The organism is Marinifilum sp. N1E240, assembly GCF_009295825.1.
In the GTDB taxonomy this organism is placed as follows: Bacteria; Bacteroidota; Bacteroidia; order Bacteroidales; family Marinifilaceae; genus Marinifilum_A; species Marinifilum_A sediminis.
Map to the genome: position 1 here is coordinate 57,672 of NZ_WHKF01000005.1, position 57,671 is coordinate 115,342.

At 34.1% G+C, this 57,671-nt stretch carries 41 protein-coding genes (2 of these 41 cut by a window edge); 30 read left to right on the forward strand and 11 right to left on the reverse strand.

Annotated elements, in window-relative coordinates; all coding sequences use genetic code 11:
• Positions 1 to 62: the start of a pantoate--beta-alanine ligase gene (gene panC / locus GCQ56_RS13770; protein ID WP_152735060.1), read on the reverse strand. 778 nt of this gene lie to the left of the window's left edge; 62 of the gene's 840 nt are visible here — the first part of the coding sequence; its start codon is at positions 60 to 62; the stop codon falls past the left edge of the window.
• 193 nt (positions 63 to 255) lie between these two features.
• On the opposite strand from panC, the gene GCQ56_RS13775 reads away from it, so the two are divergent.
• Positions 256 to 1,065 carry a glycogen/starch synthase gene (locus tag GCQ56_RS13775; RefSeq protein ID WP_152735061.1) on the forward strand — a complete coding sequence of 270 codons (810 nt, stop codon included), beginning with the start codon at positions 256 to 258 and terminating at the stop codon, positions 1,063 to 1,065.
• Positions 1,066 to 1,314: 249 nt separating this feature from the next.
• Complete coding sequence (glmS, locus tag GCQ56_RS13780) at positions 1,315 to 3,150, forward strand: glutamine--fructose-6-phosphate transaminase (isomerizing) (protein ID WP_152735062.1); 1,836 nt, start codon at positions 1,315 to 1,317, stop codon at positions 3,148 to 3,150.
• A 52-nt stretch (positions 3,151 to 3,202) separates the two neighbouring features.
• Here glmS and rfbB read toward each other — a convergent pair whose 3' ends face one another.
• Together rfbB and galE are read right to left on the reverse strand one after the other, a co-directional pair.
• A complete protein-coding gene (rfbB, locus tag GCQ56_RS13785; RefSeq protein ID WP_152735064.1) occupies positions 3,203 to 4,258 on the reverse strand; it encodes a dTDP-glucose 4,6-dehydratase in 1,056 nt (351 codons plus the stop codon).
• 31 nt (positions 4,259 to 4,289) lie between these two features.
• Entirely contained in the window at positions 4,290 to 5,324 is a 1,035-nt protein-coding gene (gene galE / locus GCQ56_RS13790; RefSeq protein WP_152735066.1) for a UDP-glucose 4-epimerase GalE, read from the reverse strand.
• Between the two features lie 174 nt (positions 5,325 to 5,498).
• Between galE and GCQ56_RS13795 the strand changes: the two genes are divergently transcribed.
• Positions 5,499 to 6,452: an SPOR domain-containing protein gene (locus tag GCQ56_RS13795; RefSeq protein ID WP_152735068.1), complete on the forward strand. Its 954-nt coding sequence runs from the start codon at positions 5,499 to 5,501 to the stop codon at positions 6,450 to 6,452.
• Between the two features lie 64 nt (positions 6,453 to 6,516).
• Here the strand turns inward: GCQ56_RS13795 and metG are convergent, their stop codons facing one another.
• Positions 6,517 to 8,637: a methionine--tRNA ligase gene (gene metG, locus GCQ56_RS13800; protein ID WP_370452668.1), complete on the reverse strand. Its 2,121-nt coding sequence runs from the start codon at positions 8,635 to 8,637 to the stop codon at positions 6,517 to 6,519.
• A 112-nt stretch (positions 8,638 to 8,749) separates the two neighbouring features.
• On the opposite strand from metG, the gene GCQ56_RS13805 reads away from it, so the two are divergent.
• Together GCQ56_RS13805 and GCQ56_RS13810 are read left to right on the forward strand one after the other, a co-directional pair.
• Positions 8,750 to 9,658 carry an LD-carboxypeptidase gene (locus tag GCQ56_RS13805; protein ID WP_152735072.1) on the forward strand — a complete coding sequence of 303 codons (909 nt, stop codon included), beginning with the start codon at positions 8,750 to 8,752 and terminating at the stop codon, positions 9,656 to 9,658.
• 11 nt (positions 9,659 to 9,669) lie between these two features.
• Complete coding sequence (locus GCQ56_RS13810; RefSeq protein WP_152735074.1) at positions 9,670 to 10,035, forward strand: YraN family protein; 366 nt, start codon at positions 9,670 to 9,672, stop codon at positions 10,033 to 10,035.
• Here the strand turns inward: GCQ56_RS13810 and GCQ56_RS13815 are convergent.
• The gene (locus GCQ56_RS13815) at positions 10,032 to 10,433 is read right to left on the reverse strand and encodes a response regulator (RefSeq protein ID WP_152735076.1); all 402 of its coding nucleotides are present in this window, start codon (positions 10,431 to 10,433) and stop codon (positions 10,032 to 10,034) included. The genes GCQ56_RS13810 and GCQ56_RS13815 overlap by 4 nt on opposite strands.
• Before the next feature lie 492 nt (positions 10,434 to 10,925).
• Here GCQ56_RS13815 and GCQ56_RS13820 point away from each other — a divergent pair, with 492 nt between their 5' ends.
• The 11 genes from GCQ56_RS13820 (at position 10,926) to GCQ56_RS13870 (ending at position 25,730) form a co-directional block, all read left to right on the forward strand.
• On the forward strand, positions 10,926 to 11,279 hold the full coding sequence (locus tag GCQ56_RS13820) for an MmcQ/YjbR family DNA-binding protein (RefSeq protein ID WP_152735077.1): 354 nt from the start codon (positions 10,926 to 10,928) through the stop codon (positions 11,277 to 11,279).
• Positions 11,280 to 11,302: 23 nt separating this feature from the next.
• Positions 11,303 to 12,484: an aminopeptidase C gene (locus tag GCQ56_RS13825; protein WP_152735079.1), complete on the forward strand. Its 1,182-nt coding sequence runs from the start codon at positions 11,303 to 11,305 to the stop codon at positions 12,482 to 12,484.
• Between the two features lie 192 nt (positions 12,485 to 12,676).
• Positions 12,677 to 13,231, forward strand: a complete 555-nt coding sequence (locus GCQ56_RS13830; protein WP_152735081.1) for an RNA polymerase sigma-70 factor — start codon at positions 12,677 to 12,679, stop codon at positions 13,229 to 13,231.
• A 97-nt stretch (positions 13,232 to 13,328) separates the two neighbouring features.
• Entirely contained in the window at positions 13,329 to 14,504 is a 1,176-nt protein-coding gene (locus GCQ56_RS13835; RefSeq protein WP_193323789.1) for a FecR family protein, read from the forward strand.
• A gap of 124 nt (positions 14,505 to 14,628) precedes the next feature.
• Positions 14,629 to 18,246, forward strand: coding sequence for a SusC/RagA family TonB-linked outer membrane protein (locus tag GCQ56_RS13840; RefSeq protein ID WP_152735084.1), 3,618 nt, complete (start codon positions 14,629 to 14,631; stop codon positions 18,244 to 18,246).
• Between the two features lie 10 nt (positions 18,247 to 18,256).
• The gene (locus GCQ56_RS13845) at positions 18,257 to 19,687 is read left to right on the forward strand and encodes a RagB/SusD family nutrient uptake outer membrane protein (protein ID WP_152735085.1); all 1,431 of its coding nucleotides are present in this window, start codon (positions 18,257 to 18,259) and stop codon (positions 19,685 to 19,687) included.
• A gap of 1 nt (position 19,688) precedes the next feature.
• The gene (locus GCQ56_RS13850) at positions 19,689 to 20,585 is read left to right on the forward strand and encodes a substrate import-associated zinc metallohydrolase lipoprotein (protein WP_193323790.1); all 897 of its coding nucleotides are present in this window, start codon (positions 19,689 to 19,691) and stop codon (positions 20,583 to 20,585) included.
• Positions 20,586 to 20,694: 109 nt separating this feature from the next.
• The gene (locus tag GCQ56_RS13855) at positions 20,695 to 21,708 is read left to right on the forward strand and encodes a GntR family transcriptional regulator (protein ID WP_152735087.1); all 1,014 of its coding nucleotides are present in this window, start codon (positions 20,695 to 20,697) and stop codon (positions 21,706 to 21,708) included.
• A gap of 103 nt (positions 21,709 to 21,811) precedes the next feature.
• Positions 21,812 to 22,975 carry a galactokinase gene (locus tag GCQ56_RS13860; protein WP_152735088.1) on the forward strand — a complete coding sequence of 388 codons (1,164 nt, stop codon included), beginning with the start codon at positions 21,812 to 21,814 and terminating at the stop codon, positions 22,973 to 22,975.
• 17 nt (positions 22,976 to 22,992) lie between these two features.
• Entirely contained in the window at positions 22,993 to 24,039 is a 1,047-nt protein-coding gene (locus GCQ56_RS13865; RefSeq protein ID WP_152735089.1) for a UDP-glucose--hexose-1-phosphate uridylyltransferase, read from the forward strand.
• Positions 24,040 to 24,104: 65 nt separating this feature from the next.
• The gene (locus GCQ56_RS13870; protein ID WP_152735090.1) at positions 24,105 to 25,730 is read left to right on the forward strand and encodes a sodium/sugar symporter; all 1,626 of its coding nucleotides are present in this window, start codon (positions 24,105 to 24,107) and stop codon (positions 25,728 to 25,730) included.
• Between the two features lie 135 nt (positions 25,731 to 25,865).
• Here GCQ56_RS13870 and GCQ56_RS13875 read toward each other — a convergent pair whose 3' ends face one another.
• From GCQ56_RS13875 to GCQ56_RS13885, 3 genes are all read right to left on the reverse strand, one after another.
• A complete protein-coding gene (locus GCQ56_RS13875; protein WP_152735091.1) occupies positions 25,866 to 26,849 on the reverse strand; it encodes an acyl transferase in 984 nt (327 codons plus the stop codon).
• Between the two features lie 67 nt (positions 26,850 to 26,916).
• Positions 26,917 to 31,896, reverse strand: coding sequence for a tandem-95 repeat protein (locus GCQ56_RS13880; protein WP_152735092.1), 4,980 nt, complete (start codon positions 31,894 to 31,896; stop codon positions 26,917 to 26,919).
• A gap of 133 nt (positions 31,897 to 32,029) precedes the next feature.
• Positions 32,030 to 33,217 carry a phosphoglycerate kinase gene (locus tag GCQ56_RS13885; protein ID WP_152735093.1) on the reverse strand — a complete coding sequence of 396 codons (1,188 nt, stop codon included), beginning with the start codon at positions 33,215 to 33,217 and terminating at the stop codon, positions 32,030 to 32,032.
• A gap of 347 nt (positions 33,218 to 33,564) precedes the next feature.
• On the opposite strand from GCQ56_RS13885, the gene GCQ56_RS13890 reads away from it, so the two are divergent.
• The 10 genes from GCQ56_RS13890 (at position 33,565) to GCQ56_RS13935 (ending at position 46,105) form a co-directional block, all read left to right on the forward strand.
• Positions 33,565 to 34,689, forward strand: a complete 1,125-nt coding sequence (locus GCQ56_RS13890) for a DNA polymerase III subunit delta' (RefSeq protein ID WP_152735094.1) — start codon at positions 33,565 to 33,567, stop codon at positions 34,687 to 34,689.
• Positions 34,690 to 34,783: 94 nt separating this feature from the next.
• Positions 34,784 to 35,938, forward strand: coding sequence for a regulatory iron-sulfur-containing complex subunit RicT (locus GCQ56_RS13895; RefSeq protein WP_152735095.1), 1,155 nt, complete (start codon positions 34,784 to 34,786; stop codon positions 35,936 to 35,938).
• A 208-nt stretch (positions 35,939 to 36,146) separates the two neighbouring features.
• A complete protein-coding gene (locus GCQ56_RS13900; RefSeq protein WP_152735097.1) occupies positions 36,147 to 36,620 on the forward strand; it encodes a gliding motility lipoprotein GldH in 474 nt (157 codons plus the stop codon).
• A 15-nt stretch (positions 36,621 to 36,635) separates the two neighbouring features.
• Entirely contained in the window at positions 36,636 to 37,379 is a 744-nt protein-coding gene (gene trmB / locus GCQ56_RS13905; RefSeq protein ID WP_299993762.1) for a tRNA (guanosine(46)-N7)-methyltransferase TrmB, read from the forward strand.
• Positions 37,380 to 37,718, forward strand: a complete 339-nt coding sequence (locus GCQ56_RS13910; protein WP_152735098.1) for an MGMT family protein — start codon at positions 37,380 to 37,382, stop codon at positions 37,716 to 37,718.
• A 67-nt stretch (positions 37,719 to 37,785) separates the two neighbouring features.
• A complete protein-coding gene (locus GCQ56_RS13915; RefSeq protein WP_152735099.1) occupies positions 37,786 to 38,883 on the forward strand; it encodes an Mrp/NBP35 family ATP-binding protein in 1,098 nt (365 codons plus the stop codon).
• A gap of 253 nt (positions 38,884 to 39,136) precedes the next feature.
• Positions 39,137 to 42,718 (forward strand): lipopolysaccharide assembly protein LapB, encoded by a 3,582-nt coding sequence (locus GCQ56_RS13920; protein WP_152735100.1) that lies wholly within the window; start codon positions 39,137 to 39,139, stop codon positions 42,716 to 42,718.
• A 69-nt stretch (positions 42,719 to 42,787) separates the two neighbouring features.
• Positions 42,788 to 44,347 (forward strand): bifunctional response regulator/alkaline phosphatase family protein, encoded by a 1,560-nt coding sequence (locus tag GCQ56_RS13925; protein ID WP_299993760.1) that lies wholly within the window; start codon positions 42,788 to 42,790, stop codon positions 44,345 to 44,347.
• A gap of 21 nt (positions 44,348 to 44,368) precedes the next feature.
• Complete coding sequence (gene tsaE, locus GCQ56_RS13930; protein WP_152735101.1) at positions 44,369 to 44,785, forward strand: tRNA (adenosine(37)-N6)-threonylcarbamoyltransferase complex ATPase subunit type 1 TsaE; 417 nt, start codon at positions 44,369 to 44,371, stop codon at positions 44,783 to 44,785.
• Between the two features lie 96 nt (positions 44,786 to 44,881).
• Positions 44,882 to 46,105, forward strand: coding sequence for an alanine dehydrogenase (locus GCQ56_RS13935; protein WP_152735102.1), 1,224 nt, complete (start codon positions 44,882 to 44,884; stop codon positions 46,103 to 46,105).
• Here GCQ56_RS13935 and GCQ56_RS13940 read toward each other — a convergent pair.
• Positions 46,071 to 46,931 carry an HAD family hydrolase gene (locus GCQ56_RS13940; protein ID WP_152735103.1) on the reverse strand — a complete coding sequence of 287 codons (861 nt, stop codon included), beginning with the start codon at positions 46,929 to 46,931 and terminating at the stop codon, positions 46,071 to 46,073. The genes GCQ56_RS13935 and GCQ56_RS13940 overlap by 35 nt on opposite strands.
• Positions 46,932 to 47,028: 97 nt before the next feature.
• Complete coding sequence (locus GCQ56_RS13945) at positions 47,029 to 50,385, reverse strand: hypothetical protein (protein WP_152735104.1); 3,357 nt, start codon at positions 50,383 to 50,385, stop codon at positions 47,029 to 47,031.
• A 239-nt stretch (positions 50,386 to 50,624) separates the two neighbouring features.
• On the opposite strand from GCQ56_RS13945, the gene GCQ56_RS13950 reads away from it, so the two are divergent.
• The 4 genes from GCQ56_RS13950 to gltX all read left to right on the forward strand — a co-directional run bounded on the left by GCQ56_RS13950 (position 50,625) and on the right by gltX (position 57,211).
• Positions 50,625 to 51,854 (forward strand): 3-deoxy-D-manno-octulosonic acid transferase, encoded by a 1,230-nt coding sequence (locus GCQ56_RS13950; RefSeq protein WP_152735105.1) that lies wholly within the window; start codon positions 50,625 to 50,627, stop codon positions 51,852 to 51,854.
• 405 nt (positions 51,855 to 52,259) lie between these two features.
• Complete coding sequence (locus GCQ56_RS13955; protein ID WP_227006080.1) at positions 52,260 to 54,776, forward strand: adenosylcobalamin-dependent ribonucleoside-diphosphate reductase; 2,517 nt, start codon at positions 52,260 to 52,262, stop codon at positions 54,774 to 54,776.
• 436 nt (positions 54,777 to 55,212) lie between these two features.
• Complete coding sequence (locus GCQ56_RS13960) at positions 55,213 to 55,599, forward strand: response regulator (RefSeq protein WP_152735107.1); 387 nt, start codon at positions 55,213 to 55,215, stop codon at positions 55,597 to 55,599.
• A 79-nt stretch (positions 55,600 to 55,678) separates the two neighbouring features.
• Entirely contained in the window at positions 55,679 to 57,211 is a 1,533-nt protein-coding gene (gene gltX, locus GCQ56_RS13965; RefSeq protein ID WP_152735108.1) for a glutamate--tRNA ligase, read from the forward strand.
• Positions 57,212 to 57,346: 135 nt separating this feature from the next.
• Here gltX and GCQ56_RS13970 read toward each other — a convergent pair whose 3' ends face one another.
• Positions 57,347 to 57,671, reverse strand: the 3' portion of a protein-coding gene (locus GCQ56_RS13970; protein ID WP_152735109.1) for a hypothetical protein. It continues 272 nt past the right edge of the window; the window shows 325 of its 597 coding nt (coding positions 273-597); the start codon falls outside the window, past its right edge; its stop codon occupies positions 57,347 to 57,349.

Here is a 57,671-nt window from a genome sequence, read left to right on the forward strand (position 1 = left end):
CCTTCCTCCTTAAACTTGCTGATTTTCGCTTTTGTTTCAGCTACAAGTCTTATTATTTCCATCCCGTTCTAATAATCTTATAAAATCGTTTCGATTTTTAATTGTGAGTGCAAATAAAATAAATAAATAATTACAATAGAAATTATAAGTGCATTTAATTGTATTGTAGATGCTTTAAGCTTTGGTAAAGATCACATTTCTGAATTATTTTTATTAATTTTGCGCAGATAATCTGTATTAATATTTAGCGACTATATGGAAAAGACAAAAGTATTGTTTGTTTCACAAGAAATTACCCCTTATTTACCTGAAAGTGAAATGTCTGATATCGGAAGACATTTGCCGCAGGGAATTCAGGAAAAAGGAAAAGAAATCAGAACTTTCATGCCTCGATACGGATGTATTAATGAGAGAAGAAATCAATTGCATGAGGTGATCCGCTTGTCGGGAATGAATTTAATTATTGATGATACAGATCATCCCTTAATAATTAAGGTGGCTTCGATTCAAGCTGCAAGAATGCAGGTATACTTTATTGATAATGAAGATTATTTTCATAGAAAGAAAGTATTGCTTGATGAAAATGGAGCAGGATTTGAAGATAATGATGAAAGAGCAATTTTCTTTGCGCGAGGTGTGCTTGAGACTGTTAAGAAATTAAGATGGGCTCCAGATGTAGTACATTGTCAAGGATGGTTTACTGGATTGCTTCCATTGTATTTGAAAAAAGCTTTTAACGAAGATCCTTTATTTACAGACACAAAAGTTGTATTCTCAATTTACAATGATGAGTTCGAGACTCCTTTTAGTTCTGAATTTAAGAATAAAGCAATTATTGAAGGTGTTGAAGCTGACGATGTAAAAGTTTTAGAGGATGCGAATTACGTATCACTTCATAAATTAGCAATTGATCAGTCGGATGCTATTATTATGGGAAGTGAAACTATTAATGAAGAAATTAAAGCTTATGCTCAGTCAACAGGGAAACCTTTTATGGAGTATAAGAATAAAGAAGAATATATCACTGCTTATTCTGAATTTTACGATGAGTTAGTTGCAGAATAAACAAGATTAGATAAGATTAGAAAATGCATTATTACTACGGTATTAATGCATTTTTTTTATGCCAAATTATTAAGTGTTTAAGTTTGGCGAGTAGCTTAACTTATTGTATTTTTAGGATGAATTTATGATAATTGAAAAAGATTCTACTTTTATTTCTGTAAAACTCTTATAGTAAGGAAAGTATGATTATTTTATTAAGAAAATAAAAATCCGGTTTCGCGTGGTACCGAAATCGTAAATTATGTATTTATGTGTGGAATAGTTGGTTACATTGGAGATAAGGATGCTTATCCCATTCTGGTCAATGGTTTAAAAAGATTGGAATATCGCGGATATGATTCTGCTGGTATTGCATTACGTACAAACCAAACTCAGGTATTTAAGTGTAAAGGAAAAGTTATAGATCTGGAAAATCACGTAAAAGGAAGTGATATTTCGGGATCAATTGGAATTGGACATACTCGTTGGGCAACACATGGTGAGCCTAATGATGAAAATGCTCATCCACATTGTTCGATGAATAATAAATTTACAATTATCCATAACGGGATTATTGAAAATTATTCTTTTCTAAAAGACAAATTAGTAAAACGAGGATATACTTTCCAAAGTGATACCGATACAGAGGTGTTGGCTAATTTGATTGAGTACATCTACCTTAAAGGTGAAGTATCTGCTGAAATAGCAGTTCGTTTGGCGCTTACAAAAGTAGTTGGTGCTTATGGTTTGGTTGTTATCGCCGAAGATGAACCGGATCAGTTGATCGCTGCAAGGAAAGGTAGTCCGCTTGTAGTTGGTGTTGGAAATGGGGAATATTTCCTGGCTTCGGATGCTACTCCAATTATAGAATATACTCAAAGTGTGATCTATTTAAATGATAATGATGTTGCTATTATTAGTCGCGATGAATTGACATTGAAAACAATTCAGAATGATAAGTTAACTCCTCATATTCAGCATCTTGATTTAGATATTGAACAAATTGAAAAAGGTGGTTACGAGCATTTCATGTTAAAGGAAATTTTCGAACAAACCAGTTCTATTCACGATACCATTCGTGGTAGAGTATCTGCTCAAAATAAAGAAGTATTTCTTGGAGGAATCAACGATGTAATTCCAAAATTGGTAAATGCACGCCGAATTTTAATCATTGGTTGTGGTACTTCATGGCACGCTGGAATGGTTGGTGAATATTTGTTTGAAGAATTTGCCAGAATTCCGGTTGAAGTTGAATATGCTTCTGAATTCCGTTATAGAAATCCTGTGATTTTTGAAGATGATATTGTTTTGGCAATTAGTCAGAGTGGTGAAACCGCTGATACATTGGCCGCAATTAAATTGGCAAAAGAATCTGGAGCTACGGTTTTAGGTATCTGTAATGTTGTTGGATCAAGTATTCCAAGAGAGACGCATGCAGGAGTTTATACTCACGCAGGACCAGAAATTGGAGTTGCTTCAACAAAGGCGTTTACTGCGCAAGTTACCGTTCTTACCATGATGGCAATGGTGGTAGGTTACCGAAAAGGTACGCTTGAGAAAGAAGAGTATCACAAATTAATTGAAGAATTTGCAAAGTTACCTGAAAAGATTGGTCGAATTTTAGAGAAAGATCAGGATATTAAGGAACTTTCTAAGAGATATGTTGAATCTACAAATGCATTGTATTTAGGTCGTGGATTTCTTTTCCCTGTTGCTTTGGAAGGAGCACTTAAATTAAAAGAGATCTCTTATATTCATGCAGAAGGGTATCCTGCTGCTGAAATGAAACATGGACCAATTGCTTTGATTGATGAGCACATGCCGGTATTTGTTGCTGCAACCAAGGATAAATCTTACGAGAAAATTGTAAGTAATATTCAGGAGGTAAAAGCGCGTAAAGGTCATGTTATTGCGATTGTAACGGAAGGAGATACTGTAATTGGTGAAATGGCTGATTACGTTATTGAAATTCCTGAAACATTGGAAGCATTGGCTCCTTTATTAACTGTTGTACCATTCCAGTTGATTTCATATTACATTGCTGTATTGCGCGGTTGTAATGTAGATCAACCTCGAAATTTGGCTAAATCAGTTACTGTAGAATAATCTGTATTTTCAGTATATAAAAAGAGCGATGATGATTCATCGCTCTTTCTTTTTATCTGTTATCGTATTGATTTTCGTAATATTTCTCGTAATCGCCAGAAAGAATACGTTCAAGCCAATCTGTATTTTCTAAATACCAATCGATGGTTTGTTCAAAGCCTTCCTCGAACTGAATACTTGGTTTCCATCCCAATTCTTTTTCAATTTTTGAAGCGTCAATTGCATATCTCATATCGTGACCAGCTCGATCTTTTACGTATGTGATTAGTTTTTGAGAAGTCCCAATATCCTGATTCAGCTTTTTGTCCATGATATCACATAGCTTTTTCACTAAATCGATATTTGTCCACTCATTATCGCCACCAATATTATAGGTTTCCCCAATTCTACCTTCATGGTAAATTTGATCAATAGCCAAAGCGTGATCTTCAACAAATAACCAATCTCTAATATTATCACCTTTGCCATATATTGGGAGAGGTTTAGAGTTTTTAATATTGTTGATCACCAATGGGATTAATTTTTCAGGGAACTGGTTTGCACCGTAATTATTAGAACAGTTCGATAGTACAACAGGCAACTTATAAGTATGGAAATAAGCACGAACCAAATGATCGGAACTTGCCTTTGATGCAGAATATGGACTTCTTGGATCGTAAGGCGTTGTCTCGGTAAATTTTCCGGTTGGACCTAGCGAACCATATACTTCATCGGTCGAAATGTGATAAAATTTCTTATCATCCATCTCCCCTTTCCACAATTCTTTGGCAGCATTCAAAAGATTAACTGTTCCAACAATGTTAGTGGTTATAAAGGCAAGAGGATCTGAGATTGAACGATCGACGTGCGATTCGGCGGCTAAATGCAAAACACCATCAAATTTAAACTCTTGAAACAATTCAGTTACAAAAGCCAAATCAGTAATATTACCTTTTACGAAAATGTAATTGGACTTCGAATCAATATCTTTTAGGTTCTCCAAATTCCCAGCATAAGTTAAAGCATCTAAATTGATGATTTGATATTCGGGATATTTGTTAACGAATAAGCGAACTACATGAGATCCAATAAATCCGGCTCCTCCCGTAATTAGAATTTTCTTTTTCATTGGTCGTAATGTTTAAGTGTATGTGATTGTTCTATTTTACTTCTTCTTTCTTTAAGTTTTCTTGCCATTTCCAAGCTGATAACAAGGTATCATCAAGTGTACTTTCCGATTTCCATCCTAAGCTTTTATTTGCAAAGGAGGTATCTGCGTATATTTGCTCAACATCACCAGGGCGACGAGCAACAATTTTATGAGGAACTTTCTCTCCTGTTGATCTTTCAAATCCTTCTATAATTTCAAGAACAGAAACTCCTTCGCCTGTTCCAACATTAAAATATTCGTAATTTGAGTTTTGTTTGTTCATAAGCAATCTCTCTATTGCTACAACATGAGCCTTTGCCAAATCAACTACATTTATATAATCTCTTATACAAGATCCATCGGGAGTGTTGTAATCATCACCAAAAACACTAAGCTCCTGACGGATACCAGCAACAGTTTGAGTGATGAATGGAATCAAATTATTTGGCACTCCAAGAGGCAATTCTCCAATTTTTGCAGATGGATGAGCCCCAATAGGATTGAAATATCTTAGAGCAATTCCGTTTAAGTTTGGATGAGCTTTTACAGTATCTCTAATAATATCTTCACTGATAGATTTTGTATTACCATAAGGTGATTCAGCTTCTTTACGTGGAGTTGATTCTGTAACCGGAAGCTTATCTGGTTGTCCATAAACTGTACATGAAGAGGAAAATACGAGGTTTGGAATGTTATGTTCCTTCATCGCTTCCAACATATTCATCAAGGAATTTAAGTTGTTACGATAATACATTAGAGGTTTTGCAACCGATTCTCCAACAGCTTTATTTGCGGCAAAATGTATTATTGCTTCTAAATTCGGATACTTTTTAAAAAATGCTTCGGTTTCTTCAATTACACTAAGATCTACCTTTTCAAAGATGGGTCTGATTCCGGTAATTGATTCAATACCATCAAGTACTTCAATTTTAGAATTTGATAAATTATCAGCAATAATTACTTCGAAACCATTGTTTTGTAGTTCAACAGCCGTGTGAGAACCTATATATCCAGTACCTCCGGCAACAAGAATTTGTTTTTTCATAATAGTTTTAATGTATCGAATTGATAAGTAAAATTAAGTCGATTTTTATAGATATTCTTATATAATTTAGTTAAATTAATTTTGAAAGCGGAATTCGCTGATTATTAAAAGATTGCTATGTATACGCAAAATATCCATTTGAGTGACATTTATTTTTAATTATATTTGTATACTATGCTTGAAGTATCAAAATATATCGAGGATTTATTATTTGTACACGACTGTGTAATTTTACCTGGATTTGGTGGATTTGTAGCCAATTACAAATCAGCTAAGTTTGAGGAAAATAAGCAAATAGTTACTCCTCCTTCAAAAGATATTGGTTTCAATCGAAATTTGAATCAGAATGATGGTTTATTGGTAAATCATTTGGCTGAATGTGAAAATTTGAACTATGCTGAAGCTGAAAAATCGGTTCAGTTTTTCATCGAAGATATGCGTGTTAGAATTCAACGCGGAGAAAAAGTTGAACTGAATAATATTGGTTCATTTTACAACGATAAAAGGCATAATCTACAATTCGAACCAACGGATAATATTAATTATTTGGTTGATGCTTTTGGATTGGAACAAATTCCTTTTACTCAGTTTAATAAGCCTGTTGAAGAGAGAATTCAAAATATCAGTGTTAAATCTGAAAAAGTAAAAACTTTATTCATCACAAAAAGAATGTGGTATACAGCGGCTGCCGCAGCTTGTTTATTAGCTGTTGCTATTGTTCCAATGAGTACTGAGAACAATTCATTTTTGAATTCGGCATCAATGGGATTTTCAAATGAGAAAACTGATATTACAGAAAAGCATGCCCAATTAAAGCCTCAAATATCACCACTTGAAGAGTTGGTAAAATATGAGCCAAAAATTGGAAAGAAAGCTGTAAAAGTAACATTGAATAAAGTTGAGAGTAATAAATTTTATTTGATTGCAGGAAGTTTTACAACAACCGAAAATGCTAAAATCTTACAAGAGGAGTTGATTTTGAAATCATATCCGGCAGTTATTATTAAGAATAAAAACTTATACTCGGTAGCAATAAATCAATTTAATAGCAGAACTGCTGTTGATAAATTTAAGAAGAAGGTTATTGCTGCAAATCCAAAGGCTTCCTATTGGGTTCTAAAAAAGTAGCAATTCAGCAATATATAAAAAAAGCACTATCAATTGATAGTGCTTTTCTTTTGGATTTATATTTTTATCTGATTTCAGATCCTGGTTTCACAGCTTGATCTGGTGAAACAAATGATAGTTTTCCATCAGCATCTTCAGCCATTAAAATCATTCCCTGAGATTCGATTCCTTTTAGTTTTTTAGGTTCAAGATTTACCAAAACACTTACTTGTTTTCCGATAATCTCTTCAGGTTTATAGTGCTCAGCAATACCTGAAACAATTGTTCTCTGATCGATACCTGTATCAACAGTTAACTTTAAAAGTTTCTTGGTTTTTGCTACTTTTTCTGCTTCAGTAATAGTACCAACACGAACATCCATTTTCATGAAATCATCGAAATTGATATTTTCTTTTGCAGGAGTTACCACTTTGTTAGCTGCTTCATTTGCAGCTTTTGTTGCTAACAACTTGTCTACTTGCGCTTGAATTGTCGCATCTTCAATTTTTTCGAAAAGTAAAGAAGCTTTATTGATCTGATGACCAGCTTCAATTACATTCTCTCCAATATTTTCCCACTCTAAACGCTCAATGTTTAAGAATTCACGTAGCTTGACAGCAGAAAATGGCAAGAATGGTTCTAGAAGAGTTGATAAATTAGCTGAAATCTGTAGACAGATATTCATAATTGTTTTAACTCTCTCTTCATCCGTTTTAACAACTTTCCAAGGTTCGGTATCCGCTAAATATTTGTTTCCTAAACGAGCTAAATTCATCGCCTCTTTTAAAGCTTCGCGGAAATGATAGGTCTCAAGGTTCTTTTCAACCTTTTCTTTAAGAACAGGAATTTCAGCAAGAGTTTCTTTATCGAAATCAGATAGTTCACCTGCAGCAGGAATTATTCCTTTATAGTATTTGTGCGTAAGAACCAATGCACGATTCACAAAGTTTCCTAAAATTGCTACTAGTTCATTGTTATTTCTAGCTTGAAAATCTTTCCAGGTGAAATCATTATCTTTTGTTTCCGGAGCATTTGCTGTAAGAACATATCTCAATACATCTTGTTTCTCTGGAAATTCTTCCAAATACTCATGCAACCATACTGCCCAATTTCGTGATGTAGAAATCTTATCTCCTTCAAGATTTAAAAACTCATTTGAAGGAACATTTTCTGGTAAAATGTATGATCCTTCAGCTTTAAGCATCGAAGGGAAAATGATACAGTGGAATACAATATTATCTTTTCCAATGAAATGAACCATTTTAGAATCATCAGCTTTCCAATATTTCTCCCAATCAGGAGTGTGCTCTTTCGTTGCCGAAATGTATCCAATTGGAGCATCGAACCACACGTAAAGAACTTTTCCTTCTCCACCATCAACAGGTACAGGAACTCCCCAATCCAAATCACGAGTTACCGCACGTGGATGTAATCCGCTATCTAACCACGATTTACATTGACCGTAAACATTTGGCTTCCACTCTTTATGCTCTTCAAGAATCCATTGCTTTAGGTATGGTTCATACTTATCAAGAGGTAAATACCAATGTTTGGTTTCTTTTAATTCGGGCTTGTTTCCTGTAATCGATGATGTAGGATTAATCAAATCCGTTGCATTTAAAGAAGTACCACAACTTTCACACTGATCTCCATAAGCACCTTCATTATTACAATGAGGACAAGTTCCGGTAATATATCTATCTGCTAAAAACTGATTGGCATCAGCATCGTAATATTGCTCACTTGTTTTTTCAATAAACTCACCTTTTTCATGCAATGTTTTAAAAAATTCAGAAGCGGTTTCGGCATGAGTTTTTGAACTTGTACGAGAGTAAACATCAAAAGAAATACCAAATTTCTCAAACGAATCTTTAATGATATTGTGATATTTATCAACAACGTCTTGTGGAGTTATTCCTTCCTTTTTTGCTTTAATAGTAATTGGTACACCGTGCTCGTCCGAACCACCAATTAAAAGAACATCTTCACCTTTCATTCTTAGGTATCTGGTGTAGATATCTGCTGGAACATAAACGCCGGCTAAGTGACCGACATGAACAGGACCGTTAGCATACGGCAAAGCTGTAGTTACAAGCGTTCTATTGAATTTTTTCATTTGAGATTCTATTTTTTCAAAAGGAAAATGCTTTTCTACTTTGAGATCAAATCTTCCTAAGTTAATTTTGGTTATTCTTTTCGGATAAATTCAAGTTTTAGCCGAATTGATCGCAAAGATAAGATAGAATTGCCAAAAAATTTGTTATCCCTTTGTATTTTATTCTTAATTTAAGCTTACTTCTTAAAAAAACTAAATAGATATGTATCAGCCAGCTGCCCTGAAAAAAGGAGATAAAATTGGAATTGTATCACCTGCGGGTAAAATTGAGCCCGATAAAGTGGGGATTGCTGTAAATAAATTAGAATCAGCAGGATTAAAAGTTGTGTTGGGTAAACATGTTTTTGATGAATATCATCAGTTTGCAGGAAAAGATATTGATAGGCTTTATGATTTTCAATCGATGCTGAATGATCCTGAAATTAAAGCAATTTTATGTGCAAGAGGAGGTTATGGAAGTGTTAGGATTTTAGAACATATCGATTTTGATTTGTTTATTCGTAAGCCAAAGTGGATTGTTGGTTATAGTGATATCACAATTTTTCATACTTATTTAAATAATATTCTTGAAGTAGAAAGTCTTCATTCGACAATGCCAATTAACTTTCCAGATCATGGAGAAAATAAATCGGTTAATAGCATGATTAATACTTTGATGGGCAAGATCGAGGATTACGAAATTAAATCTCATGAATACAATAGAATTGGAGATGCTGAAGGTGAATTAATAGGTGGTAATTTATCTATTTTATATAGTCTTAGAGGAACAATTATGGATTTTGAAACCCATGGAAAAATTTTGTTTATTGAAGATGTGGGGGAACAATTGTATCATTTGGATAGAATGATGTTGAATTTGAAAATGGGTGGTAAGCTATCAGGAATACAAGGATTAATTGTCGGAGGCATGAGTGATATGAAGGCAGGAGACCCAAATTTTGGCAAATCTGCATACGAAATAATAGAGGAAGCTGTCGAAAATTATTCCTATCCTGTTGTATATGATTTTCCAGCTGGTCATATTGATGAGAATTGGGCATTACCGATGGGAAGATACTTAAGAATGAAAGTTGGAAGAGATCAAGTGAATTTGGTTTGGGATAAACGATAAATGAAATAAGTATGGCTAACCACAACGAACTGGGAAAACAAGGAGAAGATATTGCTGCAAAATTTCTATTAGAGAAAGGTTATCAGATATTAGATAGAAACTGGATTTACCAGAAGAAAGAGCTGGATATTGTGGCAATAAAAGATGAATATTTGGTTGTGGTTGAAGTAAAGTCGCGATCGACCGATTATTTTGAACACCCAGCTGATGCCGTAACGTTAGCTAAAATTAAGTTTCTGGTTAGAGCAACTCAAGATTATGTAGATTTAAGAGAAATTAAACAAGAAGTAAGATTCGATGTGATTAGTGTGATTAAGCAAGGAAATAAATTCAAGATTGAACACATCGAGGATGCTTTTATAGCACCAGTGGATTAATCGGCAAGATATTTGTCGATAGTGGAAAGTAATTCTTCGAAACGAATAGGCTTAGCCAGATAATCATCGCAACCAGCATCTAAAATTCGTTCACGATCTCCTTCAAGAGCATATGCAGTTTGAGCGATTATAGGAATCTCCTTGTGATTCTTTTTGATTCTACGAGTAGCTTCACAGCCATCCATAATTGGCAAACGAATATCCATAAGTATTACATCAACATCATCTGATACTTCTATAATATCTACAGCTTCCTTTCCGTTTTTTGCCCATAACAACTCCGATTCGGTTCTGCTTAAAGCAGCGTCGAAAAACATATTGTTTATTTCTTCGTCTTCAACAATTAGAATTCTTTTATCCTTCCAATTGTATTTTTGACTATAGCTTATTTGATTCATGATTGAAATCTACGTTTATAAATAAAGCAATTTCCGCTCATTAAATATACGAAATTGAGGTTAGTAAAAAAAAATCATTTTTTTAGTTCAATGGTAAAACTGCTTCTATTTCAGTATAAATAAGCATGGTTTTGTTGATTACAGCTCAGTTTGAGCGTGTTTAGTGATGAATGGAAAATATCAACATAAGAGTCTATTTAGGCATATGTAAGTGAACTCATTTTTATGTTGATAGGACAATAACTTTTTTTGGTGTTCATATGAAGTCATTTTGTCAAAATTTGGATTGCTACTCATAAAAACATGCATTCTTAGGTTCATTTTTAATGATTTCATAACTAAAAATAGCCCTTTAATACAATGTGAATTCGTATTAGTAGAGGTGCTAGTGGAGAAAATCAATCACTAGTGAACTAATAGTTTAAGGAAATCAGTAAAACTAATTATATTTGTTCGTCTTGATTGAAAACTAAATCTAAAAGTGTTGAGGTTATGAACATTGAAGAGTTGAGATTATATTGTCTATCTAAGAAAGCAGTTACAGAAGGATTTCCCTTTGATGAAGAAACACTTGTTTTTAAAGTATTGGATAAGATGTTTTTATTGACCAATATTACAGGAGAACTTTGGATAAATGTAAAATCAGATCCTGAATCTATAATAGAATTAAGAGAGAGGTATTCATCGGTATTACCCGGATATCATATGAATAAGAAATATTGGAACACGGTAATTGTAGATGGTAGTATTACGGATACACTTTTAATTGAATGGATTGATAAATCATATGCTTTAGTAGTTCAGAAAATGCCAAAAAAGAAACAAAAGGAACTTCAAGATAATTAAACAACAACCTTTAATAAAAATTCATGAAAAAAATTATCATTACAAGTATGTGTCTATCCTTATGGGGATTTTCATATACTCAAGCACAAGAGAAATCTGTTGAGGAGAAAAAATTTACAACAGTTACTGAGGTTAAAACAACATCGGTTAAAAATCAGCAAAGTACAGGAACTTGTTGGGCTTTTGCAACAATGTCTTATATAGAAACAGAATTATTGCGCATGGGTGCTCCAGAACTTGATTTATCTGAGATGTATATTGTGCGCGAAGCTTATTCGCAAAAAGCAAAACGTTATTTTAGATTACATGGTAAGGGGAACTATAGCGAGGGCGGACAAGCCCATGATGTTTTAAATGTTGTAAAGACACATGGATTTGTACCAGAGAGTATTTATCAAGGAAATAAATATGGAAGCGATTTTCATATTCATAGAGAAATGGTAAAATCTACCAAAGCTATGATGGATGAAATTGTTAAGAATCCGAATAAAAAAATTACTCCAGTTTGGTTTGAATCTGTTGGTGGTGTTTTGGATACTTATATGGGAAAACTTACTGAAAAATTCACTTATGTTGGGAAAGAATATACTCCTCAATCATTTTCTGAAGAAATGGGATTTAATCCTGATGATTATGTAGAATTAACATCATATAATCACCATCCATATTATGGAAAAATGAATTTGGAAATTCCTGATAATTGGTCAGACGACTTGTATTACAACTTGCCTATTGATGAGTTAATGGAAGTGATGAATAATGCTCTGAATAACGGATTTTCGGTATGTTGGGATGGAGATGTTAGTGAAAAAGGATTTTCTCACCGTAAGGGATATGCAGTATTACCTGCTATGAAGGAAACGGATATGAGTAATTCTGAAATTGCAAAGTGGGAAGACGGTGTTGAAAATAAAACTGAGAAAACTCCGGCTAAACAATTGGAACCTACGGTTGATCAGGATCTTCGACAAAAAACTTTTAATAATTTTCAAACTACAGATGATCATTTAATGCATTTAACGGGTATCGTAAAGGATCAGAACGGAATTGTATACTATAAAACAAAAAACTCTTGGGCTGACGATAGTAATAAATTTGGTGGATACTTAAACATGAGTGAAGCATATGTAAAACTGAAAACTGTTGCTATTATGGTACACAAAGATGCTATACCTAAAAACATTAAAAAGAAACTAGGTCTGTAATTATTGACTTAATCAATTTTAGGGTGCCTATATGGCACCCTTTTTTTATGATCAAATTACAAAGAGATAATCCTGCTTATAAGGTTGTTAGTGATATATGTTGTTTAAACTATATTAATATTTACAAGTGGTCTTTAATTGCATTTCAAAAATTATTTTATAATATTGTCTGACCATTAACCTATTAACTCAATGACCACAATTGCTGACATAGCGATCAATAAATTCCGAAGTGGAAATCAATCTGCCTTCAAGAATTTATATGATAAATATTATAATGCTTTATATTTATTTGGATTAAAGTTTATTCCAAATCAGGATGCAGTGGAAGATTTAGTACAAGAGAGTTTTATAAAAGTGTGGGAAAAAAGAACTTCTTTTTATCACGAAGCTGCTCTAAAAGCTTTTCTATACAAATCTGTTAGAAATGCTTGTATTAATTATTTAGATCATCAAAAAGTTACACGAAAATATGAAAGTCAAGCGGATAAAGATATTTTGAGTCATGACTATTTTCTAAATAATGTAATTGAAGAAGAGGTTAATAGGATAATTTCAGAGACACTTCAAAAACTTCCAGAGTCAGCACGTTTAATTTATTTACTAAGTTTAAAAGGGTTGAAAAATGCTGAAATCGCAGAGGATTTAAGTATTTCGATAAATACAGTAAAAACTCAAAAACAAAGAGCCAGTAAATTTTTAAAAGAGAACTTAAAAGACTTATTTACAATGCTTTATTTTCTTTAAATAGATGATCATCACTATTAGATAATAAAATTTATTATTTCTTGTCACCCATTTATTAATTTGAACTGTTATTGTAATATCTAAGTAGAAGATGAATATGAAGAAAGATTTGCATTCGGGGTTTAAAATGGCTGAATTAATCGTTAAAAAACTGGAAGGTTTTTTAACGAAAGAGGAGGAACTATACCTGGAGGAATGGAAGAAGGAGAAAGTGGAGAATGAGAATCTTTTTTATGAACTTTCTAAAAGTCCAGAGAAGCAATTTTCTATTCGTAAATCAAAATTAGAAAATACGAATAAAGAGGATGTTTGGGATAAAATTCAATCTAAGATAAATAAGAGAAAAACCAGAAAACTGCAAATTAACTTAGCTGCCATTGCTGCTGTATTGATATTAGCTTTGGGAACTACATTTTTCTTCTCCCACTTAAAGGAGGAAAGTTTTCTAAATACTCCGGATAGTATAGTTCCTGGTAAATATCAGGCAGTACTTATCTTAGGAAATGGTAAGGAATATCAACTTAACGAGGAAATCTTGCTTAAAGAAGATGGTGTTGATATATCTAACACTCAATTTGGATTGGTATATGAAAGTTCAAGAGCTTATAATACTGATGGAGAATTAACTTATAATACGATTATCATTCCTAAAGGAGGAGAATATAAGTTAACACTAATGGATGGGACACAGGTTTGGTTAAATGCGAATTCCAAATTAAGATATCCAGCCAATTTTGGAGCAAAAATAAGAAATGTTGAGTTAGAGGGAGAAGGTTATTTTCAAGTAGCTAAGAATTTGAGTCATCCATTTGTTGTTGATGTTAATGGTACTCAAGTAAAAGTTCTAGGAACTTCATTTAATGTAAATGCCTATACAGATGTAAGCGATTTTGTTACTACTTTAGTAGAGGGAAAAGTTGAAGTAAGTGATGAATCTTTAGGCATTAATCAACAACTTTTACCAAATGAACAAATTCTTTTGAGCAATTCTAAAGGAACATTTGAAAAGAAAACGGTAAATGCTCAAGTTTACACAGCTTGGGTGAATGGAAAGTTTGTGTTTGACAATGAATCTCTAGATAGTATAATGACACGATTATCGAGATGGTATGATGTAGATGTTAAGTTTACAGATGAATCACTTAAATCGTTAAGGTTTACGGGAGATTTAGATAAATATCAGGATCTTGATGAAATATTGGAATTAATAGAATTAACACAGAAAGTAAAATTTACCATTAAGAATAGAGACTTAATAGTTGATAAAATATAAAAAAAAACCGGGATTTGCTGCCACAAACCCCGGACAAAGCCAATACACATTTTCGTCGTTACAAAAATGTAATACTAACCAAATCACACCCAAAATTATGAAAAAAAATCGGAAATAGTCTTTTATGCCCAAAAGAAAAGAGTTTTTTGCAAATAAACTCTTATTTTTTTCCCTGTTATTGTGTTTTGTCAATCAGGATTTAAATGCCCTGCCGCAGGAAGAGAAGCTGGAGTTAAACATACAAGGGGCAACATTGATTGAGGTGTTAACTGAGATAAAAAAGAAAACGAATTATACTTTTCTTTACAATGTTGATGATATAAAAAACGTTAAGGGTTTATATCTTAATGGAGCTCCTAAAAGTATTAAGGAAATTTTAAATGAGTGCCTTATAATTAATAAGTTAACTTATGAAATAAGAGGGCATCTTATTATTATTAAACCTATCCAAAATCCATCAAAATCCGATTTAAATTCCATTCAAAATTTTAAAAACCTTAAAGGTAACATTACTGATAGCAATGGTGTTGGATTGCCTGGAGTTTCTGTTCTGGTTAAAGGAACAAATTTCGGAACTTCGTCAGATATTAATGGTAACTATTTTATAAGTTATCAGGATACTTCCAATGTATATTTGGTGTTTTCATTTATTGGATTGAAAACCAAAGAAGTCTGTGCTGATAAAAAGCAAAAATTAAATGTGGTTCTGGAACTTTCGGATGAAAAACTACAGGAAGTTGTTGTAACAACAGGTTTTCAGAAAATTGACAGAAGATTGTTTACAGGCTCAGCTTCTAAACTCATTCATAAAAATATAGAACTAAAAGGTCTGCCTAATGTCAGCAGATATTTACAGGCTCAGGTTGCAGGAGTTCAGGTAGATAATATATCTGGAACTTTTGGAACAGCTCCTGTAGTTCGCATTAGAGGAAGTGCATCAGTAAATGGAAGTAATAAACCCCTTTGGGTAGTTGATGGAGTAGTTCTCGAAGATATTGTAGAGCTAACTAATGATGCTCTTACTTCAGGTAACCTTTCCACAGTTTTAAGTTCAGGATTAGCCGGATTAAATCCTAACGATATAGAATCTTACCAGATACTAAAAGATGCCTCGGCTACTGCGCTTTATGGAGCCAGAGCAATGAATGGGGTTGTGGTTATTACTACAAAGAAAGGAAAAGCAGGTAGACCCAGTGTTTCATATTTTAGTAGTTTAAGCATTAAGAAAAAGCCGAGCTATTCTCAATTTGATATACTTAAATCGGATGAGGAAATGCGCGTTTATGAAGAGCTATACGAAAAAGATTGGATTGATATTTCTACAGCTGCAAGTGCTTCTCATCATGGAGCATTGAGTAAAATGTTTTATTTAATTTCGAATAATGAATTGAATTGGGGGACAGATGGAGGCTTGAATTATGAATACCTTTCTAAATATGCGAATTCTAATACAGATTGGTTTGATGTTTTGTTTCGAAATTCCATATCTCAGCAGCATTCGTTGAGTATCACCAGTGGATCAGATTATTCACGATTTTATACTTCAATAGGTTTCTATAATGATAATGGTCAAACCGTTTCGGATAATGTAATGAATTACACCGCATCACTAAAAGGTGAGTTTGATTTATCAGAAAGGTTTAAGCTAGGTTTTCAATTGTCTGGAAATATTAGAGATCAAAGGCTACCAGGCTCTAAGGATAGAAAATTTGAACCAATTACTGGAATTTATGAACGTAATTTTGATATCAACCCTTTCAATTATGCGATCTACACAAGTAGGAGTATTCGTCCTTATAATGATGATGGAAGCTTAGAATATTTTAGAAGCGATTATGCACCATTTAATATACTATATGAATTAAATCATAACTATGTAAATATTGATGTTAAAGATCTTTTATTTCAAGGAGATTTAAAATATGATATAACTTCAGAACTAAAAATTACTTCCAAGTTTCAAGGGAGATGGGTGAACACCTTAAGAGAACAAAAAATTCATGAAACATCTAATCAAGCTGAAGCTTATCGTGCCGATAATCCTCTTTTTGTAAATAATAATGTATACCTGTTTGATGACCCAAAATCACCTGAGAAAGATCCTTATACAGTATTACCACAAGGTGGATTCTTTAATACGACTAAAAATAGTTTGACTAGCTATTTTATGAGAAATATCATAGAATGGAAACCTGTTTATAATCAACACATAATCAATCTTTTGGTTGGGCAAGAGGTGAGATATACAGATCGATCGGAAAATTATAATGAAGGATGGGGATATCTATATGAAAAGGGAGGTATAGTTGTTAGTGACCCTAATTTTTTGCGTTATTTAGAGTCTAGAAATTTGAATTATTTTTATAAAACGGATAATAGATATAGATTTTTTGGAGCTTTTATTAGCGGTGCATATTCGTATGAAGGAAAATACATTCTGAATACTACATTTCGTTATGATGGCGATAATCGACAGGGTAAATTAGTAAAATCCAGATACTTGCCTACCTGGAATGTTAGCGCCGCCTGGAATCTACATGGCGAAAAATTTATGGAAAAGTTTCAATTTATTGATTTACTAAAAATTAAAGCTACCTACGGATTATCTGGTGATAATGGTGCCGGAGCAAGTACCGCTATGGTTTTAAGAGGAATTGAACCGCCAAGACCAACGGCTGATGATCGTGAAACAGTACTTTACATTGAGAGTTTAGCTAATAACGATCTTACATGGGAAAAGTTATACGAACTTAACTTAGGAATAGAATTAGGCTTGTTTGATAATAGATTATTTGCTGATTTTGAATATTATAGAAGATACTCTAAGGACCTTTTGGGCTTTGTTACTACTAGTGGTGTCGGAGGAATCAGTCAAAAATATGGCAATATTGGAGAAATGAGGATAAATGGTTTTGAAGCAACTTTAAATTCTGTAAATATTAATGCAGGTAAGTTTTCCTGGCATACAAATTTTACGTTTAGTTATAATAAAGATAAAATTACAAAGTATGCTGATGAACCTAGAATTGCCGATGCGGTTCAAGCTTTAGGAACTAACCTAAAAGGATATTCCGCAGGGAGTTTGTTTTCCATTCCTTTTGCTGGGCTTGATGGTAATGGAGTTCCGCAATTTTATGGACCTAATGGTGAATTAATTCAAAAAATAAACCTTCAGAAAAGATTAGATATATTAAAATACATTAAATACGAAGGTCCAACATCTCCAAGAGGTTTTGGAGGTTTAAGAAACACTTTTAATTATGGAAACCTCTCCTTATCAATAGGAATTCATTATCGCTACGGAAATAAAATTAGATTAGAGGATGCTTATAGTAGTAGATATAATGATCACTCAAGTTTACCGGCAGGATTAAGGAATAGATGGAAAAATTCAGGAGATGAGACCATAACAAATATTCCAGCTATTCTGAGCAGACAATTATCTGACCAATTAAATGATGCTGGCTTAAACCCATATCAATTGTATAACAAAAGTGATGTGAGAGTTGCTGATGGTGGATTTATTCGTTTGAAAAATGTAAATGTTGACTTTAGACTTCCTCAGCAGTGGCTTAGAAACACATTTATTAACTCAGCAAATGTTAAATTTCAGGCTTATAATTTAGCGTTACTATATTCTGATAGTAAATTGAATGGTATTGATCCTGAATATTTTCAGTCAGGAGGAATTTCATTGCCAATGGCTCGTACTTATACTTTTTCAGTAAATTTGAATTTCTAAATTATCTGATATGAGATATTCTATTCTATTATTGATTTTTAGTTTTTTGTTTACAGTAGGCTGTGACAGCTTTCTGGATGATAATCCTGATGATAGACAAGAAATAAAAACTGTAGAAGATGTTGCAGAGCTAGTGGCAAGTGCTTATCATCAGGCAACTTTTCTTTTTGTAGAGTGGATGACTGACAATGTGGGACCTATTGAGAATAATGCTCAAAAAGAATATATGACAGAAGCCTATCTGTGGGATCCCATAGATTCATATGAATCTCAGGAATCGTCAACTTTTTTTTGGGAACAGGCCTATTATGCAATAGCCCATACAAATGAAGGTTTAAGTGTTATTGATAAGGTTGAAGGTGATGATAACTTGAGAAAAGCCATTAAGGGAGAGGCTTTAATTGCAAGAGCTTATTCACATTTTCTATTGGTTAATGTGTTTGCCAAACATTATAATCTTAAAACCTCAAATAACGACTTGGGAATACCATATAGTGATGAGGTGGAAGATGAGTTATTTAAAAAATATACTCGATTATCGGTACAAGAGGTTTACGATCTTATTGAAAGAGATATTAAGGATGGCTTGAAATTATTATCTGATGATTATTTTGCAGGTTCTAAGAAATATCATTTTACACGAGAGGCTGCTTATGCATTTGCTGCGAGATTTTATCTGTTTAAGCAAGAATATGATAAAAGTAAATTCTATTGTGATAAAATTTTAGGTTCAGGTTCGGCAAATCCTGCATATGTACGAGACTTAAATCAAATTTATCAAGGGACTTCATTTAGTTCTATGGCATCTAAATTTTCATCTCCCGATGAATTGAGTAATATATTGCTTATTAGGAAGGAATCATTTTATGCTCGCGCAAATTATGGATATAGAAGTGATGCAGATAAATTCATAGAAATTTTTTCAAATAATATTCAAAAGGAATTTGATAATAGAGATCAACGTTGGAATTTAGGTACTTATGCAGTGTTTTCCCCTAAATATGATGAACTCTTTCAATATACTACATCAAACACTGGATATCCATATTTTATACAGACAGAACTAAGAGGCGAAGAGGTTATTCTAAATCGAATGGAATGTATGATAATGGAAGGGAATTATACTAAGGCTCTTGATGATTATCATGTATTGGCGGAAAAAAGATATGAAAGTGGTGGAATTCTGGTATTGGATAGCATTAAAAAATTTTATTCGAAGGAAGATGCGAAGGAGGCTATGATTTCTTTCTTAATTGATGAGAGAAGAAAAGAGTTTTTAGATGAAGGTTTGAGATGGTTTGATATTAAAAGATTCACATTATCGGTTCAACATACGACCCTAAATGGAGAAAGCTTTCACTTAGCCGCTAATGATAATAAGACTGCAGTACAAATACCTCAGAAGGCTATAACTAATGGCATTACCCCAAATCCTAGATGATATGAAGAAATTTAAAAAAGAAATATTATCTATCTTAATGACGATTGGTATCCTGACTTTTTCGGCGTGCAGTTCAAGTGATGATGTGGATTACACCCCACCAATAATTACTCCTTCGGATCATCCCAATGATGTTTACATTAGAGAGAATATGCTTGATAAATATGGTGCAGCAATAAGATGGAGGTGGGATGATCGTTTTTTACAGAAGGGACAATTGGCATCTGCTATTGATGAAGATCTGGTAATTCCTGTTACACAATTGATTGAAGATTTATGGATCCAGCCTTTTATTGTTTTATCGGATGACAGCGAAGCTTTTATTAAGCGTTTGATTCCAAAAGAGATAATTTATATTGGATCGTACATATACAATGATGATGGAGCTCGCCTTGCTGGTTTTGCGGATGGAGGTACACGAGTGAGCCTTCTAAATCTTAATGCACTGGATATGTCAGATAGAATGTGGATCGAGGAACAATTGATAACCATGCATCATGAATTTAACCATATTGTACATCAAAATCATGGAATACCTTCTGGATTTAATACAGTTTCGAGCAATGGATATTTAGGGCAAGGGTGGAATAATGGCGTTTCACTTTCTGATGCTATAATAAGAGGAATGGTATCTGCCTACGGTACAAGTAACGAATATGAGGATTTTTCCGAATTAGTATCCCGTTTTTTAGTTCAGGATGAGGAGACATTTAATTCATTGTATCTAATAGATTCAGACTGTTCTATTTTTGCAGATGAAGTTTTTTGTACTGATTTAAACTATGGAAGAGAGTTGATTCGCCAGAAATTACAAATGGTTAAAGATTTTTATTTGGAAAACTTTAATATTAATTTAAACGACTTACGAGACACTATTCAATCTAGAATGCCTATTTAACGATATTTAAAATCTGCTTAAATTAATAATATTTGAATACCAACTGGTTGGTATCAGTCGGAATGTATTATATTTGTATTTGCTACATATACACAAAAATACAAATAACATGCCCTCTAAAATTTTTAAAGTTTCCGAAGAATCAGGAACTCCAAAATATAAACAGCTTATAAATTCTTTATTTCAATCTATTGAAAAAGGTGAAATATCAATAGGTGATCGCTTACCTTCAATTAATTCTATTTGTAAAGAGTTTAGCTTATCCCGAGATACAGTTTTGGTTGCTTTTAACGAGTTAAAAGCAAGGGGAATAGTATCATCAATTCCAGGAAAAGGATATTATTTAGAGAGTACTGCAACACAATTCAAGCACAAAATATTTCTGTTATTTGAAGAGTTTAATGTGTTTAAAGAGATATTATACAACTCATTTATTGAACATCTTAAAGGCGGTGCTATTGTAGATATTTATTTCCATCATTTTAACCGTACGGTATTTAAGGAATTGATAGACAATAATAATGGCAAATATACCTCATATATAATAATGCCTGCAAAATTTAATGATGCCTATAATGTTTTAAAAAATTTACCTCAGGATAAAGTTTACATACTTGATCAAACTAATCCAACATTAAAAAAATATTATCCTGCAGTATTCCAGAATTTTGAAAAAGATGTTTATTCTGCATTGGAATCAGGAATCGATTTACTTAAAAAATATAAGAAGGTATTCTTCGTTTATCCAGGTGGAAAGGAACCAGTTGGACAGATGAAAGGATTCAAGAAATTTGCATGCAAGCATAAAGAGCAATGGGAGTTCGAAGTCATTGAAAAATTAGAAGGCAGATCAATTAAAAAATACGAAGCATATATTGTTCCTAGCGATTTGGATTTGGTGAGTTTAGTAAAGGATGCTAAAAAGGAAAATTTATCAATAGGAAAAGATTTTGGCATTATTTCATATAATGATACTCCCTTAAAAGAAGTTGTCGCTGAAGGCATAACCACCATAAGTACTGATTTTAAGGAAATGGGACAAATATTAGCAGATATGATACTGCATTCTAAATCTGGTTTAATTGAGAATAAATCTCAACTAATAAGAAGAAACTCACTTTAATTAGATCAACTTTAAAGAGAATTAAATACAATCTTTTGTTTGTAAATTAAATAAAAGCAAATAACTTTACCGACCAGTACCAACCAGTAAGATTCAAGAGAATATGAATGTTGATCAATTGAAAGTAGAGTTTATTAAGTTTTATGATGAAGGGGATTGTCATGTATATTTTTCTCCTGGTAGGGTTAATTTAATAGGAGAACATACCGATTATAATGGTGGTTTTGTATTCCCTTGTGCACTATCATTTGGAACTTATTGTCTGATCAGAAAAACCCAAAATGATTATTTTCAATTTCGTTCATTGAATCAAGATAAGACTTATAAAATAAATTTAGATTCGATAACAAAAGCTTTTCCAAAAGGCAATTGGGTAAATTACGTTATTGGAGTTATAGCTCAGTTTGTTAAGAATGATGGAGATCTAAAAAACGGAGCGGATATTTTATTTTGGGGTAATGTGCCAAATGGTGCAGGATTATCCTCTTCCGCATCACTCGAAGTTGCTACGGGAGTGACGATTAATCAGGAATATAATTTTGGAAAAACTCAAATTGATATTGTACGTTATAGTCAAAAAGCTGAGCATGAATATGCCGGAGTTATGTGTGGCATTATGGATCAGTTTGCTTCAGGTATTGGAAAAAAGGATCATGCAATATATTTGAATTGCAATAATTTAGAATATGAATTGGTGCCGATAAAATTGGAAGGAGTAAAAATTGTGATTGGGAATACCAATAGCCCACACAGTTTAGATGAAGGAAAATACAATGAACGAGTTGAGGAATGTCGGGTTGCAGTTGAGGCAATTAAGCCCTCCAAAAAAATTGCATTACTGGGAGAATTAAACCCAGCCGAATTCAACTTATTTTCTGATAAAATTATAAGTGAAACTGTTAGGAAAAGAGCTCGTCATGTTGTTACGGAAATAGAGCGTACGATGAAAGCTGTTGAAAATTTAAAACAAGGAAAATTGGAAGAGTTTGGACAGTTAATGAACGAATCTCATGATTCTTTGCGTGATGATTACGAAGTGACAGGTTTTGAGTTAGACAGTATGGTTGAGGCTGCCAGAAAAATTGAGGGAACTATCGGTTCAAGAATGACAGGTGGTGGATTTGGTGGATCTACTGTAAACCTTGTGAAAGATGAGTTTATAGAACAGTTTATAGAACAGGTAGGTAAGGAATATACCGAGAAGACAGGTATTGTAGGAGAATTTTATGTTGCTGAGATTGGCGACGGAGGAAAAAGAATTGAATAGGTAAAGAGAAGACTCTTATGGATAAGTTTGATTATATAGAAAACCCACATCGCAGATATAACCCATTAACTGGAGAATGGGTTTTAGTGTCGCCGCACAGATCTAAAAGACCATGGCAAGGACAAGTAGAAAAAATTGTAGAAGAGAAAAGACCTTCTCATGATCCCGAATGTTATTTATGTTCGGGAAATGAGCGAATAGGAGGAGAAAAGAACCCAAATTACGATGATGTTTACGCATTTCAAAACGATTTCAGTGCCCTTTTACAGGATACCCCAAAAGGAGAATTTTCGGATGGTGATCTATTTAGAGCAGAATGCGAATCTGGAGTCTGTAAAGTAATCTGTTTTAGTCCTGATCATAGTCTTACTGTTCCTGAGATGAGTGTTGAGAATATTCGAAAGGTTGTTGATTTGTGGTGCAAAGAATATAAGGAGCTTGGAGATCGAAAAGAAATAGGCTATGTGCAGATTTTTGAAAATAAAGGCTCTATTATGGGCTGTTCAAATCCACATCCTCATGGTCAAATTTGGGCTTCAGGATTGGTTCCATTAGAAACATCGAAAGAAACAGACACTCAAAAAGAGTATTTCGAAAAACATGGAAATACCATGTTATCTGATTATTTAAAAACTGAACTTGAGAAAGACGAAAGAATTTTGGTTGAAAATGATTCTTTTGTAGCTTTAGTTCCGTTTTGGGCTGTTTGGCCTTTTGAAACAATGATTATTAGTAAAAGAGCAGTGTCAAATTTATTGGAGTTGACTAGTGAGGAAAAAACCGATTTGGCAGATATTTATAAGAAATTAACCGTTATGTATGATAATCTTTTTGAGGTTTCCTTTGCATATTCGGCAGGATTACATCAAGCTCCAACCGATGGAGAGGAGCATCACGAGTGGCATTTACACATGCATTTCTATCCACCATTATTGCGCTCGGCTAGCGTTAAAAAGTTTATGGTAGGATACGAAATGCTTGGTACACCGCAGCGTGATATTACAGCGGAAGGAGCTGCTAAACGATTAAAAGAATTATCAAAAGTTCATTATAAATACCAATAAGGAGAAATTATTTTTAATAGAATCTCTAATTTGTATCGACTAAAATCGACAATAAAAATTATATTATGAATGGAAATTTTGAAATACTAGATTACATCATTTTTGGCTTATATGCCTGTGTAATAATAGGTGTTGGATTGTTTGTATCTCGAACTAAAAAAGGTGAAGAGAAAACGGCAGAAGATTATTTTTTAGCAGGAAAGACATTACCATGGTGGGCAATTGGAGCTTCTCTAATAGCTGCTAATATATCTGCTGAACAGTTTATTGGTATGTCAGGTTCCGGTTTTAAAGTAGGATTGGCAATTGCTTCTTACGAATGGATGGCAGCTCTTACTTTAATTATTGTAGCTAAATATTTTTTGCCAATATTCATAAAGCAAGGATTATATACAATTCCTGAATTTGTAGAAAAACGTTTTAATACTTCTTTAAAGACAATTTTAGCCGTTTTTTGGATAGCACTTTTTGTTTTTGTGAATCTTACTTCGGTATTGTATTTAGGAGGTAAAGCATTAGATACTATTCTTGGGTTAGGAGATGGCGCATCAATTGTTCCATTTATGATAGGATTAGCACTTTTTGCTGCAGCATATTCAGTTTGGGGTGGTTTATCGGCAGTTGCTTGGACAGATGTGATACAAGTCGTTTTATTAGTTATTGGAGGTCTTGTAACTACAATAATTGCTTTAAATCATGTAACTCCTGATGGAAATGCAATATCTGGAATGTCTCACATTTTTGATGTTGCTAGTGATAAATTCCATATGATATTAAAAAAGGATAATCCTGAATTTTCAAATCTACCTGGTATTGCTGTTTTAATTGGTGGTATGTGGGTGGCTAATTTATATTATTGGGGATTTAACCAATATATTATTCAGAGAGCTTTAGCGGCAAAATCATTAAAAGAGGCTCAACGTGGTATTGCGTTTGCAGCTTTTCTTAAGGTAATTGTTCCTTTAATTGTTGTAGTTCCAGGTATTATTGCATTTGTAATGTATCAAGAGAATATTGCTGGAGCTGGAGGTGTATTTTCTGATGCTGTAACAGGAAATAACGATCATGCTTATCCTTGGTTGATTAGTAATTTTGTACCTGTTGGATTGAAAGGATTAGTTGTTGCTGCATTATCAGCCGCAATTGTATCTTCATTAGCATCTATGCTAAATTCAACTGCGACTATATTTACCATGGATATTTATAAACCATATATAAATAAAAACGCAGGTAACAAGCAATTAGTTGGCGTTGGAAGATTATCCGTAATTATTGCTCTGTTTGTTGCTACAGCTTTAGCAAATACTATGGGATCAATTCCTCAAATGTTTCAATATATTCAGGAATATACGGGAGTTGTAAGTCCTGGTATTTTAGCTGTATTTTTGATGGGATTATTCTGGAAAAAAACCAATGTGAAAGGTGCTATTGTTGGTGTATTGGCATCAATTCCAGTTGCTCTAGCATTAAAATTCTTACCAATTGAAATGCCATTTTTAGATCAAATGCTATATACTCTTATCATTACAATGGTTGTTATAGTTGGAGTATCATTAAATACAGGAAAAGGCGATGATGACGAAAAAGGTATTCCATTATTACCTGAAACTTTTGCAACAGGTAAGAAATTTAATATTAGCGCTTATATTTTGCTAATTGTTTTAGTTGTTCTTTATGCAATTTTCTGGTAAAGGAAATTGTATAAATATGTTAGTAGTTTATAACAGATAAGAATTTTCCAGTTAATGGGAAATATATAATGCCAGGCAGAGTTAGTTTACATTCATTTAAACTCTGCTTGGTGTTTTTTTATTTGAGAATTGGTATTATTCGTTAATTAATAAATTACAGCCACGAATATCCGAATGGTCGAACCTACCTAAAATTTCAAAACTACCATCGGTATGCATGCGACCTAAATCTTGAGTTTCAATGAATGCACAAGAATGCACATTTGCCAAATCGATTACATTTACTCCGCCACTTCTGCCAATTTTCTCATACGAAAAAGGATCGTAGGTATCACGAATCATTATTTTCATCCACGAAGGTGTGTGGAACAAACTGTTTCCTTTCGAATAGGCTTGCGATAACAATTCTGTCATTCCGTATTCCGAATGAACTTCAGTAACATTTAATCTATCGCATAAAAAGGCATGTAATTCTTCTCGGGTAATTTCTTTTCTGCGACCTTTCATACCGCCAGTTTCCATTATAATTACATCAGAGAAATCTAGTTTATATTTTTCAGCTAAATCTAACAGAGCAAAGCTAACGCCCAATAAAAGTATTTTTTGATTGGATTTTTTTAGTTCAGATATTGTAGCGATTAGTTCTTCATGATTGTGAAGATAAAAACCACTTTTAGGGTGGTTGCTATCCTTTATCATATGCTCCATCATATAGATTAATGAAGAACCTTCTCTCTCAAGGTAAGAGGGCAAAAGAGCAAGAATACAGTAATCCTTAACCGAATGGTAGTATTGTTCAAATCCTTTCGTGAAACTAGCTTCATATATTCCCAAATCAGGAACAAAATGACGACTGGTTAATGAGCCTGTGGTTCCACTGCTTGTGAAAATCGCTTTAGCAGTAACTGAAGTAGAGGTTATTTTATGTGATTTAAAAAACTCGATGGGAAGAAAAGGAATCTGACAAATTTGATTTACACTATTGATATTGCAATTTAGATGATGTAAATATTCTTTGTAAACTTTATTATTTTTAGCTTGATATTGAAAAACCTCTATAGTAAGTTTCTCAAATTCTTCATTGTTTGATATGTTGAATATCCTTTCTTTCCAATTCATAATGGTGCAAAGTTAATGTAAAATCATAAAAAAACGACTGATGTAGATCAGCCGTTTTCCTTCTATTTTATTCGTGATATAGAATTGGTTTTGGTTTTGGATAAATTGTCATTAAAATTTTGTTACTCTCTATTTCGCAGCCATTTGTGTCAGTTATTTTTGTTTTAACTAAATCTCCATCTGTTAAGCTATTTATTGTAAGTGTATTGCCAGATATTCCAGATGTAATATCAGTTCCATTAACAAAAAACTTATAAGTGTAGCCCGGATTGCCATTTGTGGCTGTAGCTGTAAATATTGCATCTTCTCCTTCGCAAGATGAATTACCGGTTGGTCCGGAAATGGATGCACTTAAATTTGACAGAACAGTAATCTGAACTATATGAGTGGAAATATTTGAGTGTATATCTTCTACTGTCCATGTTATATTGGAGATTCCTAAAGGAAATGATTTACCATCTAAACTATTGCCTCCACCATCGTAATTGTGAGTAATCGAATTTATTCCACAATTATCTGTAGCGGTAATATCGAAAGTTGTTCCACTTACAATATATTGGCATCCACTTGTGTTTGGATTTAAATTTCTGTCAGTAGTGTTATTTAGTGTAGGTTTCTCATTATCAGTTATTGTTACAGTAAATATGGATTGAATTGGTCCATTTCCAGAAGCATCAGTATATTCATAAGTAACAGTAGTGATTCCAACAGGGAAGTTTGAACCACTTGACAATCCGGCAATTAATGTTCCGCTTTGATCTCCATCGCAGTTATCAGTGAAAACCGGACCAGTATAGTTAACTATTGCTCCACAAATTCCGGCTTCAGCAGATAAGGTGATATTTTCTTGCGTTGTTTTGATTGTAGGGTTACTATTATCTAAAATGGTAATATCAGTTGTACAAGTTGTACTCGATAGATCCTCGTCAGTTACTGTTAATGTTACCGAAACGGTTCCTTTATCTGAGCAATCGAAAGTGTTTGGAGAAACAGATAAACTCACTGTTCCACCATCGCTATCATCATTTGATCCATTGTCTATTTCGGCAGGTGTTAGCGTATAAGATCCTGAAGCATCCAAGTAAATGCTCACGCCACTTTCACAAATAGCTACTGGTGGATCATTATCTACTATAACGTTAATGGAAACAGTTGCAGTGTTTGATTCTGCTAATGAATTATCTTTTATGGTATAAGTGAAACTATCTGAACCAGTAAAGTTGTTATTAGGAGTATAAGTAACTTCGCCGGTGATAAAATTTTGCGAAAGACTACCATTTGCCGGACCAGATTGAACAAGTACACTCGCTTTATCAATGGTTTGATTGCCATCAATGTCGGTATCGTTTGCCAGAACATCAATGGTAACGGCTGTATCTTCATTTGTTGAAGTGTTGTCGTTATTCGCAACAGGTGCAGCATCATTATTAAAAATTACGTTTATACTTGCACTTGCCTGTACCGCATCTCCATTTCCATCAGTTACTTTATATGTGAAACCATCCGATCCGAAATATTCTGAATTTGGGGTATAGGTAAATGTACCATCAGCATTAAGTATAAGGCTACCGTTACTCACATCGCTAACCAAAGAGTAGGTAATTGGCAGATCAAATAAATTCTGGTCATTGCTACTCACATCATCATTAAGAGCTGTGTCTTCAGGAGTTGAATAGGTATCGTTATTGGCAATTGGTAAATCATTAATTGGATTTACAGTAATGCTAACTGTGGCAGTTGATTGATCTCCATCAATATCTTCAATTGTATATTGGAAAGAATCGCTGCCGTTATAGTTGGCAGTTGGTGTGTAGGTGAAACTACCATCGTTGTTAACTACAAGATTTCCATTTGCTGGATCAGTGTTATTGATTACTAAAACAGGAGGATCGCCAAGTCCTAGATCATTTGACATTACATTGTTTGATAAAATAGCATCTTCATCAAAGGTGAAGTTATCATTACGTGCATCCGGAGTATCATCATCATCAAGAATTGTTCCTGTTGCCTGACTGATACCTATTTCAACCTTATTTGGCGGATTTCCAATTTCAACGGTAAAAGTTTCATTTCCTTCTTCCTCAGTGTCCTGAATAGTTGGAATACTAAGAGTTATGTTGGATTGATTTGCAGGCAATGATATGGATGTCCAACCGTTGCCATTAAAATCTGCAGGCGATTCCGCAGTTCCATTTAAGGTTCTATAATCGAAAGTAATATCAGAACTTCTTACCGGGCTTACTGATATTGTGAAATTTAATGTACTTCCTTCAGTAGCTGACGCATTTGAAATAGAAAGAGTGGGATTTCCTTCATTATCTAAAATGGTTCCATTTGCTGAGGTATTTCCAAGCAATGCATTGTTTACTGATGAAAAGTTAACAACGAAGGCTTCGGTTTGCTCATTTGCATTATCATCTTGTGTAACAAAGGCTGGGAAATTTACCGAAGTACTTCCTGCTGGAATTGTGATGGTTCCTGTAGAAAATGATGAGTAATTTATAAAATCATTTTGTTTTGCGTTGGTTGGTCCAGTACTTAATGCTATTTGATAATCGAAGGTAATGTCTACATTTGCTGTATGGTTAAGTACCGCCTGGAACACAATATTTGTTCCTTCAACTTCACCAACATTTGCAACTGTTATAGTTGGCATTCCGTCATTGTCGATTATGGATATGCTTGCATTTGTATTGCCAGCCGATGTATTGCTAAGATTACTTAATTGCAAATCGAAATATTCATTGGTTCCTGGTTCATAAATGTTGTCATCAATTATTGAAACGCTAAGAGTTTTATCTTTTTCTCCCGGATCAAAACTTATGCTTCCGCTGTAGATTGAAGATGTGTAATCATTGGGATGAGTAGCTGTATTATCAGATAAAGTATAATTTATACTTACTGTTTTGCCACTTTCGGTATTTAAGTTAACAGGTAAATTTACTGTTCCTACATCTTCATTATAACTTTGATCAGTAACAGAAATAATTGGAAGAGGATCATTGTCATCTTTAATTGTAGCAGTTCCTGATACTATGCTTTCAACGGCGTCAGTTACATCATTAATAGTAAATGTAAAATTTTCATCATTTTCATTTAAAATATCATTTGTGATTGGGACTGAAATTTCAATAGAACTCTCGCCTGATGTTATCGTACCGGTACCAGATTTTGGTGTATAATCTTTTCCACTGGCAGCAGTTCCTGCATTGGTTTGATATTTAAAAGTAACGTCAACATTATCACTAGCTAACCAAGGGTGAGATAATTCAACTCTAAATACTGCATTAAGATCACTTCCTTCAATTACTGTTATATTTGTAGTTGTTACAGACAAACAAGGTAGAATTCGAATTTCGTTTGAAGGGAATGATTCGGTTGTTGATGCTCCACAGGGAGATAAACCAGTTACTTTATATCTACCGGGCTCGGATGGTTCATAGGTGGCATCATCATTCGCAGAAATAATAGTTCCATCTTTGTACCAATTGTAGTTTGTAAAGCCAGTTGCAGTTAATACTACATTATCACCGCATAAGCCTTGTTCTGCAATTTCAGGATTTTGATCAATTTGTGGTATATCTCCGAATCCTGAGAAAAAACCTCCTCCACCAACATTATTACTTTCAACAGCCAGCATTACGTTTAATGCACTTGTAGAAGATATGTCAAAAATCCAATTGGAGCCTTTTTCATATATATCCCTAGTAAGCTCTGATTTAGGAATATTGTAGGTTTCCCAATAGGTGTTTCCTGGAACTGTTTTTCGGTAAGTGGATGCATTTTGAAGATTTTTCCCATTTAGCTGTATTTGTGATCCTGATTGGGTGACTAATTTTAAAATTGGGTTTACAGGTAAGCTGGAAAGTTTGTTCGTAAAAGCTATTGTAACCTCTTTGTCCGCGGTACATTTTAGAGGAGGTATAAAACACAAACCGGCAGTTTGTTTTTTGTTTGCTCCTGATAGTGTTTGATAACAAAAAATCTTTTTATCTGAATGTATGTATAAGTTTTTGTTAGTTCCATAATCCGAGTAATTGGTAAAGTAATATTCTCCTTTGTCAAGAGTTGCACTTGGTGATGAATTTCCTTTTATATATACTTTTGTATTATCTTCAGTTGCAATTATTAATGCTCTCTCATTGTCTTTAGCCCCACCACTATAACCTTCACCTTTTATTACAATATATTCTTTACCTACAACCTCAGTTGGAACCAATTGATCAAATCCAACATCACGTCCAGGGTTAGAACTTGCAAAACCAGAGGCACACCATGAACCAGAATTTACAGCAATAGGTTTATTGGAAATTATGTGAGTTCCATTTACGACATTCAAGTTTTTAGTTGAACCTTGTTGTGATTTAATATCGTTTACACTAACTCCAATAACTGCAGATTGACCTTTGTTTAAACTCAAGGTAAATGTATTTGACGTTTGTCCTGAAAAAAGTACATTAGGATTGTCGAAAGTTATATTGGTATTATTCTCAGTTGCCATGACACCAATAAAATGTCCATTGTACTGATCGTAGCCACCTTTTGAAGAGTACATGTGACCACTGTAAAAGTCTGTTCCTAAACCCGTGGTACCCTTGGAAGTAAGTAAATCGCCCTGCGCCCCAGATTTCTGCTGAATACTGACAAAAAATTTCTTTGGACCTGATACAATTAGTCCTTCGATATCTAAAACATTATTTAATTGAGTTGCGCCAATAACCCCTTGTGAACCTAAACCACTTGCAGGTGTGTTGTTTGTACTTGAAGTATAAGCAGAATAATTTAAACTGATTTTTTGCGGATTAGAACTCGATAGGCTTACAGTACGTGAAAAAGTTCCGTCATTGTTTTTTATTGTTACATTAAAGGCGGTTGTTTCCGAGGTTGTAAGCACTAATCTGTGATCCTGAACATTCGAGCTATGGCTCGAAAATGAGCACATTGGTGGGATATAGTGAATGCTATCAATCTGGGCATGTGAATTTTTGCTTAACAGTAGTAATAAACAAATAACTGTAATTGCTAGTGTAAGTAGAATTTTTTTCATAGTAGAATGTAAGTGACTTAGAATAATACTACGAAAAATAAATATTTTTGTTTAAGTCAACTAATTAAAAATAAAAAAGCAGCCTAGAAAGACTGCTTTTTGGTATCCCAAAGGGATTGTATTTTATTGGAGATTAACCTCTGATAGAAGTTACACCAGGAAGCTCTTTACCTTCAATATACTCAAGAAGAGCTCCACCACCAGTAGAAACATAGCTTACTTTATCAGCTAAATTGTACTTGTTGATAGCAGCAACAGAATCACCACCACCAATAAGAGAGAAAGCACCTTTTTCAGTAGCTGTTACAATAGCATCAGCAATTGCTTTGGTTCCTTTAGCAAAAGTATCCATTTCGAATACTCCTACAGGACCATTCCAAAGAATAGTTTTAGATTCCTCGATAACTTTTTTGAAGCTTTCAATTGTAGCGTCAGCAACATCTAAGCCCATCCAACCTTCAGGAATAGCATTTACATCGCAAGCTTTAGTATTTGCTTCATTAGAAAAATCATCAGCAATAAGAGCATCAGAAGCCAAGTGTAGTTTTACATTGTTTTCTTTTGCTTTTTGTAAGATTTCTCTAGCAGTTTCTAATTTGTCATCTTCAACCAATGAGTTACCAATGCTTCCGCCCATAGCTTTCACAAAAGTGTATGTCATACCACCACCAATAATCAAGTTATCAACTTGTGACATTAAGGTTTGAATGATTTCAATTTTAGAAGAAACTTTAGCCCCACCCATAATTGCTGTTAATGGACGCTTAGTATCTTTCAATACTTTATCAACGCTCGACAATTCACCTTCCATTACATAACCGAACATTTTGTCATTAGGGAAGAATTTTGCAATTACAGCAGTAGATGCGTGAGCACGGTGAGCTGTACCGAATGCATCATTGATCCAAAGGTCAGCTAAGTCAGCTAATTTTTTAGCGAATGCCTCGTCACCTTTTTTCTCTTCATCGTAAAATCTAAGGTTTTCAAGAAGCAAAACTTCTCCATCCTTTAAATCAGCAGCCATTGTTTTAGCACTTTCGCCAATACAGTCATCTGCAAATTTAACGTCAACACCAATCGATTTTGAAAGGTGAGCAACGATGTGTTTCAACGAGAATTTTTCATCAACACCTTTTGGTCTTCCTAGGTGAGACATTAGAATAACAGAACCGTTACCTTCTAAAACTTTTTTGATAGTTGGAAGGGCAGCACGGATACGTGTATCATCTGTAATTTCGAACTGGTCGTTCAAAGGCACGTTGAAATCCACTCGGATAATAGCCTTTTTTCCTGAAAAATTGTATGAATCAATTGTTTGCATTGGAAATAATCTTTAGTTTTTTTTCTTACCAAACAAAGGTATGTTTTTATTCAAATTGCTGCAAAAAAGAAAGGCTGAACTATCTTAACGTAAAGTAGTTTAGGTTGTTACGGTGTAATTTCTATGGTTTTGAAACGATTGCATAAATTTTTCATCATTCGTATTTGTCCTTAAAAACGTCATTTTTTTCACTTTCCAATCTATAATAAATGAATTTGATAAAGCTCTTGTATATTTTTTTAACTTTGGATACCCTGATGTATTTTTGCAATCAATTCAGGTTTGTGATAAAATGGATGTGCCATTTTATACAGGAATGCTTCTAAATCAGATCAGAACACAATTTCATGCAATTCAAAAATATATATGGTCACGATGCCGTAAAGCAACGTTTCATTCAAACAGTAAAAGAAAACAGAGTTAGTCATGCACAATTGCTAATTGGACCAAAAGGAGTTGGTAAACTCTCTATGGCTATTGCTTTTGCACAATACGTTTCATGTCTCGATAAAAAAGACAATGATTCTTGTGGTGTTTGTTCTTCCTGCAAGAAATACGAAAAATTAATTCACCCCGATTTACACTTTGTATTTCCTGTTGTTAAAGGGAAAGGCTTTACAAATCCGGTAAGCGATAATTTTATTGATTCCTGGCGAACACAGATTTTTACTGATCCTTATTTTGATATTGGTGATTGGTACAGAACCATTGGCGTTGATAATGCGCAAGGAATGATTTATTCTACTGAAAGTAATGAAATCATTAGAAAACTAAATCTAAAAACTTATGAGTCAGAATACAAAATAATGATCATTTGGTTGCCGGAAAAAATGCATACTTCATGTGCCAATAAATTGTTGAAGATGATTGAAGAACCACCGGCAAAAACATTGTTTTTTATGGTGGCTGAAGAGCCTGAAAAAATCATTCAAACCATTTTATCCAGAACACAATTGGTGAAAATCCCACCAATAGAATCTAAAGCTTTGGCTCAGGCAGTCGATAAAGAATTCAACTTATCGACACAAGAACTGGAAAATGTTGTTCGTTTGTCTGAAGGGAGCTATAGAAAAGCAAGAATCTTGATTGAAAATTCAGAAGACAATGCTTTCAATTTTGAAAATTTTGTTGCCATAATGCGTCATTGCTACGCTCGAAAAGTGATGGATATTATGGAATGGGCTGAAGATATTTCGTCGATTGGGCGAGAAAGGCAAAAAGGTTTTTTGAATTACTGTGTTCGAATGATTCGCGAGAACTTCATTCTCAATTTAAAACAACCTAAAATGGTTTATTTAAGTGGGGAGGAAATGAATTTCTCACAACGTTTTTCACCATTTATCAATGAAGAAAATGTTTGGATGATTTCCGATGAACTTTCAAAAGCCTATAATGACATTGAAAGAAATGCAAATGCGAAGATTGTATTTCTTGATTTAGGCTTGAAGTTGGTTAAATTATTGAGACCTTAAAACACAATAATTATCCGATTTAATTACCTTTAAAGGTTTGTAAATTAAATTCGCTAATTTTGCGGTCGATTATCGACTAATAATCAATATACATATGATAGAAAATAAGGAACCAAAAGGGAAATGCGGAGGTTGCGCATCCAATAAGCAGGATCATAGACTGCTGGCTGGGAAGCTGGATGTTTATGATTGGTTAAAAGATGTTCCTGAAAGTGCACTATGTCCTGATGTTGTTGAAGTAAAATTTAAAAATACCCGTAAGGGATTCTATTCAAATTCGAATCAATTAAGATTACAAAGAGGTGATGTTATCGCTGTAGAAGCGTCGCCAGGACACGATATAGGTATTGTTTCGTTAACAGGTGATTTGGTTGTTGAGCAAATGCGCAAGCAAAAACTTGATCCAAACACATACGAAGCAAAAAAGATTTACAGAAAAGCGAAACCTGTAGATATCGAAAAATGGCATGAAGCCATTGCACTGGAACACAAAACCATGATTAAAGCTCGCCAAATATCAGCTGAATTAAAGCTGAATATGAAAATTGGTGATGTTGAATATCAGGGAGACAAGACAAAGGCAATTTTTTACTACATCGCTGATGATAGAGTTGACTTTAGACAGCTAATTAAAGTTTTAGCTGAGCAATTTAAAATTAGAATTGAAATGCGCCAAATTGGTGCTCGTCAGGAGGCTGGTAGAATTGGTGGAATAGGTCCTTGTGGACGAGAATTGTGCTGTTCTACATGGATTACCAATTTTGTTTCGGTTACGACAAATGCTGCTCGTTACCAGGAAATATCATTGAATCCGCAGAAATTAGCAGGACAATGTGGTAAATTAAAATGCTGTTTAAATTTTGAGTTAGATTGCTATATCGATGCTCAGAAAGATTTTCCAAATACCAATATTCCTCTTGAAACCAAGGATGGAACTGCCTTTCATCAGAAAACAGACATCTTTAAAAGAGTTATGTGGTATTCTTTCGACAAGTTTAGTACAATGAATTTATTTCAGGTTTCGGTTGACCGAGTGAAAGAGATTGTTAAATTAAACAAGAAGGGTGTTAAGGTTGATCAACTGGTTACAGAGAAAGAAGTAGTAGCTAAAAAAGCTCCGGATTATGAGAATGTAGTAGGGCAGGATAGTCTGAATCGTTTTGATAAAAAAGACAATCCAAACAAACGAAAAGGAAAAAGAAAGTTCCGTCGTAAGCCAAGAAAAACGAACAAACCAGTAAAAAAATAAGATATCAGGAATTAAATAGTCGTTAAGTATAATAAGCTTAATGGCTATTTGATTTTATAGAATTCCTGAAGTTTAGCAGGAGTTCGTATAATAATGAAATTCATAAATATGAAACGAACATGCAAGTTTAATTATCCATTGATTTACAATGAGATGATTGAATTTAGTTGTGAGTTCCATGTGACCATTGAAAGATAAATTTAAACACATGAAACAACTGATTTGGATTTGTTGCTTTATTGTTAGCTGCTTTTCAATTGCATCTTGCGATTCTAATAGGGTGTACGAACATTATGAGAAAATTCCAGATTATAAATGGAATATGGAAAATGTTCTTCGTTTTGAAGTGGATATAACAGATACCATTAGCTCACACAATCTTTATTTAAATGTGAGAAATTCTGGAGCTTATGCTTTTAGTAATATGTGGCTGTTCGTTAAGAAAACAAATCCTGATGGAATAACTGCTGAGGAAAAGTTTGAGTGTACGCTTGCATCGGAAAAAGGAGAATGGTATGGAAGTGGATTTGGTGATATTTTTGATTTACAAATACCATACAAGCAACATGTTGTGTTTCCAAAATCGGGCACTTACATTTTCGAAATAGTTCAGGGAATGCGTGTTGAAGAGTTAGAGAATGTGGTTAATGTAGGTATTCGTATAGAAAAAGCAAATAAATAAAAGTAGCGATTAATCGTGGGAAAGAATAAATTACAGCGCTTTGCTGATATGGAGACATTTGATAATGTATTTCAACCAACTCATAACGAAGTTTGGGAAAATGATTATCAGTACAAAGGAAAATGGAATAAAGAGGTATTCAAAAACGACAATCCAATTGTATTAGAAGTTGGTTGTGGTAAAGGTGAATATTCAGTAGGCTTGGCTCGAAAATTTCCAGATAAAAATTTTATTGGAATTGATATAAAAGGCTCAAGAATGTGGTGTGGAGCAAAAACTGCTTTAGAGGAAAATCTAAATAATGTTGGCTTTATCAGAACAAAAGCTGAGTTGTTAGAATCAATCTTCGAGTCAGGAGAAATTGCTGAAATTTGGATTACTTTTCCTGATCCCCAAATGAAAAAAGTGAGGAAGAGATTAACAGGAACCAAGTTTTTAAAATTGTATTCTAATCTATTAACACAAGATGGAATCATTCATTTGAAAACGGATAGTAATTTCTTGTACGAATATACTTCATACGTAATTAAGGAGAATTCTCTTGCTGTAGATGTTGATACAAATGATTTGTATAACTCAGATATTGCCGATGATATTCTTTCAATTAGAACGTTTTATGAGCAGCAATTTTTGGATAGAGGAATTCCAATCAAGTATCAGAAATTTATGTTGGAAGGAAAATCGGAATTTATAGAACCTGATGTTGAAATTGAGTTAGATTCTTACAGAAGTTTTGGAAGAGACAAACGAAAAGAGTAAATGTCTGAATTGTACGATAGAATTTATGAAGTAGTTCGGCTTATACCAGCTGGGAGAGCCACAAGTTATGGTGCAATAGCTAAATTTGTAGGTTCGCCTCGTGGTTCTCGAATGGTTGGCTGGGCAATGAATCAATCACATGCTAGTAGTGAATATACTCCTGCTCACCGAGTGGTTAATCGTTTGGGAATGCTTTCGGGTAGACATCATTTTCCTGGTGAAAATTTAATGCAAGAATTACTGGAAAATGAAGGAATTGTAGTGATTGATGATCAAATTCAAGACTTCGAAAAAATATTCTGGGACCCAATGAAAGAACTTGACTGGGATTCTATTTGAATTGATTCTAAATATGTACCTTTGTGAGTATTCTATTTTAATAATAAGAACAAAATTTTCATAAATCATGAGTTATACTCAAAAACAAGTTACGGACGCTTTGCGTTTAGTGCACTATCCGGGTTCCGATAAGGATATCATGGGTTTGGATATGGTTCGTAATATAAAGATTGAAGGAAAGAAAATTGGTTTCGATTTGGTTTTCCAAAAATCAGATGATGTCAATATTATTCCTTTAAAAAAGGCTTGTGTTTCTGCAATTCTTAAGTTTGTTGATAAGGAAGCAGAGATTAAGGGAAATATTAAAGTTAAGGCTGTTCATGTAGTTGAAGAGGCTGGTGTTCTTCCTAATGTTACCAATATTATTGCGGTTGCATCGGGTAAAGGAGGAGTTGGAAAATCTACGGTTTCTTCGAATTTAGCTGTTGCTTTGGCCAAAGCGGGAGCTAAAGTTGGTTTGATTGACGCTGATATTTTTGGTCCTTCGGTGCCTAAAATGTTTGGTTCAGAAACTGCGAAGCCAAATCTAATTCAGATTGATGGCAAAGATATGATCGAGCCTCATGAGAAGTATGGTGTTAAGATGTTGTCAATCGGATTTTTTGTTGATCCGGCGCAAGCAACAGTTTGGAGAGGTCCAATGGCTTCGAATGCCTTAAAACAAATGATTGAAGAAGGTAACTGGGGAGAATTAGACTATGTACTAATTGATTTACCACCAGGAACCAGCGATATTCATCTAACTTTGGTGCAAACCGTTCCGGTTACAGGAGCTATTGTGGTAAGTACACCACAGGATGTTGCTTTGGCTGATGCTATTAAAGGAATCAATATGTTCGAAGGTGCTGGTGTAAATGTACCAGTTTTAGGTATGGTTGAAAATATGGCTTGGTTTACTCCAGCTGAATTACCAGATAATAAATATTACATTTTTGGTAAAGATGGATGTAAAAAACTGGCAGAAGAAAAAGGCTTGGATCTTTTAGGTCAAATTCCAATTGTTCAAAGTATTCGTGAAGGTGGTGATAATGGTACGCCAGCCGCTGTAAATGGAGACTCTGTTACAGGAATGGCTTTTGCCGATTTAGCAGCTAAACTTCAATCTGTTGTAAGTAATAGAAATGAAAAATTAGATCCTACAAAAAAAGTTCAGATAACTAGATAAGATCGAAATTTACAGATATTTTAAAAGGAGCTTTTTAGCTCCTTTTTTTATTTCACTTAAATAAGGGTATTTTTAAAAAGTTTTAATAATTTTCAGATTGAATAAAATAAAACCTCATTGATAGCTGTTATACATTTTTAGGTTGAAGTATCTTGAAAATATTAATTGTAATTGTTGGGTAAATATTAGTCAATAAATAACATAGAGGTTTTAATCAATAACGAATCGTTTTTATCATACAAAACATATAGTCTTGACTCGAACAAACATTCAAAAAGCTTTACTGATAGTATTCTGTTTAATATTTGCTTTTGCTTGCTCTAATCAAAAGAACACTTTTGTTAGCAGACAATATCATGCGCTTACGACTCATTATAACGTTTATTTTAACGGTAAGGAAAGCCTCAAAGAGGGTGAACTAAAAATTGAAAATGGTATTCAGGAGAATTACACCAGATTGTTTCCTGTGTTTGAATATCAGAATGTATCGGCAAGAGCATTGTCTTTTTCAAGTATGGATCGCGTTTTAGAAAAAGCTACGAAGGCGATTAAAATTCATTCCATTACCAGAAAACCAAAACGTAAAAAGAACAATAAATCTGAAAAGTATAAGGAATTTAGAAAGAAAAAGGAATACAACAATTGGATTGACGATTGTTATCTGCTTATTGGTAAAGCACAATTTTACAAGGGAGAGTATCATGTTTCGGAGAAAGCATTTGATTTTATCTTGAGAGAATATCCCGATTCGGAATTGGTACCTGAAGCTAAATTGTGGAAAGCGACTAGTTTGATCGATAGAGGTGAATTTATTGCTGGAACGGAAATTTTGGAACGATTATCGAGCGAAAATGAGCTGACTAAAGAAGATCTATTGAGAATTTCAGCATTAAATGCAGACGCTGCAATTCGTCAGAATGAACTGGAGGATGCGATTCCTCATTTGGAAAGATGTACAGCTTTATCAAAAAATAAAAAGAAGAAAGCACGTTACTTTTATCTATTAGCCCAAATTCATCAAAAAACAGGAAATCCAAGTCAGGCATCAAGAGCTTTTCAAGAACTAATTGATTTGAATGCCAGTTATGAAATGACTTTTAATGCAAAAATTAGCAGAGCACTTTCGTATACTGGAAACGAAAATGGTGAGGAGATTAGAAAAGGTCTGAGAAAAATGCTTCGTGATGAGAAGAACAATGAATATCAGGATCAGATCTATTATGCCATGGCTGAAATGGATGTTATTGATGAGGATATGGAATCTGCAATTCCAAATTACTGGAAATCAACAAAAGTTTCTTTGTTTAATGAAAATCAAAAAGCAATATCATTCTTAAAGTTGGGTGACTACTATTTTGGTGAAGAAACTTACCCAAAGGCTCAAATGTGTTATGATAGCTCAATGACTTATTTGGGAAGAGATTATCCAAACTATGCGGTTCTATCAAAACGAGTTGGAAACTTGACCGAATTGGTGAACAACTTAAATATGGTTGTTCGTGAGGATAGTTTGCAGCGTGTTGCTTTAATGAGCCAACCAGATAGAGATAAGTTGATTAGCGGTATTATACAGAAAATAAACGACAAAGAAAGAGAGGAAAGGTTAAGAGAGTCTGAAGCTCAATCTGATAGAGCCTTTTTTGCGCAAAACAATATGTTGGGTAACAATTCAAGAGCTGGATCTTCTAGTCAGGGGAATTGGTATTTCTACAATCCAACCAATATTGGTATCGGTAAATCCGATTTTCAACGCAAGTGGGGACGTAGAAAACTGGAAGATAATTGGAGAAGAAAAAATAAATCTACTTTTACAATTGAGGATGAGGAACTCGCTTTGGAAGGAGATCAGGGAGATGGAGTAAGTTCTCAGTCGAAAAAGAAGGATTTAAAATCGCGAGATTATTATTTGAATGATCTGCCAATGACCAAAGCAGCAATGGTAAAATCCAATGAAAGAATCATGAAAGGTTTGTATCAGGCTGGCTTGGTTTACGAGGAGAAATTGTTGAATAACGAAAAGGCTTTGGAAAGTATGATCCGCTTACTGGAGAGATTTCCAGATAATCCTTATTTGCTTTCAGCTTACTATCATTGCTACTCGCTAAACAAAGCTCAAGGAAATTCTGCTGAAGCCAATAGGTTTAAACAAATGATTTTAACGGAATTTGAAGGGAGTGAGTATGCTAAAGCGCTAAACGATCCAAATTACCGCTCTAAAATCGATGCTGAAGATCAAAAGGCGAATAATTTGTATGCTCAAGCTTACGAAGATTTTCAGAATTACTATTATTTTCGGGTTGTTAGACTTTGTAATGAAGGGCTTCTACGATATCCGGAAAGTGAATTACGACCTCGTTTCTTATTCTTAAGATCGCTTAGTATCGGTAGAACTCAAAAAGCGAATAATTTTAAACAGTCGCTAGAACAAGTAATCGAAGCGAATCCAAGCAAGGAGATTGAACAAACTGCAAAATCGATTATTGCTGGTTTAGATAAGGGAGCCAAACCTGTTATTTATACAAGAAAGGATATGGAATTGGCAAGACAAAATCGATTACTTCGCAATTGGAGAATTGAAGAACAACAGGCAATGGTTGAAATTGAAGGCAAAGGAGAGAAAAAGCCAGAAATTAAAGCATTGTACAAGTTTAAAACGGAGGAGGAGCATTATTTTGTTTTGATGTTCTCAAAAAAAGATGGAGATCCAAACAGAAGTTTATTTAATGTTTCGCGATACAATTCAGATGCTTACAATAATCGAACTTTTAAAGTTGACCGACTTTCTTTGGATAAAGAACAGATAATGATTTTAGTGAAAGGTTTAAAGGACAAGACAGATGCTTTAAATTATTTTAATGGAATTATCACAAGCAATAAAGCTTTTAAAGGATTAGAAGATGTTGATTACCGCAATTTTGTGATTTCTGAGTCGAATTTTGCTGTGTTAAAACAAAGTAAAGCAGTAGAGCAATATCTTGACTTTTATACCAAAAGCTATTTTGATATAGAGCGCAAAGCTAAAAAGGAAACGGTTAAACGAAAAGGAAAATTAGTTTCGGTTAATTCCAATTTGGATTCATTAAAATTTGAAATGGATGCCAAAGACAACCATAAGTTTATCATTCTGGTACCGGTTCGTAAAATAAACATTGGCAAGCTAAGAACGGATATTTACAATCATGATAAAGATTACAGTGTATTAAGAGAACAGTACGATGCTGATTTGAATATGATTGTAGTGAACAACATTGGAACCAAATCCGATGCGATGAAATACTTTAGAAATTTGGTGACTGATAATGCAGTATATGCTCAACTCGAAAGTGTTGATTATAGAAATTTCATAATCAGTGAAGAAAATTTCAAAAATTTCTATGTAAATAAAACATTGTTCCCATATCTCGATTTCTTTAAGAAAAACTATTTGGATGCAAATGATGTTGCTCCTGTTAAAAAGGAAAAAGTATTGGTTGATGATGGCTTGTATAAATACAATGAAGATCTGCCGCATTACTTTGCTTTAGTATATTCTACCGAGAATGTAAATCGCAAGCAATTGTTGAGTGGCATAAAGAGATACAATACTCGAAGCCTAAAAGTTGAGGTTAGAAATTTAGACGACAATCGTGAGATATTATTGGTAACAAATATGCGAAACAAAAAGCAGGCTATGATGTACTTTAGAGCCATAGTTACTAATCGTGAATTGTTTGCACCTGTTGAAAAAGTTGGGTATCGTAATTTTGTGATATCAGATGAGAACTTGAAAGAATTTATGAAGGATGGAGATCCGGCAGTTTATCTGCAGTTCTTTAAAAAGTACTATTTGAAATAGAGCTGGTGAAATAAATGTTTCAACTTGTCGTTAGCTTTAATATGTCGTGTTGAACTAAAATTGAAGAGTGTGAAAGATATAACGATACTTTGGGTTGATGATGAGATTGAATTGTTGAAACCTCATATCATTTTTTTGGAAGGAAAGGGATATAAAGTTGAACCGTGCAACAATGCCTACGATGCAATTGACATGGTACGCGATACGCATTTCGATTTGGTTTTACTTGATGAAAATATGCCAGGCATGAGTGGCTTGGAAGCTTTGAGCGAAATAAAATCTATAGATTCTGCCTTGCCAATTGTAATGATTACAAAAAGTGAGGAAGAAGATATAATGGATGAGGCTATTGGAAAACAAATATCCGATTACCTGATAAAACCTGTGAATCCGAAGCAAATTTTACTAACACTTAAAAAGCATATCGACAAAAAGCGCTTGGTTTCCGAGAAAACAACAATGGCTTACCAATCGAAATTCGGACAAATGGGAATGGAAATTAACGATTGTCGTGATTTTGAAGATTGGATGAAGATGTACCGAAAACTTGTTTTTTGGGAATTGGAATTGGCTAATATCGAAGATTCGGGAATGGATGAAATTTTGCGTATGCAAAAGACTGAAGCCAACAATTTATTTGCTCGATTTGTAAAGAAAAATTACCTGACATGGTTAGATCCTGATGAGGAAAATAAGCCATTGATGACACCTAATATTTTTAAAGAAAAAGTATATCCGTTATTAGATAAAGGACAGAAGGTAGCTTTTATTCTGATAGATAATTTGCGATACGATCAGTGGCAAACTTTGTATCCGGTTATTAACAATTACTATACATTGGAAGAGGACTCCATGTATTTTTCGATTCTTCCAACGGCAACTCAATATGCCCGAAACTCTATGTTTTCAGGTCTAATGCCTCTTGAAATTCAAAGACGCTACCCCGATCATTGGATCGATGAAGATGAGGAGACGAGTAAGAATTTGCATGAGGAAGATTTTATTGGTTTTCAGTTAAAGCGTCATTATAAAGATTATAGCTATCATTACGAAAAAATCAATAATGAAAAAATGGGAGCCAAAGTGCTTAACAATTTAACTTCCATTTTAAATGCTGATTTGAGTGTGTTTGTGTACAATTTTGTTGATATGCTTTCACATGCCAGAACCGAAAGTGAAATGATTCGTGATTTGGCTGCTGATGAGGCTGCCTATCGCTCACTAACCTTATCCTGGTTTGAACATTCTATGCTTTTGGAATTGATTAAGAAACTGTCAGAGCAAGGGGTGAAATTGATTATTACTACAGATCATGGTTCAATCCGAGTTCAAAATCCTATTAAGGTGATTGGCGACAGACAAACCAATACCAACCTTCGTTACAAACAGGGAAAAAACCTGAATTACAAGTCGAAGGAGGTTTTTGAAGTGACAGAGCCACGAAAAGCGCAACTACCTCAGGTAAATGTAAGTTCTTCTTATATCTTTGCATTCGGTGAAGACTTTTTGGCTTATCCAAACAATTTTAATTATTACAGTTCTTACTATCGAAATACTTTCCAACATGGAGGAATTTCGTTGGAAGAGATGGTAGTACCATTGGTAACCTTAAGTCCTCGAAAAGTTTAATTATCAATACTTTGTTAAGAAATGAGCGAATTAAAGATCAATTCACTTGAAGAAATCAACTCGGTGGCAAAAGAATTCCTAAAATTAGTTGGGGATAAAAGAATTTTTGCAATGCATGGAGCTATGGGAGTTGGAAAAACTACTTTTGTAAAAGCTATATGCGAAGAAATGGGCGTTGAGGATACAATCAATAGTCCAACATTTGCAATCGTAAACGAATATCATACAGCTAAAGAAGATATTATATATCATTTCGATTTTTATAGAATTGATGATGTACAGGAAGCATATGATTTTGGATATGAGGATTATTTTTATTCCAATGCAATGTGTTTTATTGAATGGCCAGAGAAAATTGATTCAATTTTGCCTAACAATACGGTTGAAGTGCATTTTAAAGAAGAAGCTGACGGTGCTCGTTCCATTCAAATTCTATAGGTAGCTTAAATCAAAAGCGATTAAAAGCCAAAAATTTCTTAAATTGTAATGCCTAAGTATAGGTAATTATCCCTTTTTAATATTACAATTTTGTATATGACGCCGATAAGTGAAGGATCAAAGAATTTTCCGTTGGGGCACGAGTTTTATCAACCCAAAGAAGAAATGTTGGAATTAGAACGCCGACGTAAACAATTGGCTATTGGTATTCCTCGTGAAGATTATAGGGGAGAAAATCGTGTGTGCTTAACTCCTCAATCAGTTGAGATTTTGGTGAATAACGGACATGAGGTGATGTTGGAGCGAGGAGCTGGTTTGGCTTCTAATTATACCGATAAAGAATACAGCGAAAATGGAGCCTTAATTGTAAATGAGAAAAAAGAGGTATACCAATGCGATGTAGTCATGCAGGTTTCTCCTTTCTCAGGGCATGAAATTGATATGCTTAAAGGCAATCAGATTTTATTTTCGGCTTTACAAATTAAGAGTCAATGTGGTGAAAATGTGCGTAAATTAATGCAAAAGAAAGTCACTGCTATTGCCTTGGAATTGGTTAAGGATAGAGATAATTTTTTTCCTGTTGTTCGATCAATGGCTGAAATAGCCGGAATATCATCGGTTATGATTGCTGGTGAATATTTAAGTAAAGCACATGGCGGCAAAGGGGTAATGCTTGGTGGCATCACCGGAATTACGCCAACCGAGGTAATTATTTTGGGTGCAGGAACGGCAGCAGAATATGCAACCCGAGCAGCACTTGGATTGGGTGCAATGGTTAAGGTTTTCGATGATTCTATTTATCGTTTACGCAGATTAGAGGATCATTTAGGACACAGAGTGTTTACTTCTATTTTTCATCCTCACGTACTTCATAAAGCTTTGGCTTCGGCCGATGTGGTAATTGGAGCAATGCGATATGAGCGTGATCACGCTGGTTTCATGGTTACAGAAGAGATGGTTCAGTCTATGAAACAGGGATCGATTGTTATTGATTTGAGTATCGATCAGGGAGGTTGCTTCGAAACATCAATGCTTACCAATCATAAAGATCCGGTATATAAAAAACATGGCGTACTGCATTATTGTGTACCAAACGTTCCGTCTCATGTAGCAAGAACAGCATCATTGGCATTAAGTAATATTTGTTCTCCTTTGTTGCTAAATATTGGGCATAATGGTGGTGTTCATCAATTCATTAAAAATGATGTTGGTTTGCGCCATGGAACTTATGTGTATCGTGGAATTTTAACCAACAGACGCTTGGGAGATTCCTTTGGAATACTGGCTAAAGATATCGATTTGTTGTTGGCTGCGATGTAACGCTGTTTAGTGTTTTTTCAACGGCAATTGCAAATCCATCTCGAATTACATTTTCAGTAGTTTTATATTTGTCCTTTAGTTCTTTTGGAGCATTATCGACAACATAGCTATGTTTGCCCCATTCCAATAGATCAATATCGTTGTAGTCATTGCCAATTACAAAAGAATCTTCAGCTTTTAAGCCTAATTTTTTGCAGAGCCATTCGCAACCATGTCCTTTAGAAATGTGAAGTGGAAAAATTTCCATCCATATCGATTCATGATCCAAAGGTGATGTGGCGCGTATGATTTTAATATCGTCGAATTTGTTTTTTAGCTCTTCAAACCAATCTTCTTTATTGGGCAATATTGCCAGGAGTTGACAAGCATCACGTCTGGTGTCTTCTATTTTTCCTACAGGAGTGGCAAATTGTTTGTATAGGTTTAAACGTCTGTCAAAATCAGAATTTTTATTTCCACCTTGATAATACCAGAATTGATGGTTTAAAGGAATTGGATCCAAAATCATAAAATCGGTTTTGTGATCAATAAGAACCTGAGATAATTCTTGAACTTCCTTGGCATCAATTTGCTGAGAATAGATCAGTTGCTTATTTTCCCAATTCATGATTCCGGCACCAGAAGAAAAAATTAAATAATCGATTGGAAAATCATCCGGTAAAACTGCCATGGCTGAATAAAGTGTTCTTCCTGTTGCGATAACCCTTGTGATATTTGATTCTTTTAAGTCTTCAAGGCATTTGTAATTTCTTCTACTAACCTCACCCATTGAAGGTAATAAGGTGCCATCTAAATCTGTAACCACAATCTTTATCTGCTCTGCCATATATTCAATTTTAAGCTAACTGCTAAATTTACATTTTTAAGCTGAGAAATGTTCAGTAATGCTTCTATTTTATTGTTGTATGTTCGAATGTGTGCTCTTAAAAGTAGGCTCTTATCTCCATACTTCCTACATGAATAGCTTTGCCACTTTCACTTTGTCTTCCATTGTAAGAGATGTTTATTTGAAATACTTTAGATAACTGTTGGTTGTACCCTAAGCTCCAGGTTGAGTTGTTTCCAGGTAAAAAACCTTCTAACATTTCATAAGCTATCGAGCTGTTCGAATCGGCATTAAAATCAACATTTAAGAAGTTAAAACTTGCGCGTAATTTTCCTGTTTTTACAATTGAATATTGACAATCGGCACCAGCATTGTGAGTAGATGATTTTTCACTAGCTAGATTATTTTCTTTCTGATTAAAAGTATAATTTAAACCGAATTGAAAAGCTAAAGTCAATTGAAATTTTAGTTTCAATTCATTTTTCATCTCATCAAGTTGATAATCCTGATCAGCAAAATTTTCATTGTGCAGGCTCTTTTTGCCAAGATCAGTACGATTGCTCAATTGATTTGAATTTCCAATTCTCCAGTTGAATCGAAACCCATTTTGCACATACTTTCTTCTTTCAAATCCTTGTGTTAACAACTGTTTTCCTTTGCTACTAACATGCAAGATATCCCAATTGGTTTTGGATTTTGGTTTACGGTACGATAATGTGTTCTGAAAGCTTGAATTAATGGTGATTAAATTTTCATCAGAGGATTGTGATTGAAATGGATTTGCATACATGTTGAAATCGTCCGTTAAGCTTTTTTTCGAGATACGATAGGCAAATCGATTGCTAAATCGGCCTAGAAATGAAACGAATTTTGATTTTGAACGAAGCCTTTTTAAGCGCAGGTTAAAAGTTTGGCGAAATTCACTTGTGTATACTTTTTCGTAATTATTTGTATTGGTAGCAACACGAATGTAATTGGCTTCATCTTTAAAGCTGGCAATTTCAAACTCGTTTAATTCTTTAACATCGTTGTTGTTGTAATCCGTCCAGCGATACACTCCTTGTCCATCGTTTACTTCTACATACGAGTATTCTTTTTCACTCTCCAAACCCGAACCCAATTCATAATAAGTAGAACTTTGTAGCAGTCCTTTTTTTATTCTTGCCTGATGATTCAGTTTTCCTAAAAATGTATTTTCAGGTTCTTCGGAAGTATAGGAATCATCTAATATTGAAAGTTTGCGGTAGACCGATTCAATTTTCAATTGATTATTCTTGTTTTTCTTTAACCATATTTCGCCACCAAAATCTTCCGATTCACTTTGAGCACGTAATTTATTATCTCCGGATAGAAAATCTTTTCTTTTTCGATAATAGGCTTGGAACTGATTGGAGGTAGAATCCTGATTACTGATATAGAATTTATAGGAATGAAAGGCAAAACTATTCGAAAGTAAATTCTTGTTTTCTTTATTTTTAAATTGATTGTTCTCATTTTCAGTTTCCACTCCAATTTTTGCAAATCCTAACTTATAATTTGCATCTAATTTGTGTCTGTAAAATTTACTTTCAGTTTTTTTCTGATCGGTTGATAAGGAATTTCCAGTGAAAAGTATTGTGTACTTTTTATAATCGTAATTCAAATCAAGAGAATGTTTTAATCCGGTGTAATCCGATCCCTTTTTTAATAGAGATAAATTGTAAGCAACCTTTCCCCACTTATTATTGGTGAATATATTATTTACAGAATAGTAGCTCTCATTTTGTTTGCTTAGTGATTCATCTACATTCCAATCTCGTTCAAATTCTATTGATCTAAAGTTCTCAATCTGTTCAAAATTTTTGTTGATGTAATGAAAATTGAAATCGCTAATAAGGAATTTTGTAGTATCTCTTAGAGTCGTTTTTTTAGAGATTGAAATATCGGTTGCAATGCCTTGATTGTCTCCATCATCTATGGATGAGAATGTGTTTAGATCTCGATTGCTTAATGCAAATTCAAACTTGGAATTCAAATTTTCCCCTATGCTTTGATGTCCGCCAAAAGTAAACATCTGTTGCTTTTGTGGACTTATCAATTGAGTTAAAGGAGCATAATCTCCTTGTGGAATTCCATTTATCGGATCAACCCATTGGAAAACTCTACCATTGGCTACACTATTTGCCTGCACGTAGTTTCCACCATTATTGCCGGTATATGAGAAATTTACTCTATATATAGCATTGTCGGCATTCGTAGAATATTGGTAAATTTCATATTCAATATCTGATACCGACTTTTTGATTTTTTGATACAATACAAAGTCATTCGAATATTCTACAACTTCCTCATTGGGCACTTTTGCCAATTCCAAATTATCACCAATTTGACTTAAAAGTAGTTTGTTTTCATCACTCAAAGTCTGATCAATAGGTTGATTTTTTCCATCTTGTTCATGATAAATATTCAACCAGAATTTCCCTTTTTTTGTAGAATACTCATTGGAATTAAAGATTAAATAGCGAGAATAATTTTCCTCTGAATATTCGTATTCAACGGTAATTCTTGAGTTGCGAGTGATGGGTTGACTAGTTGTAAAACTTAGTTCTGCTGTGTTGTAATTAATTGTATAATCGAATTTTTCACCACGTGTTAGTTTTTTACCATCTACATGCACTTTTTCCGATCCTGCCAATACAACAATGTAGGTTTCATTGTTTGCTCCTGTTAATCGATATGGACCTTGAATACCTTCATTTCCTTCAATTTCCATTCGGTTGTATTTCCCTTTGGCAATAGATGCACTTATAGTTGATTTAAATGTATTGCCAGTTTTTCCCTTGGAGAGTAAACCTGAAAATTTTCCACCTTGTACTTTCTTGTAGAACTGCATGAAATTGCCCTTTGAAGATTCTATTTCGTAATCTCCCAGAGTTAATTCCTTCGTATCATCATAAAGTTTAATGTAGATTCTGTCGAAGTCTTGTATGGTCTGAGTGTTTCCATCTGGCTGAATAGGGATGTTGTTGTCGGAAATAGCCGCAAGGATATTTACATCATTGCTTAGTTTCCCTGATAATTGCAAATTAAGATTTGAATTCATCACCACATCCTGATTGTTGCCATATGAAATTCCTCTAGAGTAATTGCCTTGTTTTTCGAGTTGACTACTGGAAAATACACCCCGCTGGTTTGTTCTGCTATTTATTGTGAATGTTCTTGGTCGAGCATCGCTGGATAGATTCATTTGTGATAAATCTCGAGTATATCGTGGTTTGCTTACATTGTAAGAGTAGATTCGATATTTGATCTGTATTGAATCGTTTAAGGCTACCAGTTTTGCTTTGGCGATAAAATTTCCACTAGTCAGATCTATTTTGTACCAGTCGGAATTTATGATTTCTCCATTGTATAGAACTTTTACTGTTGAAGGAAGTATCAATAGAGAATCCAATTGAGTGGTATCCTTATTCATTAGAATTTGTTTTTCTCTCAAGTTGTTTTGAGATTGACCAAATAAATTGGAAATGGATAGAATTAGTAATATGAAGAAAATACAATGTTTCAACAGAAATATTATTCTTTGGTTTATAGAGATTCTAAGCTAGATTGAAATCCGCTCTTCTATAAACGAATTCTAAGCTGTAAAATTATTAGTTTTGTAAGGAATAAAGATAGCGAAGCTCTTCCGTTAAATATTAATTTTTTTCAATTATGGTTTTCTTATATAATCTATCGGTTCGAATGTATGTTCTTTTAGTTAGAATTGCGGCTAATTTTAACCCAAAAGCCAAGCAATGGATTGATGGTAGAAAAGATTTGTTTAACAAACTTGAAAAGGCAGTTAAAGATGAAGAGAATATTGTTTGGTTTCACTCTGCCTCATTGGGAGAATTTGAACAAGGTCGACCTGTTATTGAAAGCTATAAGGAGAAATATCCAGATTGTAAGATTCTATTAACTTTCTTTTCACCTTCGGGTTATGAGGTTCGAAAGAACTATGAGGAAGCAGATTTTATTTTTTATTTGCCACCTGATTTTGCTGGAAATGCCAAAAGATTTATGGATATTGTAAACCCTAAATTGGCATTTTTTATCAAATACGAGTTTTGGCATCATTATTTAAAGGAACTTAAAAAGAGAAATGTTCCTACCTATATTTTCTCTACAATTTTCCGTTCAGATCAATTATTCTTTAAGTCTTACGGAAGTTTTCACAGAAGAATGTTGTCAGCCTTCACTCATCTATTTGTTCAAAATCAGGAATCACTAGAACTTTTAAAAGGGATTGGAATGTCAAATACGACCTTAACAGGTGATACCAGATTCGATAGAGTATATTCAATTGCAACTGGCTCAAAATCCTTACCTAAGGTAGAAGATTTCAGTCAGGATAGACCGGTTTTAATTGCAGGTAGTACCTGGCCAAAGGATGAGGATAACATTATTCAATATCTTAACGAGTCGGAAAACAACTACAAATATATTATTGCGGCTCACGAAGTTGACGAATCGCATATTAATGCGATAACTTCAAAAATAAATAAGAGTTGGGTTCGATATACAGATGCTAGCAAGCAGGAAATTAATCAAGCCGAAGTTTTGGTGATTGATTGTATTGGTGTATTGTCTTCCTTATATAGATATGGTACTGTTGCATATATTGGAGGTGGATTTGGACGAGGAATTCACAATACACTAGAGGCTGCAACCTTTGGTTTACCTATAATATTTGGTCCTAATTATCACAAATTTCAAGAAGCAAAAGACTTGATTGAAATTGGCGCCTCAAATAGTTATGAAAAATATGATGAATTAAAGGATTTACTCGATGATTATTTCAAAAACGTCAAAAAAAGAGAAAATTCTGGTCAAGAATCTAAAAACTATGTAGATAAAATGAGAGGTGCTAGTTTGAAGATATTATCAGAAATTAAGGTCTGATTTTTCAAGTTTCTCAAGACTATAGTATTTGCTGTAGGTGTCACGATTTTGCTTTCTCGTTTTTACCAAATGCACTTTTTTGGTGGTGAAAGGATTTGTTTAATTCATGCAATTTTATTATCTGTAATAGCTTCTAAAATTTTCCTTTTGGATAACTTTTTGATTTTTTTCAAAACATAAGGTCCGGCAGATCAATATATTAACAATGATTTGTGGATAACTTTTCTATTTTATTTTAATTCCTTGTTGTACAATCTTGGGGCTTTGCCTAACTTGCGTAGTACAAAATCAGGCCGGGTGAATCCGGTCATTTTGTTGATTTAGAGAGAATCATAACCCCTAGTAAAAACCACTTATTTTAGAATCTTGATGGAAGTAAAGGAGACGAAGCAAAAAGAAAAGGAAATGAGAGAAACTTTCAATCCTGAAGACGCATTCAAGGCATCATTTGAATATTTCAAGGGAGACGAGCTAGCAGCACGTGTTTGGTTGAATAAATATGCATTGAAAGATTCTTTTGGAAATATTTATGAAAAGACTCCGGATGATATGCATAAAAGAATTGCAAGTGAAATTGCAAGAATTGAAAAGCGTTATCCAAACCCACTAAGTGAAGAGGAAATCTTTGCAGTACTGAAAGATTTTAAATATATCGTACCACAGGGAAGTCCTATGTCAGGTATTGGAAATAAATTCCAAATTGCTTCTTTATCCAACTGTTTTGTGATTGGTAATGATGGTGATTCCGATTCTTATGGTGGAATCATGAAAATTGATCAGGAGCAGGTACAATTGATGAAACGTAGAGGTGGTGTTGGTCACGATTTATCACATATTCGACCAAAAGGCTCACCTGTTAAAAATTCTGCTTTAACTTCTACTGGTATTGTTCCTTTTATGGAGCGTTATTCAAATTCAACTAGAGAAGTGGCTCAAGATGGTCGTCGTGGTGCTTTAATGTTGAGCGTTTCGGTTCGTCACCCTGATTCGGAAGAGTTTATTGATGCAAAAATGGAGCAGGGAAAAGTTACCGGAGCAAATGTATCGGTGAAAATTCATGACGAATTTATGCAGGCTGTTGTTGATGGAAAGAAATACAAGCAACAATATCCAATTAATTCTAAAACTCCTTCTTACACTCAGGAAATAAACGCAGGTAAGCTTTGGAATAAGATTGTTCACAATGCATGGAAATCGGCTGAGCCAGGAATTCTTTTCTGGGATACCATCGAAAGAGAATCAGTACCGGATTGTTATGCTGACTTAGGATATAAAACTGTATCAACAAATCCATGTGGCGAAATTCCATTGTGCCCATATGATAGTTGTCGATTATTGGCAATCAATTTATACAGTTACGTTGAAAATCCATTTACACCAGAAGCTAAGTTCAATTTCGAACTATTCAATAAGCACGTTGCTTTGGCTCAAAGAATAATGGATGATATTATCGATTTGGAATTGGAGAAAATCGATGCGATAGTAGAAAAAATTAATGCAGATCCTGAAGGTGGCGAAATTAAGAGAGTGGAGCGAAAACTTTGGGAGAATATCCGTGAAAAGGCAAACGAAGGAAGAAGAACAGGTGTTGGTATTACCGCCGAAGGTGATATGTTGGCAGCTTTAGGAATGCGTTATGGAACAGATGAGGCGATTGATTTTTCGGTAAAAGTACATAAGGCAATTGCTGTTGAAGCGTATCGTTCATCGGTTTATTTGGCTAAAGATCGAGGTGCATTTACCATTTACGATAAAGAGCGTGAGAGCAAAAACCCATTTATCCTTCGTTTGAAGGATGCTGATGAGACTTTATATAAGGACATGATCAAGTATGGTCGTCGTAACATTGCTTGTCTTACCATTGCTCCTACAGGAACTACAAGTTTGATGACTCAGACAACTTCAGGAATTGAACCTGTCTTCATGCCAGTTTACAAACGTAGAAGAAAAGTAAATCCTAACGATAAAGATGTACGTGTTGATTTTGTAGATGAGATCGGTGATAGCTGGGAAGAATTTGTGGTATTCCACCATAAATTTGTAACCTGGATGGAAGCAAACAATATCAATGCAGCTCAGCATTTCACAAATGAAGAAATTGACGAATTGGTAAAGCAATCTCCTTACTATAAGGCCACATCTAATGATGTAGATTGGTTGCAAAAAGTTCGTATGCAAGGAAAAGTTCAGAAATGGGTAGATCATTCTATTAGTGTAACCGTAAATTTACCAAATGATGTTCCAGAATCATTGGTCGGTGAATTGTATGTAGAAGCTTGGAAAAGTGGATGTAAAGGTTGTACTGTATACCGTGATGGCTCTCGTTCAGGAGTTTTAATTTCTAACGATACCAAGGAAAAAGAGGATAAGAATATTCCTGAAAAACGTCCTGCAGAACTGGAAGCTGATGTAGTTCGTTTTCAAAATAACAAAGAAAAATGGATTGCTTTTATCGGATTGTATAAAGGGCAACCATACGAAATTTTTACCGGTATTCAGGATGATGAAGAAGGAATCCTTCTACCAAAATCGGTTAATAAAGGAATCATTTTAAAAGGTAAGGATGAGGAAGGAAATACTCGTTATGACTTCCAATTTTGTAACAAGCGCGGTTTTAAGACTACTTTCGAAGGATTATCTTATAAGTTTGATAAGGAATTCTGGAACTATGCGAAACTGATTTCAGGAGTATTGAGACACGGTATGCCAATCGAGCAGGTTGTTAATTTGATAGCTGGACTTCAGCTAGATAGTGAAAATATTAATACTTGGAGAAACGGTGTTGAGCGTGCTCTTAAAAAATACATTCCCAATGGAACGAAAGCAAAAGGAATGAATTGTACCGAATGTGGTTCTGATCATATCATCTATCAGGAAGGATGTCTGATATGTCAGTCATGTGGTACATCGAAATGTGGATAACCTATCGATAATAATACAAACAACTTAATTAAGGGAGCCTTTTGGGGCTCCCTTTTTTTATCAAATTAAAATTAGCAGATTGCATATGATGATAGATTGAAAGTAGGTATGTTTTAAAACTACTTTTTTGTAAGTAAAAAATGCTATTTTTGTTACAATCAAGTTCAGGATTGCAATTTAGAATAATGATTTGTGATTCTTTCGACATTACCAGTATGATGTAGTAAGCTTTAGTGATTTATACAACATATAAGTGGTGACTTGTCGATTATGACTGTTTAAAATTTATTTCTGTTATTAAAGGGTTTACATTTTGTAAGCTCTTTTTTTACATCAAAAAAGATGTAAATCCAGTAGGTTTTTATTTTGTCTTATCATAAAATACTCTAACTTTGAGTATATAGCATTAAAACAAGAAAAAATTAACAACGATTATATGGATTTTTCATCAAATTATAACTGGGAGGGGAAAGTTTTATTGGTGGCGGAAGATGAGGATTTTAATTACATTTTTTTAGAAGAAATACTCATCGATACTAATGTAACCTTAATCCGCGCCAAAGATGGGCAAGAGGCGATCCAGATATTTGAGTCCAATCCTAAAATTGATCTTGTTTTAATGGATATGCAGATGCCAGTTCTGAATGGATATGATGCAACCAGAAGCATTAAGAAATTGAAGCAGGAAATTCCTATTATAGCACAAACAGCTTATCATTATGGTGAAGCTTACGAAGAAATAATGGCTGCAGGTTGCGATGATTTTGTTACCAAGCCTATTGATATTGGAGGTTTGAAAAATATTATCGCTAAATTTTTATAATCCATTCATTTTTGAATTATCAAGTCTAGTTTCTTTTTCCATTTTCTTATCTTTGCAGCCAAATTAACGGATATTAAAGATGAGCGAAAAGAAAGTCAGAGTTCGATTTGCACCCAGTCCAACAGGACCACTTCACATGGGTGGCGTAAGAACAGCCTTATTTAATTATTTATTTGCCAGAAAGCACAATGGGGAATTTTTGCTTCGTATTGAAGATACGGATCAAACCAGATATGTTCCAGGTGCTGAAGATTACATTGCAGAATCTTTAAAATGGTGTGGTATAACCATTGATGAAGGAGCAACAGTTGGTGGAGAATTTGGTCCTTACCGCCAATCGGAACGTAAGCCAATGTACCGTGAGTATGCTGATAAGTTAATTGCTTCGGGTGATGCTTACTATGCTTTTGATACTCCTGAGGAATTGGATGCTATCCGTAAACAATGCGAGGAAGAAAAGAAAACATTTATATACAATCACGAAACACGCGACAATTTGAACAACTCTTTGGCTTTATCTGTTGAAGAAGTTCAAAACAAAATTGATGCTGGCGAAGCTTATGTTGTGCGTTTTAAGATGCCTGTTGGTGAAGAATTGCACATGGATGATGAAATTCGTGGTCATGTGGTTTTCAATACTTCAACTTTAGATGATAAAGTGTTGTTCAAATCAGATGGAATGCCAACTTATCACCTTGCAAATGTTGTTGATGATTACCTAATGAAAATTTCACACGTTATTCGTGGGGAAGAGTGGTTGCCATCGATGCCATTGCACGTATTGTTGTATAGACAATTGGGTTGGGCAGCTGATATGCCTAAATTTGCTCACTTGCCATTGATTTTGAAACCAGTTGGTAAAGGAAAATTAAGCAAGCGTGATGGTGATAAATTAGGATTCCCTGTTTTCCCATTGTTGTGGACAGATCCTAAGACTAACGATATTTCATCGGGTTATCGTGAAGACGGATATTTCCCTGAGGCTTTTGTAAACATGTTGGCTTTCTTGGGATGGAACCCTGGAACGGAACAAGAGATCTTTTTAATGGAAGAATTATCCGAAGCATTCTCATTGGAGCGTGTGAATAAATCTGGTGCGAAGTTCGATCCTGAAAAAACCAAGTGGTTCAACCGTCAGTATTTGGTAAATAAATCAGATGAAGAGATTGGTGGCTTGTTTGCAGCAGAGGTGTTGAACGAAAAAGGAATTGAAGCCGATGCAGCCAAAGTAAACCGTGTTTGCGGAATGGTGAAAGATCGTGTTGATTTTATCGCTGAATTGTGGGAGCAAGTGAACTTCTTCTTCGAAGCACCAAAAGAGTACGATGCAAAGACTGTGAAAAAAGGTTGGAAAGAAGATACTCCAGCTTTAATGACAGAATTGAAAGGTATTTTGGAAGGTATTGAAGATTTCTCATCTGCAAACTCTGAAGAGATTGTAAAAGGATGGATCACTGCTAAGGAAATTGGTTTCGGTAAAATCATGAATCCATTCCGATTGGCTATGGTAGGTGCTGGTAAAGGTCCTCACATGTTCGATATCATCGAAATTTTAGGAAAAGAAGAAACTCTTGCCCGTTTAGATTACGCAATGGAGAATATTAAGAAATAAATATCAAATACCACGGGTTTAAACCCATGGCAGAGCATATATAAAACCACTTCCAATTTTGGAGGTGGTTTTTTGTTTGTTATTTTGCCCTGGTTTTAAAGCCAGGACATATTTAGTTCGAAGTTAATTCTTTATTTACCCTCTGCGTCTTTCCAATAGGATCATCATCATTAAACCAAGCATAATTCTGTCATCATCTTCTTCTCCCATTTCTCCAATTTTTGATAGCTCAAAATTTCTCCCGAAGAAAGAAGCTTGCTTTTTTAAACGGATAATTTGTTTTCCATTTTCATCCGTAACGATATATGATGGATTAAAAAGATATCCTGTGAAAATTCCAAGAACAGGAATTTCTCCCAATAATGAATCCAAAACCTTAATCCAGGCATTTTCTTCTCTAACTGTGTATCTTTCATGTTCAGAATTGTCGAAAATTCTATAATCTGTTTTCCATATAGAT

What these genes read in the sequence shown, in the direction of transcription:
- GCQ56_RS13775 (WP_152735061.1), top strand. Translation starts at nt 256, where the DNA reads ATGGAAAAGACAAAAGTATTGTTTGTTTCACAAGAAATTACCCCTTAT.
- glmS (WP_152735062.1), top strand. Translation starts at nt 1,315, where the DNA reads ATGTGTGGAATAGTTGGTTACATTGGAGATAAGGATGCTTATCCCATT.
- rfbB (WP_152735064.1), bottom strand. Translation starts at nt 4,258, where the DNA reads ATGAAAAAGAAAATTCTAATTACGGGAGGAGCCGGATTTATTGGATCT.
- galE (WP_152735066.1), bottom strand. Translation starts at nt 5,324, where the DNA reads ATGAAAAAACAAATTCTTGTTGCCGGAGGTACTGGATATATAGGTTCT.
- GCQ56_RS13795 (WP_152735068.1), top strand. Translation starts at nt 5,499, where the DNA reads ATGCTTGAAGTATCAAAATATATCGAGGATTTATTATTTGTACACGAC.
- GCQ56_RS13805 (WP_152735072.1), top strand. Translation starts at nt 8,750, where the DNA reads ATGTATCAGCCAGCTGCCCTGAAAAAAGGAGATAAAATTGGAATTGTA.
- GCQ56_RS13810 (WP_152735074.1), top strand. Translation starts at nt 9,670, where the DNA reads ATGGCTAACCACAACGAACTGGGAAAACAAGGAGAAGATATTGCTGCA.
- GCQ56_RS13815 (WP_152735076.1), bottom strand. Translation starts at nt 10,433, where the DNA reads ATGAATCAAATAAGCTATAGTCAAAAATACAATTGGAAGGATAAAAGA.
- GCQ56_RS13820 (WP_152735077.1), top strand. Translation starts at nt 10,926, where the DNA reads ATGAACATTGAAGAGTTGAGATTATATTGTCTATCTAAGAAAGCAGTT.
- GCQ56_RS13825 (WP_152735079.1), top strand. Translation starts at nt 11,303, where the DNA reads ATGAAAAAAATTATCATTACAAGTATGTGTCTATCCTTATGGGGATTT.
- GCQ56_RS13830 (WP_152735081.1), top strand. Translation starts at nt 12,677, where the DNA reads ATGACCACAATTGCTGACATAGCGATCAATAAATTCCGAAGTGGAAAT.
- GCQ56_RS13835 (WP_193323789.1), top strand. Translation starts at nt 13,329, where the DNA reads ATGAAGAAAGATTTGCATTCGGGGTTTAAAATGGCTGAATTAATCGTT.
- GCQ56_RS13840 (WP_152735084.1), top strand. Translation starts at nt 14,629, where the DNA reads ATGCCCAAAAGAAAAGAGTTTTTTGCAAATAAACTCTTATTTTTTTCC.
- GCQ56_RS13845 (WP_152735085.1), top strand. Translation starts at nt 18,257, where the DNA reads ATGAGATATTCTATTCTATTATTGATTTTTAGTTTTTTGTTTACAGTA.
- GCQ56_RS13850 (WP_193323790.1), top strand. Translation starts at nt 19,689, where the DNA reads ATGAAGAAATTTAAAAAAGAAATATTATCTATCTTAATGACGATTGGT.
- GCQ56_RS13855 (WP_152735087.1), top strand. Translation starts at nt 20,695, where the DNA reads ATGCCCTCTAAAATTTTTAAAGTTTCCGAAGAATCAGGAACTCCAAAA.
- GCQ56_RS13860 (WP_152735088.1), top strand. Translation starts at nt 21,812, where the DNA reads ATGAATGTTGATCAATTGAAAGTAGAGTTTATTAAGTTTTATGATGAA.
- GCQ56_RS13865 (WP_152735089.1), top strand. Translation starts at nt 22,993, where the DNA reads ATGGATAAGTTTGATTATATAGAAAACCCACATCGCAGATATAACCCA.
- GCQ56_RS13870 (WP_152735090.1), top strand. Translation starts at nt 24,105, where the DNA reads ATGAATGGAAATTTTGAAATACTAGATTACATCATTTTTGGCTTATAT.
- GCQ56_RS13875 (WP_152735091.1), bottom strand. Translation starts at nt 26,849, where the DNA reads ATGAATTGGAAAGAAAGGATATTCAACATATCAAACAATGAAGAATTT.
- GCQ56_RS13880 (WP_152735092.1), bottom strand. Translation starts at nt 31,896, where the DNA reads ATGAAAAAAATTCTACTTACACTAGCAATTACAGTTATTTGTTTATTA.
- GCQ56_RS13885 (WP_152735093.1), bottom strand. Translation starts at nt 33,217, where the DNA reads ATGCAAACAATTGATTCATACAATTTTTCAGGAAAAAAGGCTATTATC.
- GCQ56_RS13890 (WP_152735094.1), top strand. Translation starts at nt 33,565, where the DNA reads ATGCAATTCAAAAATATATATGGTCACGATGCCGTAAAGCAACGTTTC.
- GCQ56_RS13895 (WP_152735095.1), top strand. Translation starts at nt 34,784, where the DNA reads ATGATAGAAAATAAGGAACCAAAAGGGAAATGCGGAGGTTGCGCATCC.
- GCQ56_RS13900 (WP_152735097.1), top strand. Translation starts at nt 36,147, where the DNA reads ATGAAACAACTGATTTGGATTTGTTGCTTTATTGTTAGCTGCTTTTCA.
- GCQ56_RS13910 (WP_152735098.1), top strand. Translation starts at nt 37,380, where the DNA reads ATGTCTGAATTGTACGATAGAATTTATGAAGTAGTTCGGCTTATACCA.
- GCQ56_RS13915 (WP_152735099.1), top strand. Translation starts at nt 37,786, where the DNA reads ATGAGTTATACTCAAAAACAAGTTACGGACGCTTTGCGTTTAGTGCAC.
- tsaE (WP_152735101.1), top strand. Translation starts at nt 44,369, where the DNA reads ATGAGCGAATTAAAGATCAATTCACTTGAAGAAATCAACTCGGTGGCA.
- GCQ56_RS13935 (WP_152735102.1), top strand. Translation starts at nt 44,882, where the DNA reads ATGACGCCGATAAGTGAAGGATCAAAGAATTTTCCGTTGGGGCACGAG.
- GCQ56_RS13940 (WP_152735103.1), bottom strand. Translation starts at nt 46,931, where the DNA reads ATGGCAGAGCAGATAAAGATTGTGGTTACAGATTTAGATGGCACCTTA.
- GCQ56_RS13945 (WP_152735104.1), bottom strand. Translation starts at nt 50,385, where the DNA reads ATGAATAAGGATACCACTCAATTGGATTCTCTATTGATACTTCCTTCA.
- GCQ56_RS13950 (WP_152735105.1), top strand. Translation starts at nt 50,625, where the DNA reads ATGGTTTTCTTATATAATCTATCGGTTCGAATGTATGTTCTTTTAGTT.
- GCQ56_RS13955 (WP_227006080.1), top strand. Translation starts at nt 52,260, where the DNA reads ATGAGAGAAACTTTCAATCCTGAAGACGCATTCAAGGCATCATTTGAA.
- GCQ56_RS13960 (WP_152735107.1), top strand. Translation starts at nt 55,213, where the DNA reads ATGGATTTTTCATCAAATTATAACTGGGAGGGGAAAGTTTTATTGGTG.
- gltX (WP_152735108.1), top strand. Translation starts at nt 55,679, where the DNA reads ATGAGCGAAAAGAAAGTCAGAGTTCGATTTGCACCCAGTCCAACAGGA.